We start from the raw sequence: 55759 nt of genomic DNA on the forward strand, positions 1-55759 counted from the left end.
GGTGCCTACCACACGCGCCGCTGTCACACCGCCATCGTCGAGCGCCGCGCCACAGCGGTCATCCCTATCCGCCGGAACGGCCGACCCTGGAAGGGAGATGGTCCGGCCGCTCGGGCCAGAAACGAGACCCTGCGCGCCACCCGTCACTATGGCCGGGCGTTCTAAAAGCGATGGACGGGCTACCACGCCCGCAGCCGGATCGAAGCGAAGATGCCCTCGCCGGTTCGCTCGAACCGGTGGCGCTCACCGGCTCGGCTCAAGGCCTTCGGCGAACGCATCATGGCAAAGGACCCCGACCGTCGGACCGCCGAGATCCACATCCGCGTCGCGCTCATGAGCCGCTTCAACGTCCTCGGCACCGCCGAGATCGTCCGCGTCGCCTGACGCCGAGGGGAAAGCGGGCACTGCGCCTTAAGCTGGCGTTCTGCAACAACGCCTTCACGACCCCGCCACCGTCCACGGCATGCTGGAGGACTATCGCGCAGGCCTCGGGATCGATGCCGCGCATGACGCCGAGGATCGCCACTGCGGCCGCAGGCTCTCGTGCCCGCTTCTCGTCCTGTGGTCGCTCCACGACGATATCGAGGAGCTCTACGGCGACGTGCCCGGCGTCTGGTGCGCATGGTCGGACGACCCGAAGGGCGCGGGATTGCCTGCGGCCACCACATGGCAGAGGAGGCGCCGGACGAGTTGGCCGAAGAACTGGGCAGGTTCTTCGCCCTCCGCACCGGCCCGAGCGCGCTGCAGCGATAATCCGGACGTGGCGGAGCGGCCTTCCGGCTCATGCCCCCGGAGACCGGGTGCCGAACACCTCCGGTGAGATCCTGTGCAGCAGGAAGAAGAACGGCTGGTGGAAGCCCGCGTCGTTCAGCGCGCCCGTTTTCAGCATGATGGACCAGGTATCCAGCCGCCGGACCTCCGGTCGCGAGGCGGTTAGTGCGGAGGCCCCTCGGCGCGGTCTTCGGCGAGGCGGGGGAGGAACCACGCGAGTAGCCCCGCAAGCGGCAGGAACGAGCAGATCCGGTAGACGGCCTCGATCCCGTAGCTTTCGGCCAGCACCCCGAGCAGCGCCGCCGCGACCCCGCCGAGGCCGAAGTTCAGCCCGTAGAACAAACCTCCGATCAGCCCGATCCGGTTCGGCAGCAGGTCCATCGCATAGATCAGGATCGAGGCGAACGCGCTGGCCATGATCAGGTTGATCAGCACCGTCAGCACCCCGGTCCAGAACAGGTCGGCATAGGGCAGGATCAGCGTCAGCGGCAGCGGCCCCAGCACCGAGATCCAGATGATCCGGGCGCGGCCGATCCGGTCGCCGACGATGCCTCCGATCAGCACGCCCACCGCCGCGGCAAGCAGGAAGACGAAGAGCATCACCTGCGCCGACGGGATCGACAGCCCGAACCGGTCCATCAGGTAGAAAGTGTAGAACGACCGGAAGCTCTCGGCATAGGCGTTCTTGGCAAACATCAGCAGGGTCAGTGAGACAAGGCCGATCGCGATGGTGCGCGGCGCGTGGCGGGCGGTGTCGCCTCTCGTGCCGGTGCCGGCCCGGTGCGCCGCGAATGCGGCGCTGATCTCGCGCTGCCGGCTGCCGATCCAGGCCAGCAGCATCATCGCAACGAGCGCCGCCACCGCGAAGAGCGCGAGGCTCGGCTGCCCCCAGGGCACGATGATCAGCGCGGCAAAGATCGGCCCGAGCGCCCCGCCGGCCTGGCCGCCGACCTGGAAGATACCCTGCGCCAGCCCCTGCCGGCCGCCGGCGGCGTAGCGCGCCATCCGGGTCGCCTCGGGGTGGAAGATCGACGATCCGATGCCGATCAACGCGACCGAGACGAGGATCGTCGCGTAGCCATGCGCAAAGGCAAGGCTGACCAGGCCGGAGAGGGTGAACATCATGCCCACCACCGGCGAATAGGGCGCGGGATGGCGATCGGTCACCATGCCCACCACCGGCTGCAGCAGCGAGCCCGCGATCTGGAAGGTCATGGTGATCAGGCCGATCTGCACGAAATCGAGCGCATAGGCGTCCTTGAGGATCGGATAGGCGGCCGGGATCAGCGACTGCATCAGATCGTTCAGGAGATGCGAAAGGCCCAGCACCACCAGGACGGCAAGATAGGTGGTGGGGCGGCGCGCGGTCGAGATGGTCATGATGGCCTTCGGGGTATCGCGGGAAAGGCCGCCAGTAGCGCATGCCGGAGGGCTGGCTGCAAGCGCCGGCTGGCCTCTGCGGGAAGGCGGCAGTTGCAGGGGCGGCACGCTCCCCGACCTTCACCCCCGGGTTAACCTGCGATCCACGCCAGCGGCAACCTTCCGCACCGGGTGTGGCTTGCCTCAGCCGAAGTCGCCGCTGCCTCGCACCAGGCGACGGAAGAATGTCCGAAACTGCTCGCGAACAACAGCGCAAAGGCCGATGGGACGCCCATGACCGACGATTGCCGCTGGATGTGGGAGGAACTGGGCTTACTGGAGGAAAGGAGGCAGCAATATGGTCGGCATCAGCGTCGAACGGCTCAGAGCGGAGCTCGGAGGCTGCGCTGCATTCCTGTGAATGGCGGCTCCTCAACGTCGGTTGTCGTCGTGGGTGTCGAACTGATATCCGTCAGCGGCGCCTTCATCGAGCGTCCGAATCCGCCACCCTCCGAAATGCCATCATGAACCGGCAGCCACCGCCGGAGCGGTCCAGTCGAAATGTTCCGCCCATGCGGCGCATCGCAGTCTCGCAGATGGACAGGCCGAGACCGCTGCCGACGCGCATGTCACCCGGGCCGCGCGCGAACCGGACGAAGTCGCTTTCGGGGATTCGCGGTGGCGGTCCGTGACCGGTATCCTCGAAGCAGACGGTGCCGTCCTCATCGGCTCGAACCGTCACCGATGTTCCGGGAGGCGTATGCTTGCGGACGTTGTCGAGCAGGTTGCGCAGCACGAGCGCGATCAAGGTCGGATCGCCCAAGACGGGAATTGGCGACGTCAGGCCTTCCGCCTCGATCGGCCAGCCTTCCGACACGAGGCGCGGCGCAGCCTCCTGCAGGATCTGCGTCACTGTTTCCGACAGGTCGAGCATCCTGAGATGCAACCCGCCGCCGCCGTCGAGGCGGGCGATGTGGAGGAGCTGCTCGACCAGGCGCGCCATCGCATCGACGTCGCGCAGGGCGGCCCTGCGGTCCGCGTCCGAAGGCGGCCCCTCCAGCCGGAGGCGCAGGTCGGCCAGGGGCGTCCGCAGCTCATGGGCGGCGTGTATCGAAAAGTCGCGCTGCGCGGCTGCGCCCACCTCAATGCTGTCGAGCGCCTTGTTGACGGCCCGGATGAGGGGCTGGACCTCCGCGGGAGCCGCCTCGCCGCCGAGGCGTTCCTGGCGGAGGTTGTCGAAAGTGATCCGTTCCGCCTGGGCAGCGACCTGCCGCAGGCCGCGGAGGCTCATGCGGACGATCGCCACGACGGTTGCGACCGACACCGCCAACATCGCCAGCGCGACCCAACCCAGCTCTTCCAGAACCTGGGCGAAGAACGTGTTGGCCAAGGCGTCCACATCCGACCGTGCACGTGCTACCCGTAGCCAAGCACCGGCTTCCGGGACATACAGCTCGCCGATCAGAAGAACGCCGGACCCATCCAGCGCCGGACCGCTCGACAGTACGGGGTCCGGGCTCGGGGGGCCGGGCCGGCCAGCGGGAACGTTGGCCTCCGAGCGATCCAGAAGGTGGCCGTCCCCGTCGACGACCGCGTAGCCGTAGATGGGCCGCGCGCCGGTCAGCAGGCCGGTGTAGGGCGCATCCAGCTCCTGCGTCGTCTCGGCCGGCCGCGCGAAGGTCACGGCGCCGTCGGCCCCACGCCTCACCCGGGTGGCCCAGTCCTCGACCTGCGAAGCCAGCCCGCGCTCCTCGATCGCGATCTGCTCGCCCGTGAACTCCATCACGAGGAAGGTCCCGACTGCCGACAGGAGCGAGACCGACACCGCGCTGACGATGAAGGCCAGCCGGACATCAAGGCGATACGGCCGGCTCACTCCGGCACCTCAACGAGCAGATAGCCAAGGCCGCGCAGGGCCTTCAGCTCGACGGTCGCTCCCGCGCCGGACAGCTTCTTGCGCAGTCGATGGATCACCGACTCGACCGCGTTCTCGGTCCAGTCGTCGTCGAAAGAGTAGAGGTACTCGCCCATCCGGCCCTTCGGCGTGATCCGGTCCCCGGCTCGCAGAAGATGGTCGAGCGCGGCATGCTCCATGGCCGTCAGCCGGACCGGCTGGTCGCCGACGACGAGGGTCATGGTCAAGGGCGTGTAGGTCAGGTTGCCGATCCGCAACTCCGACGCGGTCAGGTAGCCGGTCCGTCGGCCGAGCGCCCGCAAGCGCGCGAGGAGTTCGTCCGTGGCGAAGGGCTTCACCAGGTAGTCGTCGGCCCCCGCGTCCAGCCCCGCGACGCGGTCCCCGATCTCGTCGCGCGCGGTCAGGATAAGCGTCGGCGTCGCCAATCCCGCGGCCCGGATCGTCTTCACCAGAGCACGACCATCGCCGTCCTCCAGCATCACGTCGATGATGGCCAGATCGTAGGGCGCCATAGTCCACGCGGCCTCTGCGTCGGCGACGGAGGGGAACACGTCCACGGCATGACCCGCCTCCGCGAGACGGCGCGCGAGGGCTTCGGCAAGCTGGCGATCGTCTTCTGCCAGAAGGATGCGCATCGCGGAGTCTTGGCGCACCGACGCGGAACGGTCAACGCGGACTTTGGGGCGAAGGACACGGATTGCCGTCCCGCCTTCCCGTCAGTTCCGATCGCTCCTGTCCTGCAAGTTTTGTGCCAGCCACGGGGTCTAGCCACTGGGGCATGAACCCAGTTCCTCCCTCATCTGGTCCCCTCGCCCGCGCCCGCCCCGCGCCCGCCGTCCAGTACTCGCAGATTATTCTGGCGGCCTTGGCCGTGATTGGCGGCAGCTGGTTCTTCTACGCCTTCCCCGGCGTCGACCAGACCGTCAGCGAATGGTTCTACGATGCCGACGAGGGCTTCGTGCTGCAGAACAGTCCGATGCTGCGGACGCTGAGGTCCAGCGCTGAATTTCTCATGCGGGGCATCGCGCTGGTGGCGCTCTTCCACATCGCCCGTCGCGCTTGGACGCGGCGGGGATCGCCCCGATCACTCTGGCTGCTGTCCTGTCTCCTGGTAGGTCCGGGCCTCCTGGTGAACGGCATTCTCAAGGCACATTGGGGTCGGCCGCGACCGCGAGAGACGGACCTCTTCGGCGGCGAGGCACCCTACCAGAAGGTCTGGGTCATCAGCGACTGGTGCGACAGCAACTGCTCCTTCGTCAGCGGCGAGGCCTCCTCGGCTGTCTGGCTCGTCGCCGCGGCATTGCTGGTGCCTCGACCGTATCGGTCCGCCGTCACGACCCTCACCGCGCTCTACGCCGCAGCCGTCTCGCTCAACCGCGTCGCCTTCGGAGGTCACTACCTCTCCGACGTCGTCCTGGCCTGGCTGCTCTGTACCCTCGTCTTCCTGGTCCTCGCGCAGCTCATCCTGACCCCACCCATCGGGGGATCGGAATGACCGTGCGCAAAGAAACTGGTCTCGGCACCGCTTTATGGCGGCCGGTTGTATAATCCGGCCCGTTGCGGCCGCTCGACGATTGACGGATGCTGCCGTGCCGCTTCTCAAACCGGGCGTTCGTGCTTGGCGCAGAGAAATCGACCGGACCATGTCCGCTCTGCAGGGATGGACTGAGCCGCTCCGCGGCATTGGGGGCCCGTGGTTGGCGTTCAGCATCACTGTCAGCGCTGTCCTTTGTGCAAGGCCTTTCCGGCCTGACGATTGGGGTCTTCCCACCCGTCACACAGGAGGCGTCGATGAAGGAGGAGAAGACCACCCCGCTGCGCCAGCGGATGATTGAAGACATGCGCATTCGCGGCATGGCCGAGAAGACCCAAGCCGCGCACATCCGGGCCGTCAAGGATATCGCGATGTTTCTGAGGCGGTCACCGGACACTGCCACGCCAGAGGAGCTGCGCGCCTATCAGCTCCACCTGACGAATGCCGGTATGACCGCAACGACCTTCAACGTGCGGATCGTATCGCTGCGGTTCTTCTTCGGCATGACCTGCGGGCGGGACGAGATGAAGCGGCACATGCAGTTCCGGCGGGCGCCGCGCAACCTGCTGGCGGTGCTCAGCATCGAGGTGGTCGGTGACATCCCGGCGGCAGCACCGGGGTCTGGGTTGAAGTGTCGCGCCGCCCTCGGGATCAGCTATGGCGCGGGCTTGCGTGCAGCCGAGGTCTGCCCTCTCCGGGTTCAGGATATCGAGAGCGACCGGATGATGATCCATGTCGAGGAAGGCAAAAGGGAACGTGACCGCAAGGCCATGTTGTCACCTGGCCTATTGGAGCTGCTGCGCGATTGCTGGCGCGAGACACGGCCCGATGGCTGGCTGTTCCCGGGCTTGCCGAGGGTCAGTCCGATCTCGCCGCGTCGGTTGAACCGGGCGTTTGCATCCGCCAAGCACATGGCAGGCGTGACGCGGTCTGCGACGCTGCATACCCTGCGCCACAGCTTCGCCACGAAAAGCTCCCGTTGCACGCGGCCTTCGCACCTCCGGTCGATGCGGATAATCATGGAAAGCCCTGACGTCAGTGCTCTTTCCCCATAAGCTGCGCTTGGCCCACGCGGCTTCGTCCCGACGTTTGTCAACGTGGACCGCCACCACCAGGCGGCTCACGTCGCGCCGCGGTCCACGCCGAAAAACCTTCAGGGGAGCGGCCGTCCGCAACGCTGTCGTAGGCTGACAGCACAAATCATCCATCCGCGCCGCCCCGACGACAGGTCAGCGCTTTGTTGCGCCGATCTGTTGCCACGGGTTCAGATCGCCTGACCGCCCGAGACCTCGATCCGCTGTGCCGTAACCCAGCGATTGGCGTCCGACAGCAGGCTTGCCACCATCGGGCCGATATCATCGGGCTGGCCCACTCGGCCAAGCGCCGTCATTCCCGCGTAGAGCGCGTTCACATCGGCATTGTCGCGCACGATCCCGCCCCCGAAATCGGTCTCTATCGCGCCCGGAGCCACGGTGTTCACGGAGATGCCACGGGGGCCGAGTTCCTTTGCCAGATACCGCGTTAGCACCTCGACAGCCCCCTTGGCCGAGGCATAGGCCGAAAAGCCCTCAGCCGAAAACCGCGTCAGCCCGGTCGAGAAGTTCACGATCCGCCCACCGTCGGTGATCAGCGGCAGCAAGACCTGTGTCAGGAAGTAGACGCCCTTCACATGCACGTCGAAGAGCCCGTCGAACTGGGCCTCGGTGGTCTCGGCGAAGGAGGTGAACTCGCCATGCCCGGCGTTGTTCACCAAGTGGTCGAAGCTGTCGCGCCCCCAGACATCGCGCAGGCTAGCCTGCAGTATGGCGGCAAAGGACGGAAGTTCCGCCACTTTTGAAACATCGAGCCGCAGCGCCACGGCCTTGCGGCCAAGCGCTTCGATTTCCCCGACGACTTCGGCGGCTTGTGCGGCATTGCCGCGATAGGCGACGACGACATCCCCACCATGGCGAGCGATGGAAAGGGCGGTATTGCGGCCGAGGCCACGGTTGGCGCCGGTGACCACTGCGATCTTGCTCATGTCTTGTTCCTCATCTGAGACGATGAGAGGAAGATGGTGCGGGCCGACCGGCCTTGGTTGCCTGTTCCTCGGCTTCTCTTGCCTGTTTCCCCGAAGTTCGGCGTGCAGGCTTGCGAGGATGCGGCATTTCTTGCCTGATACTGCGAACCTCTTCGTCTGGAGCCTGCCGATGCTCAGCCTTCTCGACCTTGTCCGCCGCCATGCCGATGCCCATGCCGACCGCTTCGGTTACGCACTGACACCGTTTCGCGGCTTGGGCGTGGTGCGGCAACGCCATCGCGGTGAGTTGCAAGTGGTCGTGCAGAAGCCTCTCATTGCCATCTGCCTTCAGGGTCGCAAGCGCGTAACCATGGGCACGAGCAGCTTTGACTACGGCCCCGGAGAGGCGCTGGTGATCACCGCTGATGTGCCAACCATCAGCGAGATCACGGAGGCAAGCCCCGTCGCCCCCTATTACGCAGTGGCGCTGGAACTAGACCCGGCCCTGTTGCGCACGCTTTCGGTCGAGGCCGATCTGCGCGCCTGCGATACGGCCTCGGTCAGGATTGAGCCTGCCGACCCGGATGTGACGGATGCCGCCTTGCGGCTGATGCGCCTTCTTGACCGACCCGCCGCGCAGCCGGTTCTGGGCGAGGCCCTTCTGCGGGAGATGCATTACTGGCTGATGACAGGCCGGCACGGCGCCGCGATCCGGGCGCTCGGGGCGGTCGACAGCCATGCGCACCGTATCGCCCGAGCAGTGGCCCTGATCCGCCAGGATTACGCGACCAAACTACGCATCGCCGATCTGGCTGCGGTGACAGGGATGAGCGAGTCCTCCTTTCACCTGCATTTTCGCGCGATCACCACCCTGTCGCCGCTGCAGTTCCAGAAGCAATTGCGCCTCATTGAGGCGCGCCGCCTGATGCTGGCGCAGGGAACCGCGATCAGCCATGCCGCCAACACCGTCGGATACGAGAGCGTGCCGCAATTTACCCGCGATTATGCCCGCCTGTTCGGCACTCCACCAGGCAAAGATATGCGGGACGCCCGGCTGAGCGCTTGAGATACGTAACTGGTGTGGGTCATCAAGCGCGGCATCATTCGCAAAGGTGTGGCAAGCCCATCAGAATGGGCGCCACACCTATGCGGTCAAGCGAGTTGGTGCTATCCAAGCTGTCCGTTGTCAGCCGCGTGTCAGGCTGCCGGGTTTCTGCGTCCGTCCCGCAATTTGACCAGATCAGCCGCTTTCCCAGGACCCTTGACAGAGTGCCAATCGGGTTCGCCAGCCACGATCCTTATCAGGGCCATGAGGGTAGGCGTAGGCCTGCCCCCACGGGGTGGTCCGTTTTCAATCTTAGTGCATGACAGGTCGTGGCGCCACATTTGAGGTGGCCGGCGTAGCGGGTGCGGTTGGCGAAGCCTGCCACTGCACCGCCAGTGGTGCCGGGGGACGGTACCCGAGCGATGAATGCGGGCGCCTTGTGTTGTAGGCTCCAGACCCATTGATTCAGACGGTTCGCGTGACTCAGGCTTCGCAAGGAGACCTGACCGATGAGCAACCTCTACTGGCTGACGGACACGCAAATGGAGCGCCTGAAGCCGTTCGTCGGGACGACAGCCCACCGGACTGTCGTCTGATCCTCCTCATTTCCGAAGAGCCATGGCAAGCCACGCGTCGACGACCGGCGCGTCCTGAGCGGCATTATCTTCATCAACCGCAATGGCTTAGGCTCCAGACGCATTGAATTTCAGAGCCAGAACAGGACGGTGGCTGCGAGGTCGATAGCGGAGAAGAACGTTTCCGGGCAGCGGTCGTATTGGGTGGCGACGCGTCTCCAGTCCTTGAGGCGGCCGAACATGATCTCGATGCGTTTGCGGCGCCTGTACCTCCGCTTGTCGTGCCTCACCGGCTTCCTGCGGGTCTTCCTGCCCGGGATGCAGACCTTCATCCCTTTGTCCTTCAACGCATCTCGCAGCAAGTCCGCGTCGTAGCCCCGATCGGCCAGAAGCCAGTCGGCTTTTGGAAGGCTGTCCAGCAGCGCCGCCGCGCCGGTGTAGTCGCTGACCGGACCGGCCGACATGAAGAACCCGATCGGCCGCCCCTTCGCATCGGCGACGGCGGGCAGTCTGGTGTTCATGCCGCCCTTCGTCCGACCTATCTGACGCGCACGTCCCCCTTTTTCGCGCACAGGCTGGAGGCCGTGCGATGCGCTTTCAGGTAGGTCGCGTCGATCATGATCGTCTTGTGCTCGGCCCTCTCGGCCGCCAGACCCATCATGATCCGTGCGAAGACACCATTGTCGCTCCAACGCTTCCAGCGGTTGTACAGGGTCTTGGCCGGACCGTATTCCCCGGGGGCGTCGCACCACCGTAATCCATTGCGGTTGATGAAGATAATGCCGCTCAGGACGCGCCGGTCGTCGACGCGTGGCTTGCCATGGCCCTTCGGAGGTGAGGAGGATCAGAAGACAGTCCGGTGGACTGTCGTCCCGACGAACGGCTTCAGGCGCTCCATTTGCGCGTGGGACAGCCAGTAGAGGTTGCTCATCGGCCAGGTCTCCTTGCGAGGCCTGAATCACGCGAACCGCCTGAAATCAATGGGTCTGGAGCCTAATTGAGCAGGTTCGCTAATGCGCACCCGGCGGGCGCAGGCGCGGACATGCGCTCATCCGGACAAGGCCATGAAACCGCCAGAGGTGTGGGTCCGTTGTTCCCGAAGCCCGTGAAGCGGGACTTCATGCAGGGGAGCGGCGAAATGAAGGTCCGGACCTATACAATTCAGGATGCGTCGTTCGAGCGTTCTCCCGATCAGGACAGCGACGTGTTCACCGCCAATCTGGTCGACGAGCGTCATGGCGCTCCTGTCACGATCGGCTACGGGAGGTATGGGCCGAACCAGGGTCTGACCGAGACGATGGCGGTCGATGACGTGATGATCGTTCTCGAAGGAAGCATTTTGATCACCTCGGACGACAGGACGAACTCGGTCGGGCCGGGCGGGATCGTCCATATGCCCAAGGGCGAGTCGGTCACCATCAAGGCGATGGATGAAGGCGCGGTCACCGCCTATGTCACCTACCCTCATTGGCGGGAGGCGCGATAGCACGATGGCGGACTATACGCTCTACTACTGGCCGATCCCCTTCCGGGGAGAATTCATCCGCGCGATCCTCGCCCACCAGGGCGCCACGGTTGAAGAGCCGGACGCCGCTGCGATCAGTTCGATGATGCGGGCCGATCCTGCCGCGCAGCCTGTCCCTCATATGGCGCCGCCGCTGCTGGTCGACACCGCCTCGGGCGAGGCCGTGGCCGAGATGCCCGCCATCTGCTTCTGGCTTGGTCAGCGCTTCGGATTGCTGCCCGAAGAGCCGCATCGCGGTGCGCTTGCAATGAAGCTGGTCAACGACGCCAATGACGTTCTGGATGAGATGACCCTGGATGGTGGCAAGTCGATGTGGACCGAAACCGCTTGGGCGGACTATCAGCCCCGTCTGCGTCGGTGGATGCACATATGGGAGGCGACGCACGCCCGTGGCTGGCTTCCCGCCGACGAGGAAGGCCTGGCGCAGATCGTTACCGCCACGCTCTGGGGCGTGATGACCGACCGGCTCCCCCGCCTGCGTCCTGTGCTCGAGGCGGAGGCACCGGGCGTCACGCAACTGACGGACAGGGTCCGTGCGCTGCCGTCCCTTTCCGCGCAGGCCCGAAATAGCCGCGATCGGTTTGGAGAAGCGTGGTGCGGCGGGGACATCGAGAAGTCTCTCCGGCGGGTTCTGTGACGGGGCGATAGCCGTCCGGCGCGTGGGACGCGGTCTTTCGTCGCATCATCCTGCAGCGTTCCTTGACCTTAACAGGCCAGTGTCCGCAGCGCAGAGGAAGCGAAAGATCGCAGACAGAGTCGCTTCTTTTGGTTGGCTGACACATACTCGCTGAAATCGAGGGCGGTGGACGGCTTCCAGGCGGGGGCATGCGCGTGGTGACCTGATGCGAGGCATCAATCCGGCCCAGAGGTGACGTTCGTGCGGGGCGCAGCTGATCACCGGTGTCGCCCCTCCCATCCGGTAAGAGTTCAGAGTTGTGCAGCCACGGCTGACTTGTCGATGATCGACCAGACGGAAGAGACCTTCCCGTGCTGGTATTCGTAGAAGACATTCTCCTCGAAACGGACCCGTGACCCATTCACGGGCAATCCAAAGAGCAAGCCTGTAGGAGTGCAGTCGAAGATCAGACGGCTGGCGATCACTGGAGGATCGCAGACCAGCATTGCAATCTTGAAGGAAAGGTCGGGGATCGCACGAAAATCTTCGATAAGCATATTCTTGTAGCCGTTCAAACCGATTGCGGTTCCGTTGTATCTCACCTGGTCGGCCACGTGCTGGTGAAGCCTCTCCCAGTCCTGACCGTTCAAGCAGGCGATATACGCCCGGTACGCCTCGGTGATCTTGTCTTTCGTCATGGTTTAAGCCTCGTGCGACAGAATTGGATAAGTGGCGCGAAGGTCTTGGCAAGCTCCCGACCGGCGCCTCTCGGCTGCTCGATCGCCTCGCTGCAACGCGCTCAACTGGCCGCTTCGGAGGTCGGCGCAGGGAGAGCCGATCTGCGGCTCAGAGCCGGCTGCTCCATATTGTAACGGCGCATCGGCTGATGCGCGACACGGCCTGCGATCGGGATGCAATCGAAGCACGTGAAAGGCTGGCCGCCCGCGCATTCGGGCGGCCGGTCTCGACCGAACAGGCCCTTCTACATTCCGTACTGTTCTCGCGCGTAGTCCCCCAGCCCCACGGCATCGAGGCGCGACATCGGCGCCAGCAGCGTCACCGTCACCACCCCGGGAGCGCGGCCGATCTCGATCGCGCCAGTGATGGTCGCGCGGTTGCGCACCTCGGGGACCGTCATGCCGAGGAGAATCGCCGCCCGCGACAGTCCGTTCTCGATCGCGGCGTTCATCGTGGCCGCGGTACCGATGACCGAAACCGGCGCCGACTCTTCCAGTTCCGTCACGCCCCATTGCGCCGCCATCCGCTCGGCCTTGGCACGCTCGGCCGCCGAGAATGGGCGCGCGAGCGGCGGCAAGTCCTCGGCCAGCGGGAACAGCACCGGCCCGTCGATCGGCCAGTCCTTCAGCACCTCGACCTGCAGCGTCACGCTGCCCGCCACGTCCATCGTGTGGCCGGCGATCTCGCCATCGCCCTGGGCCGCGTGCATGTCGCCCATGTAGACGCCCGCGCCGCGCACCTTGACCGGCGCCACGAGGATCGCCCCCGGCCGCACCGCGTCGATGTCCATGTGACCGTCGGTCTTGTGCCGGGCCAACTCCTCGGCGGTGATCGCATAGACGTGCGGCGCGCCGACGAGGAAGGCGCCGAAGTCGCCGGCGTTGTGGCTGTCAGGCATCGCCTTCGACGGGCAGGTGCCGAGCTGGCCGAGGAAGGGCCGCATCCGCACCATCACGCCGGCCATGTCGGAGGGCGCAAAGGTCAGGATCGAATGCTGCACCGACTGGTCCGGCAGCGCGGCGTAGTGCGAGGCATCGCGCGCGATGGTCTCGGCCGCGGCCTTCGGCAGCGTGAGGCCCACGGCGCGGGTCTCGTCGAAGACGACGGTGTAGCCGTGGACGATCTCGAACGGCGTCACGGCGTTGCCGCAGGTGTCGCATTTCACCGCGTCCGGACCGATGCCCTCGACATGGGTCTCCGGCCAGACCGTATCGCAGACCGGGCAGCGCGCGGCGACATAGGGATCGCCGAGGCAGAAGCCTTCGGGCGAACTGTCGTGGCCACTGGCCGTCGCAATCGACGTCACGGTGATGTCGCGGATGCGGATGACGACCGCATCGCCGGGCTCGGCTCCCTCGACGAAGACCGGCTGGGTCACCTCGTGGCCGCCGCGCAGGCGCGGGGTGATCATCGGGCCCCAGCAGCCGGGCGCGGTGTTGGCGATGATGGTGCCGCCATCCTCCAGCGGCCCGAGCATCGGCGCGGCCGGGTCAAGCACGCTGTTGGTGAAGCCTTGGACCACGACGCTGCGGCGGGCGGTGGCGGTGTCGATCTTTCCTTCCGGCATGGCACGATCTCCCCGTGGGTCTTTGTTCAACTGAAGCCTAGCGCGGCTGGCCCGACCGGGAAACGGTGATGTCGATCAGCGGCCGTAGATGGCCGTTGCTTCCATCGACAGGAGAAGGCCCATCTGCAGTTCCACGATCGGCGTGGAGCGGGTAGGCGGGCCGACCCGGGAAATACTCGCCGAAGAGGCTGTTGAGCGTCGCGCGCTGCGAGGCGTCGGCGAGGTAGGTGACAACCCGGACGACCTCCTGCGTCCCGGCACCGGCGCGGTCGAGGCAAGTCCGGAGGTTCTCGAAGGCCTGCCGGGCCTGGATCTCGAAATCGCCCTGCCGTCTCCCCGGTCGCGGATGCTTCTGCCTGACCTCGCACGATGCGGCACCCGGATGGACTGGCCAAAGGCCGGGGCACGGCGATGCGTTCCGCGGCTTGGAAGCGGGAGCCAACCGCTTGACCCATGTTGACAATGGCACCACGCCTCCGAGATCCAGAAGATCGTCCGGCATGACTGCCACAAATGAGCGATACGAAGGTCGGTGAGCCGCCTGACGGTGGTGCGGCATTGCATTGTAAAACTCCACCGACGACGAAGCCGCTCTGCGGAGTTGGCGCCCTCGGCTGACACTGGCGATCAACGATGCCTCGGCGATGATCGTGCTTCTCGCCATCGCGGCACTGGTATGCGTGCCCTTCAGCCGGGACCAGTCTCGAGAATGAACGTCCTGTGCCGGAAACACTCCTTCGGGGACAGTGTGTTTGCCCTGTCAGGGACGCGGAGCGGGAGGATCTTCCCGGCCGGGATCAGACATCGGAGAACCCCCGGCCTCCCGGACATTGGGCCGGATAAAGCCAGCGGCCGCTTCCCAGAGCCGCTTTCCCATTTGGCGGCTCCAAGAGGGCCAAAATAATGAACGTAAAGTGCGAGATGAGTGACGCGACCACCTCCCGGCCCTCCCTTCACGGGGAAGACCGTCCCAGCGCCAGTGAGGATGCGCATGCGATCATGATCAACCGCGTCTCCTGGGGCGCCATCTTCGCGGGCGTGGTGCTCGCGCTGGTCGTGTAGGTGATGCTGACCATGCTCGGCGTCGGCATCGGCGCCGCGACGCTTGACCCGGGTACAGGCGACAAACCGCAGGCCTCCACCTTCTCCATCGTCTCGGCGAGATGATATGCCCTCTCGGGGATCATCGCTGCCCGCATGTCGGGAAAGACCGTGGCGACGACGGGGGCGCTGCATGGCGTCACGACTTGGGCGCTGACGACGCTGCTGGTGCTCTACCTCGTGTCCACCTCGATCGGCAGCGTCGTCGGGGGCACCTTCCGCGGCATTTCCACCGCCGTCGGCGGCATCGGGCAGGCCGCGAGCGAGATGGCCGGCCCCATGTTGCAGGATGCCAATCTGCTGGAGGCACTGGAGCGCGGCGTCCGCGCCACCGACACCGATCCCGAGGCGCTCGACGCGCGCGCGGTGAATGCCATGCGGTGCGTCGTAGCCTCCGACGAGTCCGGCGCGGCAGCAGGCGGCGCAGGCGCTGTCCGAGGGCGGGGGGATTCCCCTGCCGGAGGCGGAACAGCAGGTGGCGCAGCTCGAGCAGCAGTATCGGCAGACGGTCGATCAGGCGCAGCAGAGGGCGACTGAAGCGGCCGCCACCGCATCATCGGCGGTGGCGACTGGGGCGCTCTCGGGGTTGCTGACGCTTCTGCCGGGCGCGGCTGCGGGCTGGTTCGGCGGGCGTTCCGGCTTGGTCCATCTGGTTTATGCCGACCGTCTCATACCCGGCAGGCGCCGCGTCTAACCTCGGAAACTCCGTGCCCCCATTCATCGCTCGGCTACCGTTCCCCCGGCACCATGGGCGGCGCAGTGGCCGCCACCCGCACCCGCTACGCCGGCCACCCCGTCCGTGGCGCCAAGACCCGTCATGCACTAAGATTGAAGCCGGATCATTCCATACGGGCAGGCCCGTCGCTCCGGATCTCGTGCCGATCTTCGAGGCACTGGTGCAGGCGCGCAGGGAAATCCTCGCCCGCATTGCCGCGCTCGACAGCCGGATCCGGTCAGTTGCCAAGAAGCATGCGACCGTCCGCCTGCTGATGACCGCGCCGGGCGTTGGGCCGATCACCGCCATGGCGGTGGTCGCTGCCTTCGATGATGCGTCCCGGTTTCGACGTTCGTCCAGCGCGGGCGCCCATATCGGGCTGACACCAAGGCAATGCCTCTTGACCGCGCCGCCTGAAGGGCACCAAGGTCACACGCCCGGAGCGCGCTGCCAGGGAATTCCCACAGCATTCGCGACACGCCCCCACGATCTCCCATCAGGCATCGGCCCCGGCCCCGGTCTCCTGCGCAGATCGCCTTCAGCATCGGCGTTAGGGCGGAGCGTGGCGTGATCGAGGCGTGGGCCAGTGCGCTTCGCATCCAGTGAAATGCGGCACCTCTGGCGGGTCGTGTTGAACGGTGGGTCGAACTGAGGCGCGAACTCAAGCACCCACAAGAAACTGCACGGCAACCGCTCCCGCGTAGATCACGAGGAGGAGGATGCTCTCGGCCCCGATGCGCGCAGGGCCCTGCCTTTGCCGCAGGATCAGGCCGCCTGTCAGGATGCCGGTCATCAGGAGCGCCGTGGAGATCCAGTAATAGTCCGCATCGCCCACAGCATGATAGAGCGAGCCGTCCCGGTAGGCGATGTCGGACGCCATCAGGAACAGGGTATCGAAGGTGTTGCCTCCGATGATGCCACCTACAGCGAGCAGCAAGGCGCCGCGGCGCACGGCAACGATGGTAGTGACCAGTTCCGGCATGGAAGTCACCAGAGCGGTGGCGAGCGCGCCTACGATCGAATCCGCGATCCCAGTCTTGTCGGCCAATTCCGAGGCACTCTTCGCGATTACGTAGCCCGCCGTTCCCATCAGGAGCATGAGACCTCCGAAGGCAAGAAAGAGGCGCCGGGTGCTCTGGGCACGGCTCTCCTCGTCCTCCTCCTCCGGCTGATCGATCTTGGTTTCCTGGGTGTCCACGGGTGTCCACATCGGTTCCTCGTGAACTGTCCTGCCCGCGACCAGCCCTACGGCGTAGACGAGAGGGAGGGCGAAGGATACCGGATGCACCGCCCAGATCGTGAACTCGGGCGAGGAGAGTGCAAGGAACGGCAGCGTCAGCAACACCATCAGCACGATGCCTTGGAAGACGTTGCCAAGATCGGCTGCGGCATGTTCGAGATTGATCTTGCGATAGAACATGTCGGCGATCGCCAGAAACAGAGTTTGCGCCGCAATGCCACCCACGCTGTTGGAAAACGCAAGCGAGGCGCGACCGTCGAGCGCGGCGGTGATCGAGACGATGATCCCGCTCAGTGAGGTCGCGGCCCCGAGCAGGACGCCGCCGATCAATGCCTCGCCAAGACCCGTGCGATCCGCCAGCCGGTCGGCGAGACCCGTCATCCGAAGGCCTGTGAAGAAGATGACCACGCTGGCGGCGAGGAACGCCCCGATCAGGATCGTCGTCGAGAGATCGTCCCACATGGTTCGCTCCTACCCTTTCAACGCGGAGCTCGGAAAGACCGGTAGGCGTCCACACCGCAAGCCCCGCCGGCGTCCATTCCCAAGTGCGAACGCGGCGCGGCAGCAACAGGTTCAAAGGCCAAAGATTGTTTCAGGAGCTTGCCGCCCAACTGTTGCGCATCGCGCCGTTCGGGCCGTCGGTTTGAGCGGCCGGTTTGGCAGGATGCCGCGGATGCGACGCCGCGTCTGCATCAGGCCGCTCAGCGCCCGGCGTGACCCGTAGAAGCGTGATGGACCTGCTGATGATGCTATCCTTCCAGCCATCGGCCGAGCCGAGGGCGCGGTGGGCGCAGGGGACAGGAGCAGAACCATGTCCACCGAGATCCTGCCTGCCCTCCGCCCCGTCCGCGCGCGCTGGAACAAGGGCGCATCGTCGGTCAGAAGCGGCCGCTTCTGCCGAAACATGTCTGGTCGATCCGCGTCCGCCTCGAGATGGCCGACAACAAGCGGGACCTCGCGCGCTTCAACATGGCCATCGACGGCAAGCTGTGAGGCTGCGATCTTGTCCGCCTGAGGGTCAACGATGTCTACGCCGCTGGCCGCGTCAAGGAGCGTGCGTCGGTGACGCAGGGCAAGACGCGCAAGCCGGTTCGGTTCGAGATAACCGAGACCACCCGCTTGTCGCTCGATCGGTGGATCAATGACCCCGAGATGATCGGCTGCGACTATCTCTGGCCCAGCCGACTCCATACCAGCCCGCACCTGTCCACGCGCCAGTATGCCCGGATCATGCGTGAGTGGGTTCTTCAGATCGGTCTCGAGCCCAGTGCCTATGGCATCCATTCGATGCGCCGCACGAAGGTGGCGCGGATCTACAAGAAGACTGGCAATCTGCGGGTGGTCCAGCTTCTGCTGGGCCACACGAAGATGGACAGCACGGTGCGCTTCCTCGGCGTCGATCCGGACAATGCACTGACGCTGTCGGAAGGGATCGACCTCTAGCATGGTCGCGACGTGCCGACCGAGAATGTAGCTTCGGGCGACAACGACCTTGACGTGGAGGCGCATGTAGCCTGAAGCTACCCCATGAAGCAGATCAGCTGCACGAAGGCGGCTCTCAGGACGTTGCGCCGGATGCCCGAAAACACGGCCGCGCTGATCCGCTCCAAGATCGAGGATTATGCGCAGGATCCTGCATCGCAGGCGAATAACGTCAAGTCCTTGAAGGGCCGAGAGGGCATCCGGCTGCGGATCGGCGACTGGCGAGGGCTCTGTTGCACGAATTGGCCAAGGGGATTCATCTCGTGAATCCAGCGTGGTAGCTGGGCTGCGTGATCAGACCGACACCCTCGGCCCGCAAGACCCGGAACTGGCAAGGCTACAACAAGGCGCTCAAGCACCGCGGTCCACTGGCGATCTGGTTTGATCCACCATTGCCTGGGCAGCCGCGCCCACGGGCAAGCGTGGCCGCCAGCCCGAGTGCAGTGACGCCGCGATCCAGACCTGCCTGACGATGAAGGTGCTGTTCGCCATGGCGTTGCGTCGGACGACGGGGTCGTCGTGAGCCTGCTGCGTCTGATCGGCCTGGACTTGGCGGTGCCCGACTTCAGCACGCTGTCGCGCCGCCAGGAGACCCTGAAGGTGAACATCCCCTACCGGGGCTCGGACGGTCCGCTGCACTTGCTGATCGACAGCACCGGCATCAAGGTCGAGGGCGAAGGGGAATGGAACGCCCGTAAGCACGGCGGCACGAAGCGCCGTGTATGGCGCAAGATCCATATCGGCATCGACGAGAGATCATTGGAGATCCGGGCCGCCGAGTTCACCATCAGTGACGTGGGCGACGCCCCCATGCTGCCCGAGTTGCTGGACCAGATACCGCCCGAGCAGGAGATTGCCACCGTCACCGCCGTCGCGCCTTCGACACCCGCAAATGCCACAACGCCCTTGCAGCCCGCGGCGGCGCCGCGATCATTCCGCCCCGCAAGAACGCCAAACCCTGGAAGCCAGACACCTCCGGTGCTGTCGCCCGCAACGAGATCCTGCGCACATCGAAGCGCGTCGGTCGGACAATCTGGCGACGATGGAGCGGCTATCACCGCCGAAGCCGAGCCGAAACCAAGATGCACTGCATCAAGCTCCTGGGTCAGCGCCTGTCCGCGCGCCAGTTCGACCGTCAGGTTGCAGAGTTCCGAGTCCGTGTCATTCGCCATGGTCGCTCGGACCAGTGGCGCGACATGGCGCATTCCTCAACGGGTTCACCGCGCTCGGCACACCCATCACAGATGTCGCAGGATAGGTCTGTCCGGAGAAAGGTGAGGTCCGTCATCACCCGATCTGTGCAACAGAGCCGATCTGGCACGGAATGCGGCGGTCGGTGCAATCCGGTGACACCGGGCTGCAGCTGCCGCCGATGCTGCTCTATGGGCCGCCCGGCATCGGCAAAAGCCGCTGGGCCAGCAGACTTGCCGGTCTGATCGGCGTGCCGGACCTGATCTTTGAAATCCTGCGCAAGGAGCGGCTGATCGCCACGGACGATCTGCGCAATTGAACTGCCGCGGACCTTGCAGCAGCGTACGTGTTCCGGGCCGCAGTGTATTGCGGCGCCGGTCGGGGCGCTTTAGCCTCGCGCGACCCTGTTGTTTTGCTTGGGATTGATGGCTTTACTGAGTTTCTTGCGCGCGAGGAGGGAGGACAAGACGCCGCTGCTGGCGCGTTGTTTGTCGGTTGATCTCGAAGTCAATCCCAAGACGGCCGAGGTTTTCGACATCGCAGCGGTGCGGTTCGGGGATGGGCCTGCCGTTGTGGCCGCGAAAGGGAACATCAAGCAGGGCCTTGATCAACTTGAAGAGGCCCTCGGCAAGACATCGCACGTCATCGGCCACAACATCCTGCGCCACGACATCGAGCATCTGCTGGCGGCGCGCCCGCACCTTCTTGCGAAGATGGCCGCGCCGATCGACACGCTCTGGCTCAATCCGCTGGCCTTTCCGCGCAACCCCTACCACCACCTCGTGAAGCACTACCACGACGGGCGCCTTCAGGCGGGGCATGTGAACGACCCCGAGCTTGACGCGCGGCTGGTGTTTCAGGTGCTGGAAAACCAGATCGCCGCGCTGACCGAGCTTGGCAATCGCTCTCCCGACACCCTGCTCGCCTATCATTATCTCGCGACCCGCTTGGACCGGTCCGAGGGCTTCGACGCGATCTTTTCCGACATCCGCAAGGCAAGGCAGCCCGATCGCGCCGCGGCGCTGGCGGCGATCCGGTCCCTGCTGGCCGGCAAGGCCTGTGGCGCACAGGTCGGGCGGGCGCTCGACGCGCTGTCAGATCCGCGATCGGGCTGGCCAATGGCCTATGCGCTGGCCTGGATCTCGGTCGCGGGCGGCGAATCCGTGATGCCGCCGTGGGTACGCGCCGCCTTTCCGCAGGCGGCGCTCATCGTGCGCGATCTGCGGGACACCAACTGCGGCGACCCCGCCTGCGGCTGGTGCGCCGAGATGAACGACCCTGTCGGGGCGCTGCGGAAGTGGTTCGGGTTCGACGGATTCCGTCCCCAGCCGGCGGACGCGGACGGTCGGCCGCTTCAGGAGGTCATCGTGGCCGAGACCATGGGCCACGGCAACGTCCTTGGCATCCTGCCCACCGGCACGGGCAAATCGGTCTGCTATCAGGTTCCCGCGCTGAGCCTTTACGACAAGACCGGGGCGCTGACGGTAGTGATCTCGCCGCTCGTCGCGCTGATGGCCGATCAGGTGCAGGGGATGGAGCGGGCGGGGATCTCGTCGGCGGTCACCATCAACGGCATGCTCTCGATGCCCGAACGGCAGGACGCGCTGGACCGGGTGCGTCTCGGGCAGGCGGCCATCCTGCTGATTTCGCCCGAACAGTTGCGCAGCGTTTCGGTCCGGTCCGTTCTGGCGCAGCGCGAGGTCGGGCTCTGGGTGCTGGACGAGGCTCATTGCGTGTCGAAATGGGGCCATGATTTCCGGCCGGACTACCGCTACATCGGGCGCTTCATCCGCGAGTTCTCGGGCGACGCGTCGCCCGCGCCGGTGCTGTGCCTGACGGCCACGGCCAAGCCCGAGGTCGTACGCGACATCACCGAGCATTTCCGCGAACGTCTGGGCGTCGACCTGGGGCTGTTCGACGGCGGGGCGACGCGGACCAACCTGACCTTTTCGGTGCTGGCGACGACGAAGGAAAGCAAGCTTGGGGACATCCTGGCCACGATTTCCGAGCGTCTGCCGCGGGACGACCGGTCGGGAGCCGTCGTCTATTGCGCCACCCGCGCCGAGACCGAGCGCATCGCGGATTTCCTGAAACGCCAGGGGCTTGCCGCAGAGCATTTCCACGCAGGCCTGACCCCCGACGACAAGCAGGCGGTGCAGGAGCGCTTCCGCGTGGGCGATCTGCGGGTGATCGCGGCCACCAACGCCTTCGGGATGGGCATCGACAAGCCCGACATCCGGCTGGTGCTTCACGCCGACATTCCGGGCTCGCTGGAAAACTACCTGCAGGAGGCAGGGCGGGCCGGCCGTGACCGCGACCCCGCCGAATGTGTGCTGCTTTACCATTCCGACGACGTGGAGCGGCAGTTCAGCCTGACCGCACGCTCGCGTCTTGAACGGCACGAGATCGGCGCCATCCTCAAGGCGCTGCGCCGGATCGACGAGCACACCCGCAACAGCGGCAAGGTCGTGGCGACCGCGGGCGAAATCGTGCGCGAAGAGAAGGATCGCGCCTTCGTGCGCGACAGCGCTACCGACGACACGCGGGTCAGGACGGCGATCTCGTGGCTGGAGGAAGCCACGCTGGTCTCGCGCGAGGAAAACCGGGTGCAGGTCTTTCCATCGTCGCTTCTGGTGCGGACGCTGGCCGAGGCCGAGGCGCGGCTGACCGGCGCCGAGATCACGCAGACGCGGCGCGACCAGCTGTTGAGCATCGTGCGCCACGTCATGAACACGCCGCCTGATCAGGGCATCTCGACCGACGAACTGACCGGCATCAGCGGGCTCACGCATAGGTCGCTGAGCAAGGCGATGGCCGATCTCGAAACCCTCGGGATCGCGCGCAACGCCATTGCCATCACGGTCTCGGTGCATGTCGGCATCGAGAACCAGTCGCGCCAGCGCATGACGCGGGCGATGCGGCTGGAAAAGGCGCTGATCGAGCGGATGCGCGAGCTGGCGCCCGAGGCCGGCGTGGGCGACGGCGCCCCGCTCGATCTGGCGGCTGCGAGCCAGCTTCTGCGGGACGAAGGGCACGAGGACGCGAGCCCGCACGTCCTCGACCGCCTTCTGCGAAGCATCGAGCGTGACGGCCGCGACAGCGACGGCGGGCGTGGCAACATCCGCCTGCGCAAACTTACGAGCAAGACGCTGGAAGTGGTCTTGCAGCGTTCGTGGCGGGTGGTGGACCAGACGGCCGCGGTGCGCTGGATGGCGGCCGAGAAACTGCTCGAGTTCCTGATCGGCAAGGTGCCCACGGGCACGAAGGGCAAGGACATCCAGGTCGACACCACCCTGGGCGACCTGCTGGCGGCGATGCACGGCGACGCGCTGATCGCGGCGTCCGGCGTGAAGGACATGACCAAGCTGATGGAGCGGGCGCTCCTGTGGCTGCACGAGCAGCAGGTGATGACGCTGGGCAAGGGCCTGACGGTGTTCCGCTCGGCCATGACCATCCACCTGAAGCCGGGGCACGCGGGCTTCACCCGAAAGGACTTCCTGCCGCTGGAAGAGCACTACCGCGAGCAGACCCTTCAGACCCACGTGATGGCCGCCTACGCCGAGACGGGGCTGGAGCGGATCGACGAGGCCGTGCGCCTGTCCGGGGATTACTTCGCCCTCGATCAGGACAGTTTCCTGCGCCGCTGGATGCCCGGCCGCGGCACGGAGCTTCGCCGGCAGACCACCGGCAAGGCGTGGAAGCAGATCGTCGAGGATCTGGGCAACCCGGTGCAGCAAGAGATCGTCGCCGACGACCGCGAGGAAACCAACGTGCTGGTGCTGGCGGGGCCGGGATCGGGCAAGACGCGGGTGCTTGTCCATCGCATCGCCTATCTGTTGCGGGTGAAGCGCGAGGACCCCGGCGGCATCCTCGTGCTCGCCTACAACCGCCACGCCGCCGCCGAAATCCGCGCCCGCCTGCGCCATCTGGTCGGCGATGACGCCGCACGCGTTACCGTCTCGACCTGTCATGCGTTGGCGATGCGGCTGGTGGGGGCCAGCTTCACGGGCGGTACGGCCGAGCGGCGCGACTTCGACGAGGTGCTGCGAGAGGCCGTGCGACAGATCAACGGCGAGGGTCTCAGCCGCTCCGAGGCCGAAGCGCAGCGCGAGGCGCTGATTCAGGGCTACCGCTGGATCCTGGTGGACGAATATCAGGACATCGGTCCCGCGGAATATGCGCTGATCGCCGCCGTGGCCGGGCGCTCGCTCGACGATCCCGACCAGCGGCTGAGCCTCTTTGCCGTGGGCGACGACGACCAGAACATCTACGCCTTCAACGGAGCGTCGATCTCCTTCATCCGCCGGTTCGAAGAAGACTACCGCGCCAAGCCCAAGTTCCTGACCGAGAACTACCGCTCGACCCGGCACATCGTCGATGCGGCGAACCAGGTCATTGAACTGGCGCGGGGTCGGATGAAGGCCGGCCATCCGATCACCGTGGACAAGGCGCGCGGCGCCGATCCGGGGGGCGGCGTGATGGCGCGCCACGATCCCGTCGGTCAGGGACGGGTGCAGTTTCTTGACGTCGCGGCCGACGACACGGCGCAGGCGGTGGCGGCGGTCGATGAACTGGTGCGGATCGCGCGGCTCGATCCGGGGTTCACCTGGGCGCGGTGCGCGATCATCTCGCGCGACTGGCGTAGGCTTGGCCCCGTGCGCGCCTACGCCGAAAAGCTTGGACTGCCCGTCGAGATGGCGAATGAGAAGCTGCCCAGCATCTGGCGCCTGCGCGAGATGCAGCGCTTCGTGGCGGGCCTGCGCCGACGCCCGGCGGCGATGCTGACGATTCAGGACATGCTCGACGTGCTCAACGAGCAGCGCTCGAACCGCTGGGTCGATCTCATCGCCGAAGGCATCGCGGATCTCGCGCGCGAACTGGGCAGGAAGACGATCCCCGTTCCCGATACCATCGAATGGCTCGCCGAATGGGCGCAGGACATCCGCAGCGCCCAGAGGGGGCTCTTGCTGCTGACCGCGCACCGCTCGAAGGGGCTCGAGTTCGACCATGTGGTGATCCTGAACGGCGGCTGGAAGGCGCTGTCGCAGGGCGAGGACGGCGAGGCGCCCCGCCGCCTCTTCTACGTCGCCATGACCCGTGCGCGCCGCAGTCTGGCGGTGGTGACGAACGGAGCGCACGCCTTCGTCGAGGCTGACAGCGATTGCGAGATGCTGCGCAAGGTCGAGATGCCGCACAGGATCGATCTTCCGCAACCGGACCAGTACCAGGTTCCCGACATGGCCGTGGTCGATCTGTCCTATGCCGGACGGCTGCCGGAGGCCAGTCCGACGTTGGCCGCCATTGCGGCCGCCGAGGTCGACGATCCGGTGACGATCGAGTTGCGCGAGGGGAAGTGGCTGATCCTCGACGGCCATCGCCGCGTGCTGGGCCGCATGGCGGGGACATGGGCGCCGCCCGAGGGCACCGTGCTGGTCGCGGGCAAGGTGGGTGCGGTCGTGCGCTGGCGCAAGTCCGACAACGACGAGCGCTTCCAGAGCTATGTCAAACGCGACGAATGGGAGACGATCCTGCCCGAACTCGTGTTTCGAAAGAAAGCGCCAGCTCGCACTATCTGACATTCCCTCAGAACTTCGGGTGATGTTTCAACTTGAAACTTAACAGCGCGCAGAGAGCGATCCGGCGTCTCTTCGGCCGCCCCGGCGGCCGGAGAGTTGAAGCCGGCCCTTACCAGCCTGCCAGCCGAGCTCAGTGCTGCGCTGGCACATTTCCGGCTCTGTTGCACAAAGCCGCTGAAGACGGAGCTACCCCTTTCCCCGGGCACACTTATCCCACGGCCTTGGTCACGGCTCTGCCGAGCGCGGTGAGACCGTTCATGATGGCTACACGAAGCTGAAGCTCGGCAACCTGCCGGTCAGGCTCCCGCGCCATGAGGCGTTGGCCCAGAAGCTCCATGCAGTGCATCCTGGTTTCGGCCCGACTCCGGCGATGGTAGCCGCTCCACTTCCGCCAGATTTTCCGGCCCAGGCGTTGCGATGCGCGGAGGGCCTCGTTGCGGGCAATGGCACTCGCGCTGTCGGGTTTCCGGAGCCTGGCATTCTTACGGGGCGGCATGACGGCAAGGGCGCCCCGGTCGGCGATGGCATCGTGACACTTGCGCGTATCGCAAGCGCCGTCTGCGGTGACGCTGCCGATCCCCTGATCGGGCGGGATCTGGTCGAGCAATTCGGCCAGCCTGGGCGCATCGCCGGTAATCGCTGCCAGTGAAATCGCCCGCCCGGATTCCCAGTGTTTCTTCATCGATCCCGAGGTGAACCTTGCGCCAGATGCGCCCGCGAACTTTGTGAAACAGAGCCGCGCTGCGCCATAAGTCATTGAGATACTCCGGCCCAGCCAGCACACCCCGGCTTCACCCGCGACCTTTCGGGTGCGTGCATCTCTCACTCTCCCCTTACGCCTGTGGCTGTGGGTTTAAGGCCCTTCGCCTGCCGGCATGCGATCCGCAGCCGGCGGCAGGAACTGCGGCGCCGGAGGCCCGAAATCCGCGATGGCATCCCAGAGGCGCGCGGCGACGGGACGCGGCGTCTCGTCCTCGCGCCGGACCATGAACCAGTGACGCAGGATCGGAAGCCCCGGAGCCTCGAGTTCGACAAGTCGCCCCGAAGCAAGTTCTTCCGTGACGGTGTGCAGGCTGAGGAAGGCGATGCCGAGACCCGCCATCACCGCCTGCTTGATCGTCTCGTTGCTGTCCATCTCGATCGTCTCGTAGCTGTGCCCGTCGCCGATACGGTCCAGCCAGCGCGACATGAGGATGCGGGTGCCCGATCCCTCCTCGCGGGCGAGAAAGGTCTGGGAGAACAGCGCGTCAAGCTGAACCGGTGCGCCGGCGAGCGGATCGTCGGGGGCGGCCACGAGCCCATGTGGATGCGGCCCGAGTGCCACGGCCTGCACCGCGGGAACACGCGGCGGACGGCCCATGATCGCGATGTCGAAGGCACCCCGCTCGATGCCCGCTATGGTTTCGGTGCGGTTGCCGACGCGGAGCGCCACGTCGATGTCGGGATGCGAGATGCTCAGCGCCTTGACGAGTCGCGGCGCGAAGTACTTCGCGGTCGACACCACGCCCAGCGTCACGCGACCGGCCTGCCCCTTCGCCAGCGCCCGGAGATTGGCGCTGGCCTGCGACAAAGCGTCGTCGATCCGTTCCGCCGTGACGAGAAGCGTGCGCCCGGCCTCTGTCAGTTCGGAGCCGGATCCATCCACCGCCCTTTGCAGCAGGCGCACTCCAGCCGCGTCCTCCAACCCCTTGATCTGCGTATGAATTGCTGGAGTCGTGAGGCTCAGCACCTGACCTGCCGCGGTGAGCGAACCGTGCCGCGCCACGGCCTGAAGCGCACGCAATTGCTTGAGCGTGACGCCGGACAGACGCGCCATATTAGATTTCCTTTAAAGCTGCTTGCCGATTTTCAAATATTCATGAAACCGATCCTGACGCAACGTCCGCGGCGACAACGGCAGGAGGAGCCATGGCCATCGAGCTTGAAGACCTGGGGCTGAGCCCCGAGCTGGCGGATGTGATGCAGAGGCTCGCCCGCGTGGGGGTGAAGGTCGCCCGCATCATCTCGCGCAATGCGCTCGACGACGATCTCGGGGCGGGCGTGGGCACCAATGCCGGCGGCGACGGGCAGAAGGCGCTGGACGTGATCGCCGATGATGCCTTTCGTGAGGCACTCACGGGTTCTGCCGTCGCCTATTACGCCTCGGAAGAGCAGGACGAGGTGGTGACGCTGGGCGCGGGGAGCCTCGCACTCGCCATCGACCCGCTGGACGGCTCGTCCAACATCGACGTCAACGTGTCCATCGGCACGATCTTCTCGATCTTCCCTGCGGCCGGCGGACCCGACGAGAGCTTCCTGCGCAAGGGCGCCGAGCAGATCGCGGGCGGCTACATCATCTACGGGCCGCAATGCGCCCTCGTCTGCACCTTCGGCAAGGGCGTGCAGCACTGGGTCCTCGATCTGGATGCAGGCATGTTCCGCCGCGTGGCCGACATCAGGGCGCTGCCGCAGGAGACATCGGAATACGCCATCAACGCCTCGAACTACCGGCACTGGCCGGCGCCGATCCGGGCCTTCATCGACGATCTTGTGGCAGGATCCGAGGGACCGCGCGGCAAGAACTTCAACATGCGGTGGATCGCCTCGCTGGTGGCCGAGACGCACAGGATCCTGATCCGGGGCGGCGTGTTTCTCTATCCGGGCGACGAGCGCAAGGGTTACGCCCGCGGCCGCCTGCGCCATGTCTACGAATGCGCGCCGATCGCCTTCCTCATCACCCAGGCCGGCGGCGGCGCCACGGACGGCTGCGAGCAGATCCTGACCGCGCTGCCGTCCGAACTGCACGCCCGCACTCCCTTCGTCTTCGGCTGCGCGAGCAAGGTCGCCCGTGTCGCCGCCTACCACGACCTGCCCGGCGAAGAGACATCGGCGCTCTTCAGCACCCGCGGCCTGTTCCGGAGTTAATCAGTGTCGAAGAAGTATCCCATCATCTCCGTGGTCGGCTCGTCCGGCGCTGGCACCTCGACCGTCAAGAACACCTTCGACCAGATCTTCCGGCGCGAGGGCGTGAAGTCGGTGTCGATCGAGGGCGACGCCTTCCACCGCTTCAACCGCGCCGACATGAAGGCCGAGCTCGAGCGCCGCTATGCGTCGGGCGACGCCACCTTCTCGCATTTCTCCTACGAGGCGAACGAGCTGAAGGAACTCGAACGCGTGTTCCGGGAATATGGCGAGACCGGCAAGGGCCGCAGCCGGCACTATGTCCACGACGCCAACGAGGCCGAGAAATACGGCGTGCCGCCCGGCAATTTTACCGAATGGTCGGCATTCGAGGAGGATACGGATCTTCTCTTCTACGAGGGGCTGCACGGCTGCGTGAAGAATGACGAGGTCGACCTCGTCAAGCACGCGGACCTCAAGCTGGGGGTGGTGCCGGTCATCAACCTCGAATGGATCCAGAAGATCCACCGTGACCGGGCACAGCGCGGATATACGACCGAAGCCGTCACGGACGTGATCCTGCGCCGGATGTACGCCTACGTGCACTGCATCGTCCCGCAGTTCTCGGAGACGGACATCAACTTCCAGCGCGTGCCGGTGGTGGACACGTCGAACCCGTTCATCGCCCGCTGGATCCCCACGCCGGACGAGAGCCTGATCGTCATCCGGTTCAAGAACCCGCGCGGGATCGACTTCCCCTATCTCACCTCGATGATCGCCGGCTCGTGGATGAGCCGCGCCAACTCGATCGTGGTGCCGGGCAACAAGCAGGATCTGGCGATGCAGCTGATCCTGACCCCGCTGATCGAGCGGATGGTGCGCGAGGGGCGCCGCGCGCGGGCCTGACGGCCGTGCGATGCAATGCGGTTCCGGATCGAGCCGGAACCGGAGGAACTGGGGCACAACGAAGGAACAGTGCCATGAAGGACATGCAATTTTCGCAGGAGACGCGGATGGCCAATGCCATCCGTGCGCTGGCCATGGACGCGGTCGAGAAGGCGAAATCGGGCCATCCCGGCATGCCGATGGGCATGGCTGACGTGGCCACCGTGCTTTTCAACCGCTTCATGACGATCGATCCCGCGGCGCCGAAATGGCCCGACCGTGACCGGTTCGTGCTGTCCGCAGGACACGGGTCGATGCTGCTCTACGCGATCCACCACCTGCTCGGCTATGCGGACATGGACATGGATCAGATCCGCTCCTTCCGGCAACTCGGCGCGCGCACGGCCGGGCACCCGGAATACGGTCATGCCGACGGGATCGAGGTGACGACCGGGCCGCTCGGCCAGGGGATCGCGACCGCGGTGGGCATGGCACTCGCGGAGCGCATGAAGAACGCGCGCTACGGCAATGATCTTGTGGATCATTACACGTATGTGATTGCCGGTGACGGCTGCCTCATGGAAGGCATCAGCCACGAGGCCATCGACATGGCGGGGCATCTGGGCCTCGGCCGGCTGATCGTGCTCTGGGACGACAACCGCATCACCATCGACGGCGACACGGCCATCTCGACCTCGACCGACCAGAAGGCGCGCTTCGCCGCCTCGGGCTGGCATGTTCAGGCCTGCGACGGCCATGCGCCCGAAGAAATCGCGGCGGCCATCGAGGCGGCGCGTCTCGATCCGCGGCCGTCGATGATCGCCTGCCGCACGGTGATCGGCTTCGGGGCCCCGAACAAGCAGGGTGGCCACGATGTCCATGGCGCGCCTCTCGGCGCGGCCGAGATTGCCGCCGCGAGGGATTTCCTCGGCTGGGACCACCCGCCCTTCGAGATCCCCGGCGACCTCTACGAGGCCTGGGGCCGGATCGCCGCCCGCGGCGCGGCCGCCCGCGCAGCCTGGGAGGCGCGACTGGCGGCTGACCCGTCGCGCGAAGCCTTCGTCCGGGCCGAGTCCGGCGATACCTCGGCGCTTCCCGCGGCCATTGCCGCCTACAAGGCGAAGCTCTCGGCCGACAGGCCGAAGGTCGCGACCCGCAAGGCCAGCGAGATGGCGCTCGAGGTCGTGAATGCGACGCTGCCGTTCTCGGTCGGCGGATCTGCCGACCTGACCGGATCGAACCTCACCCGGTCGAAGGCGATGGTCTCGGTGAAGCCGGGCTCCTTCTCGGGCGACTACATCCACTACGGCATCCGCGAGCACGGGATGGCCGCCGCGATGAACGGGATCGCCCTGCACGGGGGCCTGCGCCCCTATGGCGGCACCTTCATGGCCTTCGCCGACTATTGTCGTCCGTCCATCCGCCTCTCGGCCCTGATGGGCGTTCCGGTCACCTACGTCATGACCCACGACTCGATCGGTCTCGGCGAGGACGGGCCCACGCACCAGCCGGTCGAGCATCTGGCGAGCCTGCGTGCGATCCCGAACCTGACGGTCCTGCGTCCCGCAGATGCGGTGGAAACGGCAGAGGCCTGGGAGATCGCCATGACCTCGACCGCGACGCCGACGCTACTGGTCCTGTCGCGGCAGAACCTGCCGACCGTGCGCGGCACGCATGTGGACGAGAACCTGACTGCACGCGGCGCCTATCTGCTGCGCGATCCGGCGGACCGGCAGGCGACGCTGATCGCCACCGGTTCGGAACTGGAGCTGGCCCTCGCCGCCGCCGACAAGCTGGCCGAAGACGGGATCGCCGTGGCCGTCGTCTCGGCGCCCTCGTTCGAGTTGTTCGCCGCGCAGCCAGCCGACTACCGGGCAAAGGTCCTGGGTCAGGCGCCGCGTGTGGGCTGCGAGGCGGCGCTGCGGCAGGGCTGGGACCTGTTCCTCGGGCCGGAGGACGGCTTCGTGGGCATGACCGGCTTCGGCGCCTCGGCGCCTGCGCCCGAGCTCTACAAACACTTCAACATTACGGTCGACGCCATTGTCGCCGAAGCGAAAAATCGTATCTGAGGGAAGAGGATGACAGTCAAGGTTGCCATCAACGGCTTCGGCCGCATCGGCCGCAACGTGCTGCGCGCGATCATCGAGTCGGGCCGGACCGACATCGAGGTTGTCGCCATCAATGATCTCGGCCCGGTCGAGACCAATGCCCACCTGCTTCGCTTCGACAGCGTCCACGGCCGCTTCCCGGCCACCGTCACCACCGGCGAGGACTGGATCGACGTCGGCCGCGGCCCGATCAAGGTGACCGCGATCCGCAACCCCGCCGAACTCCCCTGGAGCGACGTGGATGTGGCGATGGAATGCACCGGCATCTTCACCACGAAGGAGAAGGCCTCGGCGCATCTGCAGAACGGGTCGAAACGGGTCCTGGTCTCGGCCCCCTGCGACGGCGCCGACAAGACCATCGTCTTCGGCGTGAACCATGCCACGCTGACCGCCGGGGACATGGTGGTCTCGAACGCCTCCTGCACCACCAACTGCCTCTCGCCGGTCGCCAAGGCGCTCAACGACGCGATCGGGATCGCCAAAGGCTTCATGACCACGATCCACAGCTACACGGGCGACCAGCCGACGCTCGACACGATGCACAAGGATCTCTACCGCGCCCGCGCCGCGGCGCTGAGCATGATCCCGACCTCGACGGGTGCGGCGAAGGCCGTGGGCCTCGTGCTGCCGGAGCTGAAGGGCAAGCTTGACGGTGTCGCGATCCGGGTCCCGACGCCGAACGTCTCGGTGGTGGACCTCGTGTTCGAGGCCGCGCGCGATACCACGGTGGACGAGGTCAACGCCGCCATCGAGGCCGCGGCCGAGGGCCCGCTGAAGGGCGTGCTGGGCTATACGAAACAGCCCAACGTCTCGTCGGACTTCAACCACGATCCGCACTCGTCGGTCTTCCACATGGACCAGACCAAGGTGATGGAGGGCCGGATGGTCCGCATCCTGAGCTGGTACGACAACGAATGGGGCTTCTCGAACCGGATGGCCGATACGGCCGTCGCGATGGGCAAGCTTCTTTGATCTTCCGGGCCGGGTCACCGGCCCCTTTCCACCACGCATTCCGGAGCCGGGCACTCCCGCTCCTCGTTTCTCAAGGTATCCCGTCATGGCACTGATCACGCTTCGCCAGCTTCTCGACCACGCCGCCGAACACGGCTACGGCGTTCCCGCCTTCAACATCAACAACATGGAACAGGGCCTCGCGATCATGGAGGCCGCCAAGGCCTGCGACGCGCCGGTCATCATCCAGGCCAGCCGCGGCGCGCGCAGCTATGCCAACGACATCATGCTGGCGAAGATGATCGAGGCACTGGCCGCGATCTATCCCGACATCCCGCTCTGCATGCACCAGGACCACGGCAACAACGAAGCCACCTGCATGACCGCGATCCGCCACGGCTTCACCTCGGTGATGATGGACGGCTCGCTCAAGGCCGATGCCAAGACCCCGGCGGACTACGACTACAACGTGGACATCACCGAGCGCGTGAGCAGCATGGCCCACTGGGTCGGCGCCTCGGTCGAGGGGGAACTCGGCGTGCTGGGCAGCCTCGAGACCGGCGAGAGCGAGGCCGAGGACGGCCACGGCGCCGAGGGCAAGCTGGACCACAGCCAGCTGCTGACCGATCCCGACCAGGCGGTGGACTTCGTGAAGAAGACCCAGGTCGATGCGCTGGCCATTGCCTGCGGCACCTCGCACGGCGCCTACAAGTTCAGCCGCAAGCCCGATGGCGAGATCCTCGCCATGTCGGTGATCGAGTCGATCCACAAGAAGCTGCCCGATACCCATCTCGTGATGCACGGCTCGTCCTCGGTCCCGCAGGAGCTTCAGGACATCATCAACGAATTCGGCGGCGCCATGCCGCAGACCTTCGGCGTGCCGGTGGAAGAGATCGTGCGCGGCATCAAGATGGGCGTGCGCAAGGTCAACATCGACACCGACTGCCGCATGGCGATGACCGGCCAGTTCCGCAAGATCGCGCAGCAGAATCCGTCCGAGTTCGACCCGCGCAAGTTCCTCAAGCCCGCGATGGACGCGATGCGCGACCTCTGCAAGCTGCGGCTCGAAGCCTTCGGCACCGCAGGCAATGCCGGGAAGATCAAGGTCATCCCGATGGACGATATGGCGGAGCGCTATGCCAGCGGCTCGCTTGCCCCCAAGACCGCCTGAAACGCCCCGTGTGAAAAGGATACGATCATGGACCAGTCCAACCGCTACGCCCGGCTTGAACTCAAGGAAGCCGATCTGATCGCCGGCGGCCGTCACGTTCTCTGCGCCTATGTCATGAAGCCCAAAGCCGGCTACGGCTACCTCGAAACGGCGGCCCACTTCGCCGCCGAAAGCTCGACCGGCACGAACGTCGAGGTCTCGACCACCGACGACTTCACCCGCGGCGTCGATGCGCTCGTGTACGAGATCGACCCGGAGAAGGAGATCATGAAGATCGCCTATCCGGTCGAGCTGTTCGACCGCAACATCATCGACGGCCGGGCGATGCTGTGTTCGTTCCTGACGCTGACGATCGGCAACAACCAGGGCATGGGCGACGTCGAATACGCCAAGATGCACGACTTCTACGTGCCGCCGTGCTATCTGCGCCTGTTCGACGGCCCCTCGATGAACATCGCCGACATGTGGCGGGTTCTGGGCCGGAGCGTGACCGACGGCGGCATGGTGGTGGGGACCATCATCAAGCCGAAGCTCGGCCTGCGGCCCAAGCCCTTCGCGGACGCCTGCTATGAATTCTGGCTGGGCGGCGACTTCATCAAGAATGACGAGCCGCAGGGCAACCAGACCTTCGCGCCGCTGAAGGAGACGATCCGCCTCGTCGCCGACGCGATGAAGCGTGCGCAGGACGAAACGGGCGAGGCGAAGCTCTTCTCGGCCAACATCACCGCGGACGACCATTACGAGATGGTGGCGCGGGGCGAGTACATCCTCGAGACCTTCGGCGAGAACGCCGACCATGTGGCCTTCCTCGTCGACGGCTACGTGACGGGCCCCGCGGCGATCACAACCGCCCGCCGGCAGTTCCCGCGGCAGTTCCTGCACTATCACCGCGCGGGCCACGGTGCCGTGACCTCGCCGCAGTCGATGCGCGGCTACACAGCCTTCGTGCTCTCGAAGATGTCGCGCCTGCAGGGCGCCTCCGGCATCCACACCGGCACGATGGGCTACGGGAAGATGGAGGGCGAGGCCGCCGACAAGATCATGGCCTTCATGCTGACCGAAGAGGCGGCGCAGGGCCCGTTCTACCATCAGGACTGGCTGGGGATGAAAGCCACGACGCCGATCATCTCGGGCGGGATGAACGCGCTGCGGCTGCCGGGCTTCTTCGACAACCTGGGCCATTCCAACGTGATCCAGACCTCGGGCGGCGGCGCCTTCGGCCATGTCGACGGCGGAACGGCCGGTGCGAAATCGCTGCGGCAGGCGCATGACGCCTGGAAGGCGGGCGTGGATCTCGTCACCTACGCCAAGGAGCATCACGAACTCGCCCGCGCCTTCGAGAGCTTCCAGAACGACGCGGACAAGCTCTACCCGGGCTGGCGCGAGCGGCTGGCGCTCGCCGGGGCCGCCTGATCCGCGACCACCCGATTGCGGGCCTGTGCCCGTATTGCGGCCTCCGACAGCTTCGCCGGGGGCCACATCATCGGCGTCGAGAGGTCATTGCCCCAGCGCGATCCCCTCGCGACGCGGATCCGCACCGCCGAGCAGCGTCGTGCCCAGCGAGATGGCGTGGAGGCCGGATGTCATCTCGGCGGCCTTCACCTCGTAGCCCAGATCCGCAAGCGGCTGCTGCATCTCCTCGGCCGTCGTGCCGAGCTCGATCTGGTAAGTGCCGAAGCTGTTGACCAGATGCGGCATGGCCACGGCCTGCTGCACGTCCATGCCCCAATCGAGATGCGCGATCAGCGCCTGCGCCACATAGCCGATGATCGTGGAGCCGCCGGGACTGCCGATAACGAGGACCGGCTTGCCGTCGCGCAACACGATGGTGGGCGACATCGACGAGCGTGGGCGCTTGCCGGGCTCCACGCGGTTCGCGATGGGCCAGCCGTCGGCATGGGTGCGGAAGGAGAAGTCGGTCAGTTCGTTGTTCAGCAGGAAGCCGTTCGTCATCAATCGCGAGCCGAAGCCGTTCTCGATCGTCGTCGTCATCGAGAGGGCGTTGCCGTCCGCGTCCACGATCGAGATATGCGAGGTCGAGGGCAGCTCCAGGCTCTCGTCCTGGCCCCGGAGCTGTGCGTGGTCATAGGCCGGCTCTCCCGCCGAAACCTCGGGCAGCGCGTCGTCGCCGCGCAGAAGCTCGGATCGCACGGACAGATAAGCGGGGTCGAGCAGCCCCTTGACCGGCACCGGCACGAAATCGCTGTCGGCCATGTAACGGCCGCGGTCCGCGAAGGCGAGGCGCGTGGCATCGCCGATGAGCCGCCAGCTCTCGGGATCCCGAGGTCCGAGCGTCGCGAGATCGTAGGGCTCCAGCGTGCCGAGGATCAGGCCCACCGTCAGCGCGCCCGATGAGGGTGGACCCATCCCGCAGACCTGCGCCCCGCGGTAGGCTGCGCAGACCGGCGGCCGCTCGACCACCCGGTAGTCCGCGAGATCCCCGAGCGACAGCTGCCCCGGATTGCCCTCGGCAGACCGGACAGTGGCGACGATGTCCTCCGCGATGGAGCCGCCGTAGAACGCATCCGCCCCCTCTGCCGCGATCTTCCGCAGCGTCGCCGCGTAGTCGGGGTTCTTCAGAAGCTCGCCCGACCGCAGCGGCTGGCCGCCGGGCAGGAAATATGCGGCGGTCGCCGGAAAGCGCGAGAGTCCCTCGGGGTCGTCGGCGACCAGACCGGCGAGGCGCGGCGAGACCTCGAACCCCTCCTCGGCCAGCCGGATGGCGTCGTCGAAGAGGCCCGGCCACGAGGCTTTCCCCCAGCGCCGGTGCGCCTCTTCGAGAAGCATGGGCGTTCCGGGGGTGCCCACGGACCGGCCTCCCACCACCGCATCGAGGAATTCGAGCGGCTCGCCCTCGGCGGTCTGGAAGAGCTGCGGCGTGACGCGTCGCGGCGCCGTCTCACGCGCGTCGAGCGTGGTCAGCTCGCCGCTTTCGCCGTCGTACCAGACGAGGAACGCGCCTCCGCCCAGTCCCGAGGATTGCGGCTCGACCAGCCCCAATACCGCCTGCACCGCGATCATTGCATCGGCCGCGGTTCCGCCGTCGCGGAGAACGTCGGCGCCGGCCTCGACCGCCAGCGGGTTCGCGGCGACGACCATCCAGTCCTGCGCCTCCACCGGCCTCCCCGCATCGCGGTTCTCCATGGCGGTGCGGGCCGCATCCGACAGCGTTCCGAAAGCCGTGGGCGCTGTGCCGGCTTCGGGAGCGACGGTATCGCTCGTTTGCTGGGCAAGCGCCGGCAGCGCCATCTGGCACGCGAGGAACAGGGCGAGCGGGCGGAACATCGGCGTCTCCTGACTGCGGGCTGGGGCCTCACGATCTGGCCCGGCCGCCGAACAGGTCAAGGTTGTGCCTGGCCTGCGCAAACCTACTGGCGGATGCGCCAGCCCGAGCGGAAGATCCACCAGATGATGCCGAGGCAGAGGCCCGTGAAGACGAAGATTGCGACGAGGCTGACCGCCACGGGCACGTCGGACGTGTCGAAGAAGGACCAGCGGAAGACCGACATGAGGTAGACGACGGGGTTGAACAGCGCGACCGTCTGCCAGGCTTCGGGCAGCATGTCGATGCTGTAGAAGCTGCCGCCGAGGAAGATCAGCGGCGTGAGCACCAGAAGCGGGATCAGTTGCAGCTGCTGGAAATCCTTGGCCCAGATGCCGATGATGAATCCGAAGAGCGAGAAACTGAGGCTGGTGAGCGCGAGAAGCATCACCATCGCCACAGGATGCGCGATCGGCAGGTCGACGAAGAGGAAGGCCGTGCCAAGGATCACGAGCCCGATCAGGATCGACTTGACCGCAGCCGCGCCGACGAAGCCCGTCACGATCTCGACGAAGCCGACGGGGGCCGCCAGAAGCTCCTGCATCGTGCCGATGAACTTGGGGAAATGGATGGCGAACGAGGCATTGGCCACGGACTGGGTGACGACGGTCAGCATGATCAGGCCCGGCACGATGAAGGCGCCGTAGCTGACGCCGCCCACCGTGTCGATGCGGCTGCCGATGGCCGCGCCGAAGACGACGAAGTAGAGCGAGGTCGAGATCACCGGCGAGGCCAGCGACTCGAGGATGGTGCGCCGGAAGCGCGCCATCTCCTTGGCAAAGATCACGCTGATCGCCTGAAGGTTCATCGTCCCGTCCTCACCAGATCCACGAAGATGTCCTCGAGGCTGCTCTGCCGCGTGGCCAGATCTGCGATCTGCAGCCCGGCCCCGCGCATCTCGCCGAGAAGCGTGACGATCCCCGTCCGCTCGCCCGCTGCATCGTAGGTATAGATGAGGCTGCGCCCGCCTTCGTCGAGTTCCAGCGCATGTCTGGCAAGGGTTTCGGGCACCGTTTCTATCGGTTCGGCCAGATCCACCTGCAGTTCCTTGCGGCCCATCCGCGACATCAGGCTCGCCTTGTCCTCGACCAGCAGGATCTCTCCGTGATTGATGATGCCCACCCGGTCCGCGATGGCTTCGGCCTCCTCGATGTAGTGGGTGGTGAGGATGATCGTCACACCCTGCGCGCGAAGGTCCGCCACCACCGCCCACATGTCCTTCCGGAGTTCGACATCCACCCCGGCCGTGGGCTCGTCGAGGAAGAGCACCTGCGGCCTGTGCGCCAGCGCCTTCGCGATCAGCACCCGGCGCTTCATCCCGCCCGAGAGCGGCTGGATCGTGCTGTCCTTCTTGTCCCAGAGCGAGAGCTGGCGCAGCACGCGTTCCACATGGCCGGGATCCGCAGGCCGGCCATAGAGCCCGCGCGAGAAGCTCACGCTACGGAAGACCGTCTCGAAGGGCTCCAGCGCGATTTCCTGAGGCACCAGCCCTATGAGGGATCGGGCGGCGCGCCAGTCGCGAGCGACATCGTGCCCGCCGACGGTGATCAGGCCCGAGGTCGGCCGGACGATGCCGCAGATGGTCGAGATGAGCGTCGTCTTGCCGGCTCCGTTCGGCCCGAGAAGCGCAAGGATCTCGCCCTCCTGGATGTCGAGGCTCACGCGCTTCAGCGCCTGGAAGCCCGAGTCGTAGGTTTTCACGAGATCGCGGATGGAGACGATGGCAGTCATTGAGCCCTCAGAGGATGCCGGCCGGCGGCGCGGACATCCCCGCCCGACAGCCGCGCCGGACAGCGAGATAGGCCGGAGGGAAGGGGGAACAAGGGGCTCCTTCGGGGGCGCCCGCCGTCCCGTCCTTCGGCGGCCTGTCGCCGGCGCTTTACTGCCCCGTCTCTCCGGCACGGATCGAGTCCGGCGCTTCCCCGGTGTCGAGCCAGCGCTCGAGCGCCGCCGTCGGATCGAGCGCCGTCTGGTCGATCCCGCCCGGTCCGGGCGCAAGGCCGCAATGGTCGAGCCCGGGGATCATGAAGAGGGCGACATTCTCCTTCAGCGCATCCTCTCCGCCTGCCTTGTCGGCGGCCTCGGCATACCACTCCACGGTCTTGTAGGGCGTCACGATCGCATCGGCCCAGCCGTGCCAGACGATCATCCGCCCGCCTGCCTCGCGAAAGGCCGACAGGTCGGGATCGTCGGCATCATAGACGGCGCTCATGGTCTCGAGCCGGGCCGGATCCGTCTCGAAGTCGAAGTCGGTCGGCTTCCAGCCGGGGCCGGGATCGTCCGGGAAGGCCATGTAGGCGCCGAAATTCGTGGTGAAGGCATTGACCAACCGTCCGCCGCCCTCGGCATTTCCGACGAGCCAGGTGGCCCAGAACGGCTCCGATCCTTCGGGGATGCCGCCCGGATAGAGCTGTTCTCCCGCAGCGTTGCGCGGACCCTGCCGCCAGAGCGAGACGACCTCGAGCTCCTTCTCCGTCAGACAGTCCGAGTTGCTGCCCGCACCGCAGGCCAGCGGCGAGAGATCCACCTCGCAGGCACGGGGATCCGCGATCAGCCCGTCTTCCGCGCCATCGACACCATCGCACTGCGCCATGACCTCGCGCCCGATCAGCGCCTCGCGCCCCGGTTTCAGGATCTGCTCGCCGTTGTCATCGGTATTGGCGGCCATGAACCAGCTCATCGCGGTCGCCACGAGGCCGGTGTAGTCCATGGCCGGAGCGCCCGCGATGATGCCGTCGAACATCTCGGGGTAGCGCAGCGCCGCCATCTGGGCCATGCGCCCCCCGGTCGAGCACCCCTGGAAGATCGAGCGCTCGGCGCCCGACCCGTAGAAGGTCTCGGCGAGCAGCAGGCCTACGCGGTTGGTCTCGCCGATGGACCGCCAGCCCCAGTCCCGTTCGGCGGCCGGATCGTGGTCGGCCCAGGCCGCATCGACGACCGACAGGCCGAGATGGCCGCTGTCCGAGGTGGCGGTCGCATAGCCGCGCGCGAGGCCCGGACGCATCGCGTTGATCCAGCCGGCGCCCGCGTCGTCGCGCCCGAGGATGCCGCAGAACCCGCCGCAGCCGGTCTGGTAGAAGCCGCCGTTCCAGCCCTCGAGCGGCAGCCGCACCTCGATCGAGATCGCCGGAAGGGCGGTGGCCCGGATCTCGCAATAGGCGGGCAGAGTGCCCTCCGCAGCGACTTCCCGGGCGCTCGTGACGTGGCCGCCTGGAAAGACCGTGTCCCGCAGCTCGGCGCAACTCGGACCGTCCGTGGCCTGCGCCTGCGCCGCTGCCGCCGATACAGCAAGCACCGCGCCGGCGATGGCGATGGTTCGCATGATCTTCCTCCTCCGCTGTCCTCCGGTCGTCATGCTAGGCAACAGCGGCGGGATTATCACCCCTGCCGTAGCGGCAGCGCGGGCACCGCCGTTCCACCCCGATCCTGCGTTTCCCGCGCCCTACCTTTGGTGGAGGACGCGGCAATGGTTTTCGCGGGCATCCTCTGACAGACTCGCATGCAGCGACGCGCGGATCTGGGAGGAGAACGTGAACGTCATCGGCACCCAATCGCAGGGTCAGGGAGTGACCCTTCTGGCCGAGCAGATCTGCGCCGGGCTGGTCGGCCACGACACGCTGGTCGAACGGCTCATGACGGCGCTGCTCACCGGTGGCCATGTGCTGATCGAGGGGCCGCCGGGGCTCGCAAAGACCCGGGCCGTCAAGCGGCTTGCCGAGGGGCTCGACGGCAGCTTCGCCCGGATCCAGTGCACGCCCGACCTCATGCCCTCGGACCTCACCGGCACGCAGGTGTTCCGGCGCAACAGCGAGAGCTTCGATTTCGTCCCGGGCCCGATCTTCCACTCGCTCGTTCTGGTGGACGAGATCAACCGCGCGCCGCCCAAGGTGCAGTCGGCCCTTCTCGAAGCCATGGGAGAGTCGCAGGTGACGGCAGGAGGCGTGACGCGGCGTCTGCCCGATCCCTTCATGGTGGTGGCTACGCAGAATCCGATCGAGCACGAGGGCACCTTTCCGCTGCCCGAGGCGCAGCTCGACCGGTTCCTTCTTCACGTCGATCTCGCGCTTCCCGGTGCCGAGGCCGAGCGGGCGATCCTCGATCTCGTCGAGGGCGAGGCGGGGCGCGAGGCCAGCCCGCTGCCAGCGCCGCTGAGCCATGGCGAACTCGGTGCGGCGCGCGCGGCGGCGGCTGCCATCCACCTCGCGCCCGCGCTCAGGGATTTCATCGTGCGTCTTGTCATCGCCACGCGCGAGACCGACGGAACCCCGCTCGACGGGCTGGTGGAGCATGCGGTCTCGCCCCGCGGCACGCTCGCCCTCGCGGCATCCGCCCGTGCGCGGGCGCTGCTTCACGGACGTGACCATGCGCTTCCCGAGGATGTCGAGGCGCTTGCACCCGATGCGCTCGCCCACCGCCTCGTTCCCAGCTGGCGCGCCACTTCCGAGGGGATCGACGCGCGCGGGATCGTGGCGCGGCTCCTCGGCCATGTGCGGCCCTGGTGATGGGCGCGTCGGCGCATGAGGTGACGGTGGCGCGGCTGCTGGCACTTGCGCCGGTCGCGGCCCGCAAGCGGCGGACCGCGCCGGAACTCGCGCGCAGGCCCGGTTCCACGGCGACGCGGCCGCGGGGGCAGGGGCACGAGATCCGCGAGATCAGGCCCTTCACCGAGGGCGACGACCTCCGCCACCTTGATGCGGCCGCCACCGCGAGAACCGGCGCCCTGCAGGTGCGCAGCTTCCACGAGGATCGCGACCGGACCGTCGTGCTCGTGGCGGATTTCCGTCGCCCGATGCTCTGGGGCACGCAGAGGTTCCGCTCGGTGGCGGCGGCCGAGGCGCTGGCCCTTGCGGGATGGCACGCGGTCAACGACGGAGGATCCGCCGGCGCGGTCGCGCTGACGGACGCCGGCCTGCAGTCCTCGCGGGCCTCGGCAAGAGCCATGGGCATGGCGCGGGCCGCAGGCTGTCTGGTCCGGGCACATGGAACCGCGCTCGCCTCGCTGAGCCAGCCGGTGCGAGATCTCGGTCCCGACCTGCTGCGGGCCGGCAGTCTCGCCCCGCGCGGCGCAACCATCCTGCTGGCCACCGCGCTCGACCGGCCGGGGCCCATGCTGGCGGCGGCGGTCGGAACACTCCTGCGGCGCGGCCCGCTGCGCCTTCTGCTGATGGTGGATCCCTTCGAGATCGATCCGCCCGCGACAATTCTGCCCTTCCTGACCGAGGGGGGGCGGACGCGACGCGGCGCGTTCCGGGATCTGCCCGGACGGCGCGCGGCCACGATGGACGAGCTTGCACGCCTGGGGGTGACGGTGGAGCAGGTGGCGACCGATGTGCCGGCCGAGGAACAGCCATGACCTCGTTCGACCCGCTCCGCGACCTGCACCCGCCGCGTCTTCCGGTCTCCTTCGCGAGCCTCGGCTGGGCCGAGGTGCTCGCGGCCTTCGGGTTCGGCCTGGCTCTGGCGCTGGTCCTCTTCGGCCTGTTGCGTCCGGCGATGGCGCGCACGAAGGGCCCGCGCCTGGAAGAGGAGATTCGCAGCCTCGCCGCGCTGCCCGCCGAGGACCGTGTCGTGGGCCAGCTTCGGCTTCTGCGGCGGCATGGCGGCAAACTGCCCGCCGAGGTGGCCGGCGCCCTCTACCGACCCGGAACGCCTCCGCCGGATCTCGCGCCGCTGATCCGCACTGCCGCGCGCAGGGGTCGCGATGCCTGACTTCGCCGCACCCTTCCTCTTCCTGCTCCTGCCCTTGCCTTTCCTTGCGTGGCGCTTCCTTCCGCCGCTCGAGCGCCAGGACGGCGCGCTCTACCTGCCGGACGGGCTTGCCGCCGGGGCCGAGCCCGCGCACGGCACCTCGCGCAGCGCGCGGTGGGGCACGGTTCTCAGGGTGCTTCTCTGGGTCTGCCTCGTCACTGCGCTCGCCGGTCCGCAGAGGCTGGTCCCCATGCCGGACCTCAGCGCTTCGGGACGCGAAATCGTGCTGACGCTCGACATGTCGGGCTCGATGCTGATCGAGGATTTCGACATCGACGGCGTCCAGAGCACGCGGCTCGACGCGGTGAAACAGGTCGCCCGCAGCTTCGTGGAAGAGCGGACGGGGGACAGGATCGGGCTCGTCCTCTTCGCCAACCGCGCCTATGTCGCTGCACCGCTGACCTTCGACCTCATGGCGATCGGCCGGGCGATCGAGGAGGCGTCGATCGGCATCACCGGCCGGTCGACGGCAATCGCCGACGGGCTCGGACTGGCGCTGAAACGTGTCTCGGAAGGAGAGGCGCGCTCGCGCGTGATCGTCCTTTTGTCGGACGGCCGGGACAACGCGCACCAGATCGACGCCCGGCAGGTGGCGGCGCTCGCTGCGCGTCACGACGTCCGCATCCACACGATCGCGCTGGGGCCCGACGACATGGAGACGCGGCCCGCCTCGCGCGATGCCGTGGATACCGCGACGCTCCGGGCCATAGCGGAGGCGAGCGGCGGGCGCAGCTACCGCGTCCGGGGCATGGAGGATCTCCGCGCCATGGCAGCCGACCTCGACCGGCTGGAGCCGAACCCCTCCGACCGCCCGCCCGTCCTCGTGCCGTTCCCGCTCTGGCCCTGGCCGGCCGCCCTCGCACTTGTCGCCGCACTGGCGCTGGGGCTGCGCCGGGAGGGGGCGGCATGAGCATTCTCCTGCTCCGCCCGCTCTGGCTCGCGCTGCTCCTGCCGATCGCGCTGCTCGCCCTGATCGTCTGGCGCCGCCGCGCGGCCGGGACATGGGAGAGGATCGTCGCGCCGCTGCTGCTCGAGCGGATGCGCGGAATGGGCTATGTCGCGCCGGCGGATGGGCGGTGGCTCGGCATGCTGCCCTTCCTCGTCGCGGCCGTGCTGGTGGCAGGGCTTGCCGGTCCCGCGCGGCTGCGTCAGGGGGCGCTGGCCTATGACCGGATGGACCCGATCATCCTCATCCTCGACATGTCGCCTTCGGTCGCGGCGACCGCGCAACTCGCCGATGCGCAGGCCGCGGCGGCGCTGGTGCTCCAGACCGCGGGAGGCAGGCCCGTCGGCCTCATGCTCTACGCGTCCGACGCCTATGTCGCGAGCGCGCCGACCAGCGATGCGGCCTCGCTCGAAAGCCTCGTCGCGGTGCTGGGTCCGGAGACGATGCCCGTCGAGGGCAGCCGGCCCGACATCGCACTGAGTTTCGCGCGGGAGCTTTTCGCCGCGGACGGAGCGGCGGGCCTTGCGGGGGCGGATCTGATCGTCATCTCGGACGGCGGCGGCGTGAATGCCCGTGCATGGGAGGAGGCGCGGCGACTGGACGAGGCCGGCGCCCGCGTCTGGGCGCTCGAACTCTCGCGCGGGGGACTGCCCGAGGGGATGCCTCCGCCGGCGGCCGATGCGCTGAGCGGACTGGCCAAGGCCGGTGGCGGCGACCTCGCGCCGGCACGGGAGCCGAGACCGCTGCTCGCACGCATGGGGGCCGCCCGGGCCCGTGCCATCGCGCGATCAAGCCAGGCGCCCGACGTGCTGGACGATTTCGGCCGCCTTCTCGTCCTGCTGGCTCTGGCGCCCGCCCTGCTGCTCTTCCGCCGCCCCGCCACAGGAGAGCGCTGATGCGGCGCGCGGCCCTCGCCCTTCTGGCCCTCGCCTGCATCGCCGCCAGTGGCCCGACCGCCTGGGCCAAGCTTGCGCTTCTGGCGGGCCTGCCGCAACTGGCCGTTCCGCTTGCATCGGATCCGGCCATCCGCGGTGTAGCTCTCTATCAGGCGCGCCGCTTCGCCGAGGCGGACAAGGCCTTCGCCGAGGCCGGGCGTTCGGTCACCTACAACAGGGGGCTCAGCCTTGCCGCCGTCGGCAACTACATCCTTGCCGAGGCCTATTTCGACGCGGTCCTCTTCGCGAATGCCGCCGACAGCGAGGCGCGCGAGAACCGCAATGTGGTGGCCGCTCTCTACGATCCCGTGGTGGGCATCGGTGACGAGACGGGGCGCATCGCGGTGCAGGTCGTGACACCGCCTGATGAAGCACCGACCGAGCGCTTCTCGGCTGACATGCCGCCGCTCGACGTGGGCCGTCTGGTCGCCGATGATGCCTGGCTTGCAACGCTTGCCGACGATCCGGGCGAATTCCTGCGGCTGCGGCTGTCGGACGAATACACCCGCCGCCTCTCGCTCGGCTTCGCGGCGCCGGAAGAGGGAGACCCGTGGTGATCCGCCTTCTCCTGTTGCTCGCAGCAATCACCGCCTCGCCCGCCTTCGCCGAGGAGCCGCTGCGGATGCTCGAGATCCAGGCCCATCCCCGCGCCGAGAGCATAGTCGAGGGCGAGATGGTGCCCGTCACCGTGCGCGGCGTCTACGACGGCAGGATCACGCTCGAGGATCTGAAGATTCTGCCCGGGGAGAGTTTCGACTGGGTGCAGCTGGACCGGGACGACTGGCACGAGGAGCGCATTGACGGCCGCACGCGCATCGTCGTCGAGCGACACCTTGCGATCTATCCCAAGCAGTCCGGCTTCTCGCGCTTCGGGCCGGCGGAGCACCGGCTGACCTTCGTCGGCTCGGATGGCAAGGCCGAAACCGTGGTGTCGCACCCGCTGGACCTGTCGGTCGCGCCCATGCCGCAGGGTCCGCCCTTCCACAGCCCGCACGGCTGGCGCTTCGCCGCCGCAGAGCTTCGCGTGACGGACGAACTGAGCACCGATCCGGCCCGGCTGAAGGACGGCGAGACGGTGACGCGAAGCGTCACGGTGACCGCGGTCGGAGCCCTGCCGGCGATGCTTCCGCCGCGGCCCGTCATCTCCGAGAACTGGCTCATCGCCTTTGCGGCCCCGGTGGAGCGCCGTCTGGAGCTGACCCCGGACGGGCCGGTGGCGAGCGTGGTCTGGACCTGGCAGTTCCGGCCCGAGACGGGCGAACCGGGCGTGCTGCCGGCGGTCCCCATCCCCTTCTTCAACACCGTGACGCGGAAGGTCGAAGCGGTCGAGATCCCGGCGCTGCCCATCGGCTACGCAAGCTTCGCCGCCTCGCAATCCGCCGGCATGCAACTCGATGCCGCAAGCACTCGCGGCGTGATCCTTGCGCTTGTCACGGGGCTCGGGGTCGGGCTGGCGGTCCTCGTCTCAGGTCATCGACCAACGGCGTATGCGCTGCATCGTCTCTGGCGGCATTACTCTCCGCTGCCGGGCTGGCGCTTGCGCCGCGCGGCGCGGGCGGGCGACCTCCTCGCTCTTCGTCGGGCCGCCGAGGAACGTTCCGCCGAATGCGTCGGGAGGCCGGACGTCCTCTCCGATCTGGACCGTGCGATCTACGGCCCGCCGCCCCAGACCTTCGATGCGCGCGCCTTCCTGCGGATCCTGCGCAGCCAGATCCGTCGTGGAGCAGCGGGAAAGTGACCGATCCTGCCCCGCCGTGCCGCGCTGTCGGCGCAGCGACTGGCTCCGGAAACCGTGGCCGAAGGGAGCGTTCCCATGGTCCCCGGACCCCACGAGACGATCATCGATCTGCGGGGTGACGAGAGACCGAATGCGCGCGCTTCTTCCGGATGCGCTGCCACCACCGGGACAGCGCGGAAGGCAGAGGATACAGCGGTCAGGAGCAACAGGAGTGGAAGCCGCTTGAAATCGCTCCCCGGCGCCTATCACACTGGGGGCTCCCGCGCCTGCCGCGTCCGCACGGAGGATCGTGTCACTTGGCCTTCGACTTCATTCTCATGCTCACCGCCGAGGATCGCACCATTCCCGACGCGCGCACCCGGCTGGACGAGGCGCTCGAGGCGGGCGCGCGCCACATCGGCTTTAAGGACGTCGGGCTGCCGTTCGACAGGCTGAAGGAACTTGCCGATGCGATCCGGGCCTCGGGCGGGCGATCCTACCTCGAGGTGGTGAGCCTCGACGAGGAGAGTGAACTGGCCTCGGCCCGCGCTGCCGTCGAACTGGAGGTGGATTGCCTGCTCGGCGGGACCCGCGCCGAGACGGTGACGGCGATCACCCGTCAGCATCCTATCCGGTACTATCCGTTCCCCGGACGTGTGACCGGCCATCCGAGCGTGCTGGAGGGCACCGCAGACGAGATCGTGGCCGCTGCCCGGAGGCTGGCGGATCTGGAGCATGTGCATGGCCTCGACCTTCTGGCCTACCGCTTCGCCGGCGACGTGCCCGCGCTGATGCGGCAGGTCTGCGCGGCGGTCGACAAGCCGGTGGTGATGGCGGGCAGCATCGACAGCGAGGCGCGCGTGACCGAGACCGCGGCGGCGGGCGCGGCCGGCTTCACCGTCGGCACGGCGGCGCTCGCGGGCTCGTTCCCCGCGGAGGAAGGCGGCTTTGTCTCGCAGGTGAGGGCGATCCTCGCGATCACGACCCGCGCCCGCGCGCAGTCCATCGCTCCCCGCCGCCTCGCGCTGGCCGCGCATGATACGCGAAAGCCCCATCTGAGGGCCTGGGTGACACGTCATGCGGCGCGGCTCGAGGGACACCGGCTGATCTGCACCGGCGGCACGGGGCGGATGATTCAGGCCGCCGTGCCCGGCCTTACGGTGCACCGGCTGCAGCGCGGGGCACGGGGAGGCGACCAGCAACTCGGCGCTTTGATTGCGACGGGCGAACTGGATGGCGTCGTCTTCTTTGCGGATCCGACGATCGCGCATGGCGGCGACGCGGACCTGCAGGCCCTCACGCGTCTCGCGATCCTCCACGACACGCCGGTCGCTCTCAGCCCGACTGCGGCCGACATGCTCGCCTCGTCGCTTCTGGCAGAGCGGCGGGGCGTCCTGCGGTAGGGCGATCTGCGCCGGAAGCCTGCAGCTTGCGTTGCTTCTGGACTTTGCGGCAGGCGAATTGCATGAACCGGCCATGCCTTATGCATCCTCCTTCCTCACCGGGTTCGGACTGTCGCTCGGCCTGATCGTCGCCATCGGAGCGCAGAACGCCTTCGTGCTGCGGCAGGGCCTGCGGCGTGAGCATGTCCTCGCCGTCGTGGCCTTCTGCGCGGGCGCGGATCTGGTGCTGATGACGGCAGGCGTCGCGGGCCTCGGCGCCGTTCTGGGAAGGCTTCCGGGCTTCGTCACCCTGCTGTCCCTCGCTGGCGCGGTCTTCCTGGGCTGGTACGGGATCACGGCGCTCCGCCGGGCGTTCCACCCGGAGCGACTGCTGGCCGAGGGCGGAGGGCCTGCGCTCTCGCTCGGCGGAGCGCTCGCGCGCGTGGCAGGGTTCACCTTCCTCAACCCCCATGTCTACCTCGACACGGTGCTTCTGGTCGGCTCGGTAGGGGCGGCCCAGCCCGACGGCATGCAGGCCCCCTTCCTCGGTGGCGCGGGCCTGGCGAGCGTCGTCTGGTTCGCCAGCCTCGGGTATGGCGCGCGCCTGCTGGTGCCGATCTTCGCGCGGCCCATCGCCTGGCGCGTGCTCGACGTGCTGATCGGCGTCATGATGCTCCTGCTGGCGGCCGGGCTTCTCCACTACGTTTTGAGGGGAGGGGCCTGACGGCGCACGACACCCAGACAGGCACGAGGCGCGGCCGGCGCGACATCACTCTTCCGTCCGGCCCTCCGATGGCCGGTCCCGCTCGTAGAGCTTCGAGGTCGGGAAGGGCGGCAGCCATGCCTCGCGCCGGATGGTCCAGAGTTCATAGGTGGGCGCGAAGAGGTCGGGGCTGTCGAGCGAGCCGAGGTTGACCTCGACCTCGTCGCCGGAGCGCCCGAAGACGGGCGAGCCGCAATCGGGGCAGAAGAAGCGCCCGGAATGCCCGCGTGGCTCTCCTTCGACCGTCACGGCCTCCTGCGGGAAGATGGCCGAGGCATGGAACAGCGCGCCGTGCTGCTTCCTGCAGTCGAGGCAGTGACAGATGCCTACCCGGTAAGGACGGCCTATCGCCGTGATGCGGATCCGGCCGCAGCGGCAGCCGCCCGTGACTGTGTCCATCGTCGGTCTCCATGGATGATGCCGTGTCCAGGATCGAGTCTAGCCCGTCGGCCGGGCCAGTCACAGCCCGTGAGGCCGGCCAACCTGCGATACCGGCGGAGCCGTGCTTCCCCGCCGGCCGGGGCGCGACCTTGGAGAGGCGTGCGACCAGCGCATGGTCGATTTTGCTTCCCCGGCGGCTGGGGCGCGACCCGCCTTCCGCCGCTCACTCTACCGGCTGCGCAATGCCGTCTCACGCCTGCGTCACCATGAAGCTCGGGGCCGTCTGGCCAACGCGGCGGAGCGCGGCTATAGCGCAGCCATGACTGATGCGCTTCCGCCTTGCCCCGAATGTTCCTCGGCCTTCACCTATCAGGTGGATGCGCTGCTCGCCTGTCCCGAATGCGGGCACGAATGGGCGCCTGGCGATCCGGCGGAGGTGACGGGCGCCGTCCGGGACAGCGTGGGCAACGTGCTTGCCGACGGCGATACGGTGACGGTCATCAAGGACCTCAAGCTCAAGGGGTCTTCCTCGGTCATCAAGGTGGGCACCAAGGTCCGGGGTATCCGCCTCGTGGCAGGCGACCACGACATCGACTGCAAGGTGCCGGGGATCGGCCAGATCGGCCTCAAGTCGCAGTTCGTCAAGAAGGTCACCGACTGAAACGACGGGCCGGCGTGGAGGCCTGTCCGCGCCGATACGTGCAAAAGGTCGTGGCACGGCCGAAGAGCCGGAGCGGGCGACGGATCCGGATATCCCGCACCGCGTCGGATCGCGCGGACGGGCTTGCCGCCGACCGCTCGAACGCGGTGGTGCGCGCGAGACATGGCGGACAACCAATCGACACGGCACGAGGATCGGCAATTCGGCGCCGCTTGCCTCGCGGGTCTCTCGTCAACGCTTTCGGCGGGGATCCCCGAAGGCCACCGCAGCCATGAGCCCGAGGAGGATCACGAGGCTGGCGGCAAGGCCGATGGCGTAGATCCGGCGCCGGGGCGTCGCCGCTGTCTCCGGCTCCGTCTCCGTCTCGGATGAGGTCGCGGTTCCTCGTCCGGCAGCATCGGCCGCAGCCGGCCGGTCCGTTATGACCGACGAGCCAGGTTCCTTCAGGGGCACGGCGATGGCACCCGGACGGGAGCGGTCGATAGTGCGGGGCGTGACAGCTTCAGCGCCATCGCAAAGCACTTCCGGCGCGTGGACCGGGCCGATCGCACGGCGAGGAGGTGCAGTGCCATGAGCAGCCACGCCCGCGCCGCAGACCACCAGAATCGCAATCAGCGCAGCGATGCGGCGTCTTCCGGTCAACTTGACATACCCTTTACCTGAACGGACCCCTCGGAAGGGGCCAGGACCGGAGGAACACGCGGCCTCCGGTCCGGTGCCACCATACCAAGGCACGGCATGCTCGAGACAGCCCTGATCCGCCCGCATATTGCCGCAGGGACCGGCCAGCGACGCAGGCCGCCCGGGAAGGCCAACCCGTGCCGCGTCCTCGGCCTGGCCTTCCCGGGCAGCCTCCGAAGCGGCTCGCCTGCCTAGATCAGTCCGCGCCGCTGGGCGATGTTGGCGGCCTGCACGGCGGTGCGTGCGCCGAGCCGGTCGCAGGCGGCCTTGAAGCGTGCCTTCACCGCGCCCTCGGTGATGCCAAGGCGGTGGGCAATCTCCTTGTAGCGCACACCCTCGCTCAGCATCCGCAGAACCTCGGCCTGGCTCGGCGTCAGCGCCTCGCGATTGGGGGCATGAAGCTCGGCCAGACTCGCGCGGAGGGTCGCGATCTCGGCATTGGTCATCTCGCGGTCGCCACGGGCAAAGATGCCGAAGGTGCGCTTGCGCGATCGCGCCGTGCGGGCGGGAAAGCCTACCACGCAGCCGAAGCGCAGCCCGTGACGGCGGTAGCTGGCGAGGATGCCCGCTTCGTCCGGCACATGGATCGCACTCCACCGGACGGCACCGTTTGCCGTGGCGGCCCACCGGGTCAGAGGATCCCGAAGCCCGAAGGAATTCACCGTGTAGAAGCGGATCCAGGCCGAGGGGAACAGGTTGCACTCTTCCTCCGGCGACAGGAAGCCGACGCGCAGCGCCACATAGCAGCCGCCCGGTGCCAGATCCCGGAACAGGGGTTCCTGATCGGACAGGGCAGAGAGGGATCCACGCGTCATTTTCTTCATTCTTCGGCCAGCGCCTTTTTTGGCGCGAGCAGACCGTGCCGCTGCGGCATTCTCAAGTTGCGCAAAAGGCAAGGCGCCGAAGGCCAAAATTGCGCAATCGAAGGGTGAAATCGATGCATCGTCAATGGCTTGCACAATTTGTGCCGCGGTGCCACTGAACTTCCGCAGGTTGTGTTGCCGCAGCACCAAATTCAACTGATCCGCCGCGTCGGTGGCGCTGCGCGGATCACCGGCAACCTGGAAGTGCACGCGCGGGACGGGAACGCACGGATCCGCGCCGCAAGCAGGGGATCAGCTGTGTGCGGTTCACCGACCGGCGAAGGTTACGCCGCGGCATGATCAGCGCAGCAGTCGCGCCGCTCCGCCTTGATCGTGGCGCAACGTCCCCGGAATTTCCCACCCGCCGCATGGTGACGGTGTCGCGTTCGGCGTCCCGCGAGGCGCGGTCGGCCGAGAGGCCCGTTCCGCCCGATCACGCGGCGAGCGCGACGACCGCCAGCAGCCCGGCAAGCACCGCCAGCGAGCGGATGTAGAGCCTCAATCCGCGGGTCATGTCGGCTGCTTCCGGGTCGGGCGCGGCGGCATTCAGCCAAGGTTCCGCGCTGATCCGCTCACCATAGGTCCGCGGGCCCGAGAGCCGGATCGCGAGCCCGCCCGCCATCGCGGCCTCCGGCCAGCCCGCGTTGGGCGAGCGATGAGAGCCCGCATCCCGCAGCATCGTCCGCCACGCGGCACGCGGCCGCCCGGCAGCGACGCAGAACAAGAGACCGGTCAGCCTTGCCGGCACCAGATTGGCCGCGTCGTCGAGCCGCGCCGCGATCCGGCCGAAATGCAGGTACCGGTCGCTGCGATGCCCGATCATGCTGTCGAGGGTGTTGATCGCCTTGTAGCCCGCGATCCCCGGCAGGCCGAGGATGGCCCCCCAGAAGACCGGCGCCACGACGCCGTCCGACGCGTTCTCGGCGAGGCTCTCCAGCGCCGCCCGTGCGATGCCCGCGCCATCGAGGCGCTCAGGGTCCCGCCCGACGATCATCGACACGGCGTGGCGCGCGGCCGCCAGATTACCCTCCGCCAGCGGGCGTGCGACGCGCGCCACATGGTCATGAAGGCTGCGTCCTGCCACCAGCGGCGCGGCGAGAAGGCCGGTCAGAAGCGCCCCGATCCAGCCACCGGGGAGCAGCGCCGCAAGCGCCATCGCCGGCAGGACCGTCGCCGCCAGAGTGGCGGCCACCGTGACGCCCCCGAGGATCAGCCTCGTCCGGTCGGTGAAACCCGGCCGGTTCCACCGCGCCTCCAGCGCGGCAATCACTGCGCCGATCCAGACGACAGGATGGCCGATCCGGGCGTGCAGCCGGTCAGGCCATCCTGCGAGGCCTTCGACCGCCAGAGCCACCAGCATCGCAGCCGCGCTCAAGCCACGTCTCCCGACCGCCTGAGCAGGTAGATGTCCATGATCCAGCCGTGCCGCGCCCGCGCCTCTGCCCTGGCCGCGACGATCCGCGGAGCGGCTTCCGCGAGCGGACCCGACTCGAGGATCTCTTCGGGCATCCCGAGATAGGCGCCCCACCAGATGCGCAGGCCCGACGGGTCGAGCGTGCGGAAGCTGCATTCGCCATCCAGCATGACGACAGCGGTATCGGTGCCCGCCGGCCAGCCGGCGCGCAGCTGCCGGCCGGTGGTGATGACGACCGGCGCGCCGACCTCGTTGAGCGGGATGGCATGCGCCGCGCAGAGCGCTTGGATCGCCGTGATCCCCGGAACCACCCGCACGCGGGGGGCGGGCGACAGCCGCGCGGCGATCCGCAGGCTCGAGTCATAGAGCGACGGGTCGCCCCAGATCAGCAGCGCTGCATGATCGGCATTTCCTGCGGCCTGCGCCCATGCGCGGGCAATGGCGTCGTGCCAGTCTTCCACGCCGCCGCGGTAGTCCGGGTTGGCCGCGTCGCGGACCGGAAGATCGAACTCGGCTACCGGCACCCCCGGCGCCAGTTCGGCGCAGAGCCGGAGCCGCAGATCTGCGAGATCGGCCTTCTCCTCGCCCTTGCGCGGCACGAGGATCAGTCCTGCCTCGCGCAGGGCCGCTGCCCCCTGACGGGTGACGTGGTCGGGATTGCCGGTGCCGATGCCGACGAGGGTCAGCTCACGCATCGTCCGACCCCGCCAGCGGGCCATAGAGGATCAGGGCAGGCGCGTCGCCGGCCTTCTGCACTTCCTCGGCCAGCCCCGCCAGAGTTCCGCGCCAGAGGCGCTGCGCCGGCGTCGAGACGCCCTCGGCCAGCAGCGCCGGGGTCTCGGCCGGCAGGCCCGCACCGATCAGCGCGGCGGCGAGCATCGGAAAGGTGCGCTTGCCCATGAAGACCACCGTGGTCGCCAGCGGATCGGCCAGAGCGGCGAGGTTCGCCTCCGGCAGGCCGCCGGTGACGTCCGCCCCGGTCAGGAACTGGACCCGCCGCGCCGTCAGCCGGCGGGTCAGCGGGATGCCCGCGGCGGCGGCGGCGGCGCAGGCCGAGGGCACGCCGGGGATGATCTCGTAGCCGATCCCTGCCGCGTCCAGCGCGGCGGTCTCCTCTTCCAGCCGGCCGAAGATGCCTGCATCGCCGGACTTCAGCCGCACGACGCGGGCGCCGGTGCTGGCGTAGTCCACCAGAAGGCGGCTTACATGGTCCTGCTTCGGAGAGGCGCGGCCAGCCCTCTTGCCGACGCCGACAAGGTCGGCGCCCTCGCGCGCATGGGACAGGATCGGTCCCGACGAGAGATCGTCGAACAGGACCGCATCCGCCCGCGACAGCCGATCCACCGCCTTCAGCGTGAGAAGCTCGGGATCACCCGGCCCCGAGGAGACGAAGGAGACGAAGCCGCTCATGTCCCCTCCGGGAAGCGTGGCGCGGTGCCTACGGGGCGATAGCGGCGGTCGTAGTCGGCGGCATAGAGCCGGCTCTCGCCAAAGTCCGCATCTCCGAGGCTGCGCCCGACGAGAATCAGGGCCGTCCGCTCCATCTCCTCGGCGACGGCGGCGCGGAGCGTGCCGAGCGTGGCGCGGATCAGGCGCTCGTCCGGCCAGCTCGCGCGCCAGACCACGGCGACGGGGCAATCCGGCCCGTAATGCGGCAGAAGCTCGGCCAGAACGTTCTCGAGCACATGCACCGACAGGTGAATGGCGAGGACCGCACCGGTGGCGGCAAAGGCCGCGAGGCGCTCGCCCTCGGGCATGGCCGAGGCGCGGCCGGAGGTGCGCGTCAGCACCACCGACTGCACGAGCCCCGGCAGCGTCAGTTCCGCCCCGAGGGCCGCCGCGGCGGCGGCGAAGGAAGGCACGCCCGGCGTCACGTCATAGGGGATCCCGAGCGCGCGGAGGCGGCGAAGCTGCTCTCCCATCGCCGACCAGATCGAGAGGTCGCCGGAATGCAGCCGTGCCACGTCCAGGCCGCCTGCATGGGCGGCCGCTATCTCGTCGATGATCGCATCGAGGCTCATTGGCGCCGTGTTGACGATCCTCGCCCCCGGCGGACAGTGGGCAAGCACCCCTTCCGGCACCAGCGATCCGGCGTAGAGGCAGACCGGCGAGGCTGCGATCAGGTCGCGGCCGCGCAGGGTGATGAGGTCAGGCCCTCCGGGGCCCGCTCCGATGAAATGCACTGTCATTGCGCGGCTTTCGTATCGGTCCGGCTTGGACCGGCGTTCTTGAAGTAGTTTTTCATATTTGATCTTTCTGATCTTCCGCGGCGCACGAAGCAGGGGCGCTCTGGGCAAGCGCCACGGTCACGAGACCCCTGACTTCCCGCTTGCGCACCAGCCGCGCGCCCGGACCCGCCGCCACCAGCGCTGCCGCTTCCGAGAGCGATCCGGTGCCGAACAGGTCCCGCACGCGCGAAGACTCCGTCAGCGTGCCGACGCCGCGCAGATCCTCCTCGGGCACGGCGATGACCGGCAGCCCGAGCGGGGCGAGCGCAGGTGCCTTTCCGGACGCCGTCGCCAGCGCATCCGGCGAAAGACCCGACAGCGCCTCTGCCAGATCCTGCACCGAGACGGTGCTGCGGAACCCCAAGCCCGCGACGATCACCGCTGAAGGCTCCACTGCACGACGGGGCGTGCCGTCTCCCACCCCCGCATCCCGCCAAGCGGCGCTGCGCGTGAAAGCTCGATCCGCAGGAGGTCGCCGCCATGGCGAGCGTGAAGCCCGAGCACCAGCGCCTCGGTCTCCAGCGTCACGGCGTTCACGACGAGGCGTGCGGTCTTCGGCAGACGCGCGAACAGGTCCGCGTCAAAGCCACCGCCGACGAAGATCGCATCCGGAGCGTCGAGCCCGGCCAGCACCTCGGCCGACCTACCCTCGACCACCGTCAGCCGATCGGACAGGCCGAAGCGCCGCGCATTCTCGCGAATGTTCGCGACGCGATCGGGGCGCGCCTCGACCGAGACGGCGCGGCCTCCCGCTAGGCACCATTCGACGGAGACCGACCCCGAGCCGCCGCCGAGATCCCAGAGGCGCTCGCCCGGATGCGGTGCGAGGGCGGCCAGCGTCAGGGCGCGCACCGGCGCCTTCGTGATCTGGCCGTCATGGGCGAATGCATTCTCGGGGCGGCCGGGCACGCGGCTCATCGGCCGGCCGCCAGAGGCTTCCAGCGCCACGGAGACGGGGCTTTCCGCCCCAGTGACGTCCCATCGGGAGGCGAGGCTCTGGCGCACCCGCTCACGCGGTCCGCCGAGGGCCTCGAGCAGCCAGATGCGCGACGCGCCCCAGCCCGCGTTGGTCAGCCATGCGGCCAGAGCGCATGCCGCCGCCCCGTCGCGGACGGTGCAGATGATGCGCGAGCCTTCGCGGAGATGGGGCAGCAGCCGCTCGAACGGGCCGGCATGCAGACCAAGGCAGGTCACCTCCTCCAGCCGCCAGCCCAGCCGGGCCGCCGCCAGCGAGCATACGCCCGGCGCCGGATAGACCTGCCATTCTGACGGCGACAGATGCTCGGCAAGACTGCCCCCGGCGCCATGCCAGAAGGGATCACCAGAGGCGAGCGCCGCAACCTTCCGACCGCGCAGCGCCAGCAGGGGTGCCACATCGAAGGGCACCGGCCATTCCATTCCTCGCGCCCCGGCCCCGGCCAGTGCAAGATGCCGTGGCCCGCCGACGACGACGTCGGCCTCTGCCAGGGCCGCACGGCTTGCATCCGTCAGGCCCGCCGGTCCATCCTCGCCCAGACCGATGATCGACAGCCAGGGATCAGCCATGCGCATCCTCCTTCTTGGTGGCACCACCGAGGCCAGCCGGATGGCCGCACTGCTGGCGGGAGAGGGCCTGGAGGCCGTCTTCTCCTACGCCGGCCGGACGGCCACGCCGATCGCCCAGCCCCTGCCGGTGCGCATGGGCGGCTTCGGTGGGGCGGAGGGGCTGGCGGACTATCTGCGGCAGGAAGGCATCTCGCACGTGGTCGATGCCACGCATCCCTTCGCCGCGCAG

At 67.6% G+C, this 55759-nt stretch carries 50 protein-coding genes and 8 pseudogenes (1 of these 58 cut by a window edge); 33 read left to right on the forward strand and 25 right to left on the reverse strand.

Annotated features, from left to right (window positions below):
• Positions 1 to 384: pseudogene (locus tag ACTVZP_RS11610) on the forward strand (IS5/IS1182 family transposase); the annotation flags it as partial.
• Positions 385 to 933: 549 nt separating this feature from the next.
• Here the strand turns inward: ACTVZP_RS11610 and ACTVZP_RS11615 are convergent.
• The 3 genes from ACTVZP_RS11615 to ACTVZP_RS11625 form a co-directional block, all read right to left on the reverse strand.
• Positions 934 to 2151, reverse strand: coding sequence for an MFS transporter (locus ACTVZP_RS11615; protein WP_443212314.1), 1218 nt, complete (start codon positions 2149 to 2151; stop codon positions 934 to 936).
• A 463-nt stretch (positions 2152 to 2614) separates the two neighbouring features.
• On the reverse strand, positions 2615 to 3913 hold the full coding sequence (locus tag ACTVZP_RS11620) for a sensor histidine kinase (RefSeq protein WP_443212599.1): 1299 nt from the start codon (positions 3911 to 3913) through the stop codon (positions 2615 to 2617).
• A gap of 89 nt (positions 3914 to 4002) precedes the next feature.
• On the reverse strand, positions 4003 to 4680 hold the full coding sequence (locus tag ACTVZP_RS11625; RefSeq protein ID WP_443212315.1) for a response regulator: 678 nt from the start codon (positions 4678 to 4680) through the stop codon (positions 4003 to 4005).
• 236 nt (positions 4681 to 4916) lie between these two features.
• On the opposite strand from ACTVZP_RS11625, the gene ACTVZP_RS11630 reads away from it, so the two are divergent.
• On the forward strand, positions 4917 to 5540 hold the full coding sequence (locus ACTVZP_RS11630; protein ID WP_443212600.1) for a phosphatase PAP2 family protein: 624 nt from the start codon (positions 4917 to 4919) through the stop codon (positions 5538 to 5540).
• Between the two features lie 296 nt (positions 5541 to 5836).
• Positions 5837 to 6634 (forward strand): tyrosine-type recombinase/integrase, encoded by a 798-nt coding sequence (locus ACTVZP_RS11635; protein WP_443212316.1) that lies wholly within the window; start codon positions 5837 to 5839, stop codon positions 6632 to 6634.
• A 209-nt stretch (positions 6635 to 6843) separates the two neighbouring features.
• On the opposite strand, the gene ACTVZP_RS11640 is transcribed toward ACTVZP_RS11635, so the two are convergent.
• Positions 6844 to 7599 carry an SDR family NAD(P)-dependent oxidoreductase gene (locus ACTVZP_RS11640; RefSeq protein ID WP_443212317.1) on the reverse strand — a complete coding sequence of 252 codons (756 nt, stop codon included), beginning with the start codon at positions 7597 to 7599 and terminating at the stop codon, positions 6844 to 6846.
• 118 nt (positions 7600 to 7717) lie between these two features.
• Between ACTVZP_RS11640 and ACTVZP_RS11645 the strand changes: the two genes are divergently transcribed.
• Complete coding sequence (locus tag ACTVZP_RS11645) at positions 7718 to 8644, forward strand: AraC family transcriptional regulator (protein WP_443212318.1); 927 nt, start codon at positions 7718 to 7720, stop codon at positions 8642 to 8644.
• 291 nt (positions 8645 to 8935) lie between these two features.
• Here the strand turns inward: ACTVZP_RS11645 and ACTVZP_RS11650 are convergent.
• Positions 8936 to 9070 (reverse strand): annotated as a pseudogene (locus ACTVZP_RS11650) (IS3 family transposase); the annotation flags it as partial.
• Between the two features lie 62 nt (positions 9071 to 9132).
• Here ACTVZP_RS11650 and ACTVZP_RS11655 point away from each other — a divergent pair.
• Positions 9133 to 9309, forward strand: a pseudogene (locus ACTVZP_RS11655) (transposase); the annotation flags it as partial.
• Positions 9310 to 9329: 20 nt separating this feature from the next.
• Here ACTVZP_RS11655 and ACTVZP_RS11660 read toward each other — a convergent pair.
• Positions 9330 to 10129: pseudogene (locus tag ACTVZP_RS11660) on the reverse strand (IS5 family transposase).
• 207 nt (positions 10130 to 10336) lie between these two features.
• Between ACTVZP_RS11660 and ACTVZP_RS11665 the strand changes: the two are divergent.
• Together ACTVZP_RS11665 and ACTVZP_RS11670 are read left to right on the forward strand one after the other, a co-directional pair.
• Positions 10337 to 10684 carry a hypothetical protein gene (locus ACTVZP_RS11665; protein ID WP_443212319.1) on the forward strand — a complete coding sequence of 116 codons (348 nt, stop codon included), beginning with the start codon at positions 10337 to 10339 and terminating at the stop codon, positions 10682 to 10684.
• A 4-nt stretch (positions 10685 to 10688) separates the two neighbouring features.
• On the forward strand, positions 10689 to 11360 hold the full coding sequence (locus ACTVZP_RS11670) for a glutathione S-transferase (protein WP_443212320.1): 672 nt from the start codon (positions 10689 to 10691) through the stop codon (positions 11358 to 11360).
• A gap of 290 nt (positions 11361 to 11650) precedes the next feature.
• On the opposite strand, the gene ACTVZP_RS11675 is transcribed toward ACTVZP_RS11670, so the two are convergent.
• The 3 genes from ACTVZP_RS11675 to ACTVZP_RS11685 all read right to left on the reverse strand — a co-directional run bounded on the left by ACTVZP_RS11675 (position 11651) and on the right by ACTVZP_RS11685 (position 14308).
• Positions 11651 to 12037: an ester cyclase gene (locus ACTVZP_RS11675; RefSeq protein ID WP_443212321.1), complete on the reverse strand. Its 387-nt coding sequence runs from the start codon at positions 12035 to 12037 to the stop codon at positions 11651 to 11653.
• A gap of 284 nt (positions 12038 to 12321) precedes the next feature.
• The gene (locus ACTVZP_RS11680) at positions 12322 to 13644 is read right to left on the reverse strand and encodes an acetamidase/formamidase family protein (RefSeq protein WP_443212322.1); all 1323 of its coding nucleotides are present in this window, start codon (positions 13642 to 13644) and stop codon (positions 12322 to 12324) included.
• Between the two features lie 37 nt (positions 13645 to 13681).
• A complete protein-coding gene (locus ACTVZP_RS11685) occupies positions 13682 to 14308 on the reverse strand; it encodes a RidA family protein (RefSeq protein WP_443212323.1) in 627 nt (208 codons plus the stop codon).
• 257 nt (positions 14309 to 14565) lie between these two features.
• Here ACTVZP_RS11685 and ACTVZP_RS11690 point away from each other — a divergent pair, with 257 nt between their 5' ends.
• The 4 genes and pseudogenes from ACTVZP_RS11690 to ACTVZP_RS11705 all read left to right on the forward strand — a co-directional run bounded on the left by ACTVZP_RS11690 (position 14566) and on the right by ACTVZP_RS11705 (position 16031).
• Positions 14566 to 14706 (forward strand): hypothetical protein, encoded by a 141-nt coding sequence (locus ACTVZP_RS11690; protein ID WP_443212324.1) that lies wholly within the window; start codon positions 14566 to 14568, stop codon positions 14704 to 14706.
• Positions 14707 to 14841: 135 nt separating this feature from the next.
• Positions 14842 to 15282, forward strand: coding sequence for a hypothetical protein (locus ACTVZP_RS11695; protein WP_443212325.1), 441 nt, complete (start codon positions 14842 to 14844; stop codon positions 15280 to 15282).
• A 165-nt stretch (positions 15283 to 15447) separates the two neighbouring features.
• Positions 15448 to 15571, forward strand: a pseudogene (locus ACTVZP_RS11700) (IS3 family transposase); the annotation flags it as partial.
• Positions 15572 to 15734: 163 nt separating this feature from the next.
• Positions 15735 to 16031, forward strand: coding sequence for a transposase (locus ACTVZP_RS11705; protein ID WP_443212601.1), 297 nt, complete (start codon positions 15735 to 15737; stop codon positions 16029 to 16031).
• Between the two features lie 90 nt (positions 16032 to 16121).
• Here ACTVZP_RS11705 and ACTVZP_RS11710 read toward each other — a convergent pair whose 3' ends face one another.
• Complete coding sequence (locus ACTVZP_RS11710; protein WP_443212326.1) at positions 16122 to 17162, reverse strand: sodium:calcium antiporter; 1041 nt, start codon at positions 17160 to 17162, stop codon at positions 16122 to 16124.
• A 349-nt stretch (positions 17163 to 17511) separates the two neighbouring features.
• On the opposite strand from ACTVZP_RS11710, the pseudogene ACTVZP_RS11715 reads away from it, so the two are divergent.
• The 5 genes and pseudogenes from ACTVZP_RS11715 (at position 17512) to ACTVZP_RS11735 (ending at position 24949) form a co-directional block, all read left to right on the forward strand.
• Positions 17512 to 18143: pseudogene (locus ACTVZP_RS11715) on the forward strand (tyrosine-type recombinase/integrase).
• A gap of 84 nt (positions 18144 to 18227) precedes the next feature.
• Complete coding sequence (locus ACTVZP_RS11720) at positions 18228 to 18449, forward strand: type II toxin-antitoxin system RelE family toxin (protein WP_443212327.1); 222 nt, start codon at positions 18228 to 18230, stop codon at positions 18447 to 18449.
• Positions 18450 to 18472: 23 nt separating this feature from the next.
• Positions 18473 to 19440, forward strand: a pseudogene (locus tag ACTVZP_RS11725) (IS5 family transposase).
• 66 nt (positions 19441 to 19506) lie between these two features.
• The gene (locus ACTVZP_RS11730; RefSeq protein ID WP_443212328.1) at positions 19507 to 19692 is read left to right on the forward strand and encodes a hypothetical protein; all 186 of its coding nucleotides are present in this window, start codon (positions 19507 to 19509) and stop codon (positions 19690 to 19692) included.
• A gap of 217 nt (positions 19693 to 19909) precedes the next feature.
• Positions 19910 to 24949 carry a RecQ family ATP-dependent DNA helicase gene (locus tag ACTVZP_RS11735; protein ID WP_443212602.1) on the forward strand — a complete coding sequence of 1680 codons (5040 nt, stop codon included), beginning with the start codon at positions 19910 to 19912 and terminating at the stop codon, positions 24947 to 24949.
• Positions 24950 to 25157: 208 nt separating this feature from the next.
• On the opposite strand, the pseudogene ACTVZP_RS11740 reads toward ACTVZP_RS11735, so the two are convergent.
• Positions 25158 to 25662, reverse strand: a pseudogene (locus ACTVZP_RS11740) (IS5 family transposase); the annotation flags it as partial.
• Between the two features lie 140 nt (positions 25663 to 25802).
• The gene (gene cbbR / locus ACTVZP_RS11745; RefSeq protein ID WP_443212329.1) at positions 25803 to 26765 is read right to left on the reverse strand and encodes a LysR family regulator CbbR; all 963 of its coding nucleotides are present in this window, start codon (positions 26763 to 26765) and stop codon (positions 25803 to 25805) included.
• A gap of 92 nt (positions 26766 to 26857) precedes the next feature.
• Between cbbR and ACTVZP_RS11750 the strand changes: the two genes are divergently transcribed.
• From ACTVZP_RS11750 to ACTVZP_RS11775, 6 genes are all read left to right on the forward strand, one after another.
• Positions 26858 to 27853 (forward strand): class 1 fructose-bisphosphatase, encoded by a 996-nt coding sequence (locus ACTVZP_RS11750; protein ID WP_443212330.1) that lies wholly within the window; start codon positions 26858 to 26860, stop codon positions 27851 to 27853.
• A gap of 3 nt (positions 27854 to 27856) precedes the next feature.
• A complete protein-coding gene (locus tag ACTVZP_RS11755) occupies positions 27857 to 28735 on the forward strand; it encodes a phosphoribulokinase (protein ID WP_443212331.1) in 879 nt (292 codons plus the stop codon).
• A 74-nt stretch (positions 28736 to 28809) separates the two neighbouring features.
• Positions 28810 to 30783, forward strand: a complete 1974-nt coding sequence (gene tkt / locus ACTVZP_RS11760; RefSeq protein WP_443212332.1) for a transketolase — start codon at positions 28810 to 28812, stop codon at positions 30781 to 30783.
• Positions 30784 to 30792: 9 nt separating this feature from the next.
• Positions 30793 to 31794, forward strand: a complete 1002-nt coding sequence (gene gap / locus ACTVZP_RS11765) for a type I glyceraldehyde-3-phosphate dehydrogenase (RefSeq protein ID WP_443212333.1) — start codon at positions 30793 to 30795, stop codon at positions 31792 to 31794.
• Between the two features lie 85 nt (positions 31795 to 31879).
• Entirely contained in the window at positions 31880 to 32944 is a 1065-nt protein-coding gene (gene fba, locus ACTVZP_RS11770) for a class II fructose-bisphosphate aldolase (protein WP_443212334.1), read from the forward strand.
• Between the two features lie 27 nt (positions 32945 to 32971).
• Positions 32972 to 34357: a ribulose-bisphosphate carboxylase gene (locus tag ACTVZP_RS11775; protein WP_443212335.1), complete on the forward strand. Its 1386-nt coding sequence runs from the start codon at positions 32972 to 32974 to the stop codon at positions 34355 to 34357.
• 84 nt (positions 34358 to 34441) lie between these two features.
• Here ACTVZP_RS11775 and ggt read toward each other — a convergent pair whose 3' ends face one another.
• The 4 genes from ggt to ACTVZP_RS11795 all read right to left on the reverse strand — a co-directional run bounded on the left by ggt (position 34442) and on the right by ACTVZP_RS11795 (position 39588).
• Positions 34442 to 36229, reverse strand: a complete 1788-nt coding sequence (gene ggt / locus ACTVZP_RS11780; protein WP_443212336.1) for a gamma-glutamyltransferase — start codon at positions 36227 to 36229, stop codon at positions 34442 to 34444.
• An 83-nt stretch (positions 36230 to 36312) separates the two neighbouring features.
• A complete protein-coding gene (locus tag ACTVZP_RS11785; RefSeq protein WP_443212337.1) occupies positions 36313 to 37074 on the reverse strand; it encodes an ABC transporter permease in 762 nt (253 codons plus the stop codon).
• The gene (locus ACTVZP_RS11790) at positions 37071 to 37997 is read right to left on the reverse strand and encodes an ABC transporter ATP-binding protein (RefSeq protein ID WP_443212338.1); all 927 of its coding nucleotides are present in this window, start codon (positions 37995 to 37997) and stop codon (positions 37071 to 37073) included. Before ACTVZP_RS11790 ends, ACTVZP_RS11785 begins: the two co-directional genes overlap by 4 nt.
• Positions 37998 to 38145: 148 nt before the next feature.
• Positions 38146 to 39588 carry a tannase/feruloyl esterase family alpha/beta hydrolase gene (locus ACTVZP_RS11795; RefSeq protein ID WP_443212339.1) on the reverse strand — a complete coding sequence of 481 codons (1443 nt, stop codon included), beginning with the start codon at positions 39586 to 39588 and terminating at the stop codon, positions 38146 to 38148.
• A gap of 208 nt (positions 39589 to 39796) precedes the next feature.
• On the opposite strand from ACTVZP_RS11795, the gene ACTVZP_RS11800 reads away from it, so the two are divergent.
• From ACTVZP_RS11800 to ACTVZP_RS11840, 9 genes are all read left to right on the forward strand, one after another.
• Entirely contained in the window at positions 39797 to 40768 is a 972-nt protein-coding gene (locus ACTVZP_RS11800; protein ID WP_443212340.1) for an AAA family ATPase, read from the forward strand.
• The gene (locus tag ACTVZP_RS11805; RefSeq protein WP_443212341.1) at positions 40768 to 41619 is read left to right on the forward strand and encodes a DUF58 domain-containing protein; all 852 of its coding nucleotides are present in this window, start codon (positions 40768 to 40770) and stop codon (positions 41617 to 41619) included. Before ACTVZP_RS11800 ends, ACTVZP_RS11805 begins: the two co-directional genes overlap by 1 nt.
• Positions 41616 to 41975 carry a hypothetical protein gene (locus tag ACTVZP_RS11810; RefSeq protein WP_443212342.1) on the forward strand — a complete coding sequence of 120 codons (360 nt, stop codon included), beginning with the start codon at positions 41616 to 41618 and terminating at the stop codon, positions 41973 to 41975. The genes ACTVZP_RS11805 and ACTVZP_RS11810 overlap by 4 nt, the downstream gene beginning before the upstream one ends.
• Positions 41968 to 42924: a VWA domain-containing protein gene (locus ACTVZP_RS11815; RefSeq protein ID WP_443212343.1), complete on the forward strand. Its 957-nt coding sequence runs from the start codon at positions 41968 to 41970 to the stop codon at positions 42922 to 42924. The genes ACTVZP_RS11810 and ACTVZP_RS11815 overlap by 8 nt, the downstream gene beginning before the upstream one ends.
• The gene (locus ACTVZP_RS11820; RefSeq protein ID WP_443212344.1) at positions 42921 to 43856 is read left to right on the forward strand and encodes a VWA domain-containing protein; all 936 of its coding nucleotides are present in this window, start codon (positions 42921 to 42923) and stop codon (positions 43854 to 43856) included. Before ACTVZP_RS11815 ends, ACTVZP_RS11820 begins: the two co-directional genes overlap by 4 nt.
• Complete coding sequence (locus tag ACTVZP_RS11825) at positions 43856 to 44452, forward strand: hypothetical protein (RefSeq protein ID WP_443212345.1); 597 nt, start codon at positions 43856 to 43858, stop codon at positions 44450 to 44452. Before ACTVZP_RS11820 ends, ACTVZP_RS11825 begins: the two co-directional genes overlap by 1 nt.
• On the forward strand, positions 44449 to 45633 hold the full coding sequence (locus ACTVZP_RS11830) for a hypothetical protein (RefSeq protein WP_443212346.1): 1185 nt from the start codon (positions 44449 to 44451) through the stop codon (positions 45631 to 45633). Before ACTVZP_RS11825 ends, ACTVZP_RS11830 begins: the two co-directional genes overlap by 4 nt.
• Before the next feature lie 296 nt (positions 45634 to 45929).
• Positions 45930 to 47015, forward strand: a complete 1086-nt coding sequence (locus ACTVZP_RS11835) for a methylglyoxal synthase (protein ID WP_443212347.1) — start codon at positions 45930 to 45932, stop codon at positions 47013 to 47015.
• A gap of 73 nt (positions 47016 to 47088) precedes the next feature.
• Positions 47089 to 47718, forward strand: coding sequence for a LysE/ArgO family amino acid transporter (locus tag ACTVZP_RS11840; protein ID WP_443212348.1), 630 nt, complete (start codon positions 47089 to 47091; stop codon positions 47716 to 47718).
• Positions 47719 to 47763: 45 nt separating this feature from the next.
• Here ACTVZP_RS11840 and ACTVZP_RS11845 read toward each other — a convergent pair whose 3' ends face one another.
• Positions 47764 to 48156: a GFA family protein gene (locus tag ACTVZP_RS11845; RefSeq protein ID WP_443212349.1), complete on the reverse strand. Its 393-nt coding sequence runs from the start codon at positions 48154 to 48156 to the stop codon at positions 47764 to 47766.
• A gap of 301 nt (positions 48157 to 48457) precedes the next feature.
• Here ACTVZP_RS11845 and ACTVZP_RS11850 point away from each other — a divergent pair, with 301 nt between their 5' ends.
• Positions 48458 to 48799 carry a zinc ribbon domain-containing protein YjdM gene (locus tag ACTVZP_RS11850; protein WP_443212350.1) on the forward strand — a complete coding sequence of 114 codons (342 nt, stop codon included), beginning with the start codon at positions 48458 to 48460 and terminating at the stop codon, positions 48797 to 48799.
• A 231-nt stretch (positions 48800 to 49030) separates the two neighbouring features.
• On the opposite strand, the gene ACTVZP_RS11855 is transcribed toward ACTVZP_RS11850, so the two are convergent.
• From ACTVZP_RS11855 to cbiE, 8 genes are all read right to left on the reverse strand, one after another.
• Positions 49031 to 49441 (reverse strand): hypothetical protein, encoded by a 411-nt coding sequence (locus tag ACTVZP_RS11855; protein ID WP_443212351.1) that lies wholly within the window; start codon positions 49439 to 49441, stop codon positions 49031 to 49033.
• A 230-nt stretch (positions 49442 to 49671) separates the two neighbouring features.
• Positions 49672 to 50553 carry a LuxR C-terminal-related transcriptional regulator gene (locus ACTVZP_RS11860; RefSeq protein WP_443212352.1) on the reverse strand — a complete coding sequence of 294 codons (882 nt, stop codon included), beginning with the start codon at positions 50551 to 50553 and terminating at the stop codon, positions 49672 to 49674.
• Positions 50554 to 50776: 223 nt separating this feature from the next.
• Positions 50777 to 51703: an adenosylcobinamide-phosphate synthase CbiB gene (cbiB, locus tag ACTVZP_RS11865; RefSeq protein ID WP_443212603.1), complete on the reverse strand. Its 927-nt coding sequence runs from the start codon at positions 51701 to 51703 to the stop codon at positions 50777 to 50779.
• An 11-nt stretch (positions 51704 to 51714) separates the two neighbouring features.
• Positions 51715 to 52452 (reverse strand): precorrin-6A synthase (deacetylating), encoded by a 738-nt coding sequence (cobF, locus tag ACTVZP_RS11870; RefSeq protein ID WP_443212353.1) that lies wholly within the window; start codon positions 52450 to 52452, stop codon positions 51715 to 51717.
• Positions 52445 to 53167, reverse strand: a complete 723-nt coding sequence (cobA, locus tag ACTVZP_RS11875; RefSeq protein WP_443212354.1) for a uroporphyrinogen-III C-methyltransferase — start codon at positions 53165 to 53167, stop codon at positions 52445 to 52447. The genes cobF and cobA overlap by 8 nt, the downstream gene beginning before the upstream one ends.
• Positions 53164 to 53946 carry a precorrin-4 C(11)-methyltransferase gene (gene cobM, locus ACTVZP_RS11880; RefSeq protein WP_443212355.1) on the reverse strand — a complete coding sequence of 261 codons (783 nt, stop codon included), beginning with the start codon at positions 53944 to 53946 and terminating at the stop codon, positions 53164 to 53166. The genes cobA and cobM overlap by 4 nt, the downstream gene beginning before the upstream one ends.
• 52 nt (positions 53947 to 53998) lie before the next feature.
• The gene (locus tag ACTVZP_RS11885; protein WP_443212356.1) at positions 53999 to 54364 is read right to left on the reverse strand and encodes a cobalamin biosynthesis protein; all 366 of its coding nucleotides are present in this window, start codon (positions 54362 to 54364) and stop codon (positions 53999 to 54001) included.
• A complete protein-coding gene (gene cbiE, locus ACTVZP_RS11890; RefSeq protein ID WP_443212357.1) occupies positions 54361 to 55530 on the reverse strand; it encodes a precorrin-6y C5,15-methyltransferase (decarboxylating) subunit CbiE in 1170 nt (389 codons plus the stop codon). The genes ACTVZP_RS11885 and cbiE overlap by 4 nt, the downstream gene beginning before the upstream one ends.
• Between cbiE and ACTVZP_RS11895 the strand changes: the two genes are divergently transcribed.
• Positions 55529 to 55759, forward strand: the beginning of a protein-coding gene (locus tag ACTVZP_RS11895; RefSeq protein ID WP_443212359.1) for a cobalt-precorrin-6A reductase. 513 nt of this gene lie beyond the right edge of the window; the window shows 231 of its 744 coding nt (coding positions 1-231); it begins with the start codon at positions 55529 to 55531; its stop codon lies beyond the right edge, outside the window. The two genes, cbiE and ACTVZP_RS11895, sit on opposite strands and share 2 nt — an antisense overlap.

This window comes from Rhodobacter sp. NSM, assembly GCF_052244495.1.
Classification (GTDB): Bacteria; Pseudomonadota; Alphaproteobacteria; order Rhodobacterales; family Rhodobacteraceae; genus Cereibacter_A.

Excerpts from the sequence above, each read along its gene's own strand:
- ACTVZP_RS11815 (WP_443212343.1), top strand. The coding sequence starts at position 41,968 with ATGCCTGACTTCGCCGCACCCTTCCTCTTCCTGCTCCTGCCCTTGCCT.
- ACTVZP_RS11805 (WP_443212341.1), top strand. The coding sequence starts at position 40,768 with ATGGGCGCGTCGGCGCATGAGGTGACGGTGGCGCGGCTGCTGGCACTT.
- cbiE (WP_443212357.1), bottom strand. The coding sequence starts at position 55,530 with ATGGCTGATCCCTGGCTGTCGATCATCGGTCTGGGCGAGGATGGACCG.
- ACTVZP_RS11695 (WP_443212325.1), top strand. The coding sequence starts at position 14,842 with ATGTCGGGAAAGACCGTGGCGACGACGGGGGCGCTGCATGGCGTCACG.
- fba (WP_443212334.1), top strand. The coding sequence starts at position 31,880 with ATGGCACTGATCACGCTTCGCCAGCTTCTCGACCACGCCGCCGAACAC.
- ACTVZP_RS11680 (WP_443212322.1), bottom strand. The coding sequence starts at position 13,644 with ATGCCGGAAGGAAAGATCGACACCGCCACCGCCCGCCGCAGCGTCGTG.
- ACTVZP_RS11665 (WP_443212319.1), top strand. The coding sequence starts at position 10,337 with ATGAAGGTCCGGACCTATACAATTCAGGATGCGTCGTTCGAGCGTTCT.
- ACTVZP_RS11635 (WP_443212316.1), top strand. The coding sequence starts at position 5,837 with ATGAAGGAGGAGAAGACCACCCCGCTGCGCCAGCGGATGATTGAAGAC.
- cobF (WP_443212353.1), bottom strand. The coding sequence starts at position 52,452 with ATGCGTGAGCTGACCCTCGTCGGCATCGGCACCGGCAATCCCGACCAC.
- ACTVZP_RS11820 (WP_443212344.1), top strand. The coding sequence starts at position 42,921 with ATGAGCATTCTCCTGCTCCGCCCGCTCTGGCTCGCGCTGCTCCTGCCG.
- ACTVZP_RS11670 (WP_443212320.1), top strand. The coding sequence starts at position 10,689 with ATGGCGGACTATACGCTCTACTACTGGCCGATCCCCTTCCGGGGAGAA.
- ACTVZP_RS11620 (WP_443212599.1), bottom strand. The coding sequence starts at position 3,913 with ATGGAGTTCACGGGCGAGCAGATCGCGATCGAGGAGCGCGGGCTGGCT.
- ACTVZP_RS11790 (WP_443212338.1), bottom strand. The coding sequence starts at position 37,997 with ATGACTGCCATCGTCTCCATCCGCGATCTCGTGAAAACCTACGACTCG.
- ACTVZP_RS11615 (WP_443212314.1), bottom strand. The coding sequence starts at position 2,151 with ATGACCATCTCGACCGCGCGCCGCCCCACCACCTATCTTGCCGTCCTG.
- cobM (WP_443212355.1), bottom strand. The coding sequence starts at position 53,946 with ATGACAGTGCATTTCATCGGAGCGGGCCCCGGAGGGCCTGACCTCATC.
- ACTVZP_RS11785 (WP_443212337.1), bottom strand. The coding sequence starts at position 37,074 with ATGAACCTTCAGGCGATCAGCGTGATCTTTGCCAAGGAGATGGCGCGC.
- ACTVZP_RS11795 (WP_443212339.1), bottom strand. The coding sequence starts at position 39,588 with ATGCGAACCATCGCCATCGCCGGCGCGGTGCTTGCTGTATCGGCGGCA.
- ACTVZP_RS11750 (WP_443212330.1), top strand. The coding sequence starts at position 26,858 with ATGGCCATCGAGCTTGAAGACCTGGGGCTGAGCCCCGAGCTGGCGGAT.
- ACTVZP_RS11640 (WP_443212317.1), bottom strand. The coding sequence starts at position 7,599 with ATGAGCAAGATCGCAGTGGTCACCGGCGCCAACCGTGGCCTCGGCCGC.
- ACTVZP_RS11730 (WP_443212328.1), top strand. The coding sequence starts at position 19,507 with ATGCGGCGGTCGGTGCAATCCGGTGACACCGGGCTGCAGCTGCCGCCG.
- cobA (WP_443212354.1), bottom strand. The coding sequence starts at position 53,167 with ATGAGCGGCTTCGTCTCCTTCGTCTCCTCGGGGCCGGGTGATCCCGAG.
- ACTVZP_RS11675 (WP_443212321.1), bottom strand. The coding sequence starts at position 12,037 with ATGACGAAAGACAAGATCACCGAGGCGTACCGGGCGTATATCGCCTGC.
- ACTVZP_RS11840 (WP_443212348.1), top strand. The coding sequence starts at position 47,089 with ATGCCTTATGCATCCTCCTTCCTCACCGGGTTCGGACTGTCGCTCGGC.
- ACTVZP_RS11705 (WP_443212601.1), top strand. The coding sequence starts at position 15,735 with ATGACCGCGCCGGGCGTTGGGCCGATCACCGCCATGGCGGTGGTCGCT.
- ACTVZP_RS11845 (WP_443212349.1), bottom strand. The coding sequence starts at position 48,156 with ATGGACACAGTCACGGGCGGCTGCCGCTGCGGCCGGATCCGCATCACG.
- ACTVZP_RS11775 (WP_443212335.1), top strand. The coding sequence starts at position 32,972 with ATGGACCAGTCCAACCGCTACGCCCGGCTTGAACTCAAGGAAGCCGAT.
- gap (WP_443212333.1), top strand. The coding sequence starts at position 30,793 with ATGACAGTCAAGGTTGCCATCAACGGCTTCGGCCGCATCGGCCGCAAC.
- ACTVZP_RS11810 (WP_443212342.1), top strand. The coding sequence starts at position 41,616 with ATGACCTCGTTCGACCCGCTCCGCGACCTGCACCCGCCGCGTCTTCCG.
- ACTVZP_RS11720 (WP_443212327.1), top strand. The coding sequence starts at position 18,228 with ATGAAGCAGATCAGCTGCACGAAGGCGGCTCTCAGGACGTTGCGCCGG.
- cbbR (WP_443212329.1), bottom strand. The coding sequence starts at position 26,765 with ATGGCGCGTCTGTCCGGCGTCACGCTCAAGCAATTGCGTGCGCTTCAG.
- ACTVZP_RS11625 (WP_443212315.1), bottom strand. The coding sequence starts at position 4,680 with ATGCGCATCCTTCTGGCAGAAGACGATCGCCAGCTTGCCGAAGCCCTC.
- ACTVZP_RS11685 (WP_443212323.1), bottom strand. The coding sequence starts at position 14,308 with ATGGCGAGAAGCACGATCATCGCCGAGGCATCGTTGATCGCCAGTGTC.
- ggt (WP_443212336.1), bottom strand. The coding sequence starts at position 36,229 with ATGTTCCGCCCGCTCGCCCTGTTCCTCGCGTGCCAGATGGCGCTGCCG.
- ACTVZP_RS11825 (WP_443212345.1), top strand. The coding sequence starts at position 43,856 with ATGCGGCGCGCGGCCCTCGCCCTTCTGGCCCTCGCCTGCATCGCCGCC.
- ACTVZP_RS11690 (WP_443212324.1), top strand. The coding sequence starts at position 14,566 with ATGAGTGACGCGACCACCTCCCGGCCCTCCCTTCACGGGGAAGACCGT.
- ACTVZP_RS11850 (WP_443212350.1), top strand. The coding sequence starts at position 48,458 with ATGACTGATGCGCTTCCGCCTTGCCCCGAATGTTCCTCGGCCTTCACC.
- cbiB (WP_443212603.1), bottom strand. The coding sequence starts at position 51,703 with ATGCTGGTGGCTCTGGCGGTCGAAGGCCTCGCAGGATGGCCTGACCGG.
- tkt (WP_443212332.1), top strand. The coding sequence starts at position 28,810 with ATGAAGGACATGCAATTTTCGCAGGAGACGCGGATGGCCAATGCCATC.
- ACTVZP_RS11645 (WP_443212318.1), top strand. The coding sequence starts at position 7,718 with ATGCGGCATTTCTTGCCTGATACTGCGAACCTCTTCGTCTGGAGCCTG.
- ACTVZP_RS11710 (WP_443212326.1), bottom strand. The coding sequence starts at position 17,162 with ATGTGGGACGATCTCTCGACGACGATCCTGATCGGGGCGTTCCTCGCC.